Here is a 56,365-nt window from a genome sequence, read left to right on the forward strand (position 1 = left end):
CGATTCTAGTTTTGAAACAACTGACTTTTTAAAAACCTACATTGCGTAAATCGTCTACTATTTAGTTTTCAAAGACCAAGCCGCTCGTCGCGACAGACTTGGCAACATACCCGAACCGTTCCAACCTGTCAACAAAAAGTTTCAAGGTTTTTTCGGCGGCCGATCCGTGAGGACCAAGCCAGGGCAGTTATTGAGTTATCGGAGAGCAGTACTGCGAAGCCACACTTTATAGCAGAGGAGTTTTTCACTGTCAATGCTTTTTTGTGGTGCGCTGACAGACGTTGCTGCTTTCAAAGCGCCCCGTTCGTCAGCGGATGGTGGTTATAACAAAGCTTCCTTGAGGCGTCAACGGGTTTATCATTTGTTTTTACCAACTAGGGAGAAATGGCAACGATAGCCCTGAGTTACCGCTCTTAAAAAGATTCGTACCCCGGGATTGCACCCAAAACGGGATGCCGGAGCGGCACTGACTACACTTCACCGCGGAACGTGGTAACGAAATTAGAGCACCTGGAGGGCGGACGTTTCTGCAGCTGCCGCCCCCCTCACCCCTGCCCTCTCCCGGAGGGCGAGAGGGGGCCTTTGGTGGGCAGCCCTAACCACAACGCACGAAGGGGCGATCGAATCGATCGCCCCTTCGTCAACTAATACTACACATCATTCCAAGATCAGGCAAAGCGCACCCGGGCAAACCTGCGCTTGCCGACCTGGATGATGTACTCACCTTTGCAGGCGATTTCCTGGTTCTCGTCCGAGACCTTTTCGCCGTTCACCTTCACGCCGCCGCCCTGAATGGAGCGACGCCCTTCGGAATTCGACTTCACCAACTGGGCCTCTGCCAATACACGACACAGGAGCACCTTCTCTCCTTCCGGGGTCAGGGTGACCTCAGGCATTTCGTCCGGAGTCTGGTTGTCGCGAAAGCGGCTGACGAAATTTTCCTCGGCCTGCGCGCCGGCGGCCTCACCGTGGTAGCGCGTCACGATCTCGCGACCGAGTGCTTTCTTGGCAGCCATCGGGTGCACACTGCCGTCCTTCAGCCCTTCCTTCAGCTTCTCAATTTCGGCGGTGCTCAGGTCACTCAGCAGTTCGTAGTAGCGCAGCATCAGTTGATCCGAGATGGACATGATCTTGCCGAAGATCTCGTCTGCCGGTTCGTTGACCCCGACGTAGTTGCCCAGCGACTTACTCATCTTGTTGACGCCGTCCAGACCTTCCAGAAGCGGCATGGTGATGACGGTCTGGGGAACCTGGCCCCACTCGCGCTGCAACTCACGGCCGACCAGCAGGTTGAACTTCTGGTCGGTACCGCCAAGCTCCACATCCGCCTTGAGCGCGACGGAATCGTACCCCTGCGCCAGCGGGTACATAAACTCGTGAATAGAGATCGGGAGTTGGTTGGCGTAGCGATTGCTGAAATCCTCACGCTCGAGCATGCGTGCCACGGTGTACTTCGAGGCGAGCGCGATCATGTCGGCAGCGGTGAGCTTGCTGAACCACTCGGAGTTGAAGACGACCTTGGTCAACTTGGGATCGAGAATCTTGAAGACCTGCTCTTTGTAGGTCTCGGCATTCTTGAGAACATCTTCGCGGGTGAGTGCCTTGCGGGTCTCGGACTTGCCGGTCGGATCACCGATCATGCCGGTAAAGTCGCCGATCAGGAAGATAACCTCGTGGCCCAGCTTCTGAAACTGACGCATCTTGTGCAAGAGCACAGTATGCCCCAGATGCAAATCCGGCGCGGTGGGATCGAACCCGGCCTTGATCTTGAGCGGTACGCCGGTCTTCACGGATTTTTCGAGCTTCTCTACCAGCTCTTTCTCCACCAGGATCTCGACGGCCCCTCTCTTGATGATCTCCATCTGTTCTGCAACAGTCATCACAACCCTCCAGTATCAGCCTTTAATGACAATAAAGGGGAGCGCCCCGTAAAGGAGCGTCCCCGGTGACTGCCTTGTGCGCGCGATTTGCCTCAGACCGCGATGTTGATCCTTTCGATTTTCAAAGCCAAGCCGGTCTTTTCATCCACCTCGATCACCACGCCATTGACCCGGATGTCCTTCTTGGCGACTTCGAACTTGGCAGGGCGCTGGGTGACGAATTTCTCGATGGCGTCTTCCTTGCGGACACCGATCACCGAGTCGAAGGAACCAGTCATCCCGGCATCGGTCAGGTAGGCGGTTCCGGCGGTGAGGATCCGCTCGTCGGCAGTCTGCACGTGGGTGTGGGTGCCGACCACGGCGCTCACCCGGCCGTCCAGGTACCAGCCCAGCGCCACCTTCTCGGAAGTCGCCTCTGCATGAAAGTCGACAAAGACAATCGGGGTCTCTTCCTTGAGCTTCGCGATCTCGCGGTCGGCGCAGCGGAACGGACACTCTAGGTTGTTCATGAAGACCCGCCCCTCGAGGTTGAGGATGCCCACCTTGACACCACCTGGAGTACTGACGATGGTGGCGCCGCGCCCCGGCGTCCCTTCAGGGTAGTTAGCCGGGCGTACGATGCGCTCCTCGCGCTTGATGTAGTCGAGCGCGTCCTTCTTGTCCCAGATATGGTTCCCGGAGGTGAGCACTTGGATGCCGCACTTGAAAAGGTCCTGCGCAGTCTCCTGGGTGAGTCCAAAACCTCCCGCAGCGTTCTCGCCGTTGGCGATCACCAGGTCGACGTAGTGCCGGTCCACGATGCGGTGCAGTTCGCGGGAGAGCGCCTCGCGCCCCGGCTTGCCGATGATGTCGCCTATGAACAGCAGCTTAACGGGCATATTCGGTCGCTCTGGTCTCGCGGATCACGTTGACCTTGATCTGGCCCGGGTAGGTCATCTCGTTCTCGATCTTCTTGGCGATGTCTTTAGCAAGCAGCAGCGCGCGGTCGTCGGAGACCAGGTCGCTCGACACCATGACGCGGATCTCGCGGCCCGCCTGGATGGCAAAGGAGTTCACCACGCCGTCGAACGAGGTGGCGATGCGCTCCAGGTCGTCGAGACGCTTCACGTAGGTCTCCATCATCTCGCGACGGGCACCGGGGCGAGCACCGGAGAGGGCGTCGGCCGCCTGCACCAGCACCGCCAGCACGCTGGCCGGCTTCTCGTCCTCGTGGTGTGCCATGATCGCGTGCACGATTTTCGGGGACTCGCCGTACTTCTTCGCGATGTCGGCACCGATGACCGCGTGGGAGCCTTCGATCTCGTGGTCGACCGCCTTGCCCAGGTCGTGCAAGAGGCCGGCACGCTTCGCCTGCTTCACGTTGATGCCGAGCTCCGCCGCCATGATGCCGCAGAGGAAAGCAACCTCCAGCGAATGCTGGTAGACGTTCTGGCTGTACGAAGTGCGGTACTTGAGACGGCCGATCAGTTTCAGGATCTCCGGGTGGATGCCATGCACGCCCAGGTCGAAGGCAGCCTGGTCGCCGGCTTCCTTCATGGCCTGGTCGATCTCTTCCTGGCTCTTGGCCACGACCTCTTCGATACGGCCCGGGTGAATGCGGCCGTCGGCGATGAGTTTCTGCAGCGAAAGCTTGGCGACCTCGCGGCGCACCGGGTTGAAGCCGGAGAGGATGACCGCTTCCGGAGTGTCGTCGATGATCAGGTCGATGCCGGTGGCAGCCTCCAGCGCGCGGATGTTGCGCCCTTCGCGACCGATGATGCGCCCCTTCATCTCGTCGGACGGGAGGGTGACCACCGAGACGCTGCGCTCCGCCACGTACTCGCCGGCGTAGCGTTGAATGGCCAGAGCCAGGATCTCCTTCGACTTCTTGTCGGCGGTCTCGCGGGCCTCTTCTTCCATGGCCTTGATGATCTTGGCCGCGTCCAGCTTGGCCTCGTCCTCCATGGCGTCCATCAGCACCTTCTTCGCCTCGGCCGAGGTCATGCCCGAGATCTGCTCCAGCCTGGCACGCTGCTCGGTGACCAACTGGTCGATCTGTTCTTCTTTCTGAACCTGGGCCTGCTCCTTTGTGCTGAGCACTTGCTCGCGGGAAGCCAGGGACTGCTCCCTCTTAAGAAACTCAGTATCGCGCTGGTCGAAAAGGTTGGTCTTCTTGTCGAGATTCTCTTCCTTTTGCTGCAGCCGTTTCTCGAGCGCCTGGAGGTCGCGCTTTTTATCGCGGGTTTCCTGCTCGAACTGCTTTTCAAGCTCCTCTTTTGCCTGATATACCGCGTCCTTGGCCTGGATGGCGGCTTCCATTGCCATCACTTCAGTCTGCCGCTTTGCGTCTTCGATCATCTTGGCTGCCAGTTCTTCGGCATTAGTCACCAAGGCCTCAGACGATTTTTTGCGCAGCATGCTGCCTACTACGTAACCTACGCCTCCTGCTATGAGCGCCAGGATTATTGCAATCATTATGCTGTTCGTCACGTGCGTACCTCCTACCCTATATATTGTTATGAACGCGAACCACCTGCTCTTCGGTGACGATCAGATCCATCGTCACATCATGTGGTTCGCCGGCGATCTCCTCGACCAGTTGAAACTGATAACAGAATGCGGCCAGGCGGCCGGTGCCTTCCAGTTGGTGCAGCGCCTTGTCGTAGTACCCTTTGCCGTAGCCGATGCGCCTGCCGGACCGGTCGAAAGCCACACCCGGGACCACGATCAGGTCCGCCTGCCGAGCCTCCCACACCTCGCCCCGCGGTTCCAGGATCCCGAAACGGCCTGGGACCAAGTCTTCAAGGTGGCGCACCCGGCGAAACTCCATCTCGCTCCCCACGACCGCCGGGTAAAGCAGCGTCTTTCCGTCGGCAAGCGCCCGGGTAGCGACCGTGGCGGTTTCCACCTCGTGGTGGATCGGCGAGTAGAGAGCCAATACCTGCGCCCGCCGGTATTCCGAAAGTGCCAGGAAGAGTCGCTGCAGCGCAAGGCCGTGGCAGGCAACCAGGTACGGGGTCAGCTCGCGCCTGCGGGCGAGCGTCGCAGCTCTAAGGGTACGTTTGGGCATAAAAACAACTATTTTCGCGATAAAAAGCAGAAGGGCGGGCGGCAAGGCGCCCAAAGAGACAGGTACTCTGTGAGGGAAGGCAGATTGAGGACGGGTGATGCGTTGACAGTATCGATAGGGCCGCGTTCAAATGAAGCGCCAATTGAACTTTATATCATGCAGCCATTAACCCCAGGACGTAACTTATATTTGTCGTTAGGCTACCTATCAGCAAACGGGAATTCATGCTTTCCTGTTCCACGCTGGTTCTGGCAATGCGTACAACCGTTGGACAACCTGCTATATAATTAATCTCCCGCAAGAGACCTGAAACCTTAATTTTTCTGCCCTTCCAACCGCTCGATGAGACCGGTAAGCCTCTCACGGTTGGTACGTCTTTCTTCCTCGCGCTCTTCCTTAAGTGCCAGGTAGGCCTCAGCTATGTTCAACATGGCCAGGATACTCACGATCTGGGTATCCGCACCGGTGGTTGCAGCACTGGCTTCCGCCAGTTTCTCATTTACCAGAGCCTCGACTTGCGCCACATGCTCAGAACTCGCGGAGCTCTTTACCTGGAGTTCCCTGCCCAGCACTCTGATGCTGTGTGTCGCGATCAAGATGTCAGACCCCTTCCAACCTCTTCAGTATCGCGTCGATGCGGGACTTGAAATCCCCTCTTTCATCGTTGAGACGCTCGTTTTCCCGCTGCAATCTGCCGTTATCGAGCTTCAGCTCATCAAGCGACTGTAACAGCGAACCGATTCGATCTTCCAACTCTATAAAGAGATCCACGCTCATATGATACCTTTTCCGGCAGAATTCTAGTTAATAAACCCGCAAAAGTCAAGGCGTTTATTGGAAAAGCGCCTCTACGAACTGTGCCGGATCGAACTCGCGCAGATCCTCGACAGCCTCGCCGACGCCAATGAAACGGATCGGCAGCGCATATTCGTGGCTCACGGCAACGACGATCCCCCCTTTGGCACTGCCGTCGAGCTTGGTGAGCACCACGCCGGAAACGTCGGCAGCTTCCTTGAAGAGCTTCGCTTGGGAAAGCGCGTTCTGGCCGGTCGCGGCATCGAGTACCAGCAGGGTTTCGTGCGGAGCATCCGGGATCTCGCGCGTGAGTACGCGGCGGATCTTCTTCATCTCCTCCATCAGGTTCACCTTGGTGTGCATCCTCCCGGCGGTGTCGATGATCAGCACGTCACAGCCCCGTGCTGCAGCTGCCTTGCAGGCATCGAAGACCACGGCAGAGGGATCTGCTCCTTCCTTGTGACGCACGATCTCAGCCCCGACGCGGCCTGCCCAGGTCTCCAACTGCTCTGCAGCCGCAGCACGGAAGGTGTCGGCGGCAGCCAGCAGCACGCGTTTTCCCTCTCCCGCATACCGTGAGGCCAGCTTGCCGATGGTGGTAGTCTTGCCCACCCCGTTCACCCCGATAACCAGGATGACGAACGGCTTCTTGTCGGTGACCACCAGCGGCGCGGAGTTCGCCTCGAGGCGGACCAGGATCTCTTCCTTGAGCGCCTGTTTGAGGGCCGCCCCGTCCTGCAGCTCGGCCCGCTTGAGGCGCTGCTCGAGAGTGCGAACCAGGTCAACGGTGGTCTTAACCCCGATGTCGGCGGTTATCAGGATCTCCTCGAGCTCTTCGAGAGTATCGGTGTCGATCTGTTTCTTGCCGAGCAGCAAGGCGTCCATGCGCCCGACGATCGACTCGTGGGTCTTGCTGAGGCTGCGCTTGAGGCGCTCGAAGAAGCTTGGCTTGGCCTGCTCGACTGCGGGGGCCTGCGGGACGGACGATACCCCGGCAGAAGCGGTGGGAGCAACCGGGATAGGTGGTACCGGCGCCACCACGGGGGCAGTAGGCTCGACAGGAGCAACCGGAGAGGCTGGCTGGGCTGCGGAAGTTGCAACCGGTTCCTCAGCCGGAGTTGCCGGTGCTGCAGCTTCTTCAGGGGCAGCGGGCGCGTCCATCTTCTTGAACAGATTGTGCGCCCACTCGCTCGCCGACTGGGTCTCGGCTGGTTCCTGGGGCTCGGTTGACTTCTCGACCTCGGGATCCGGCGGCGCTTCCTTCCCGATACCGAGCTTGCCGAAAAGTCCCTTAAAAAAGCCTTTGTTTTCCTCGGCCATCTAGTAGATCTCCTTTATCAAGAGCCCTGCAGTAGCGCGAAAGCAGTGCAGCGCCACCAGGGGCAGAGCAGAATCTGTCAAGGTCATAACGAGTGCGTAGTCGTCACCGAGAGCACCGACGATCGCGTACTGACGGTCAGTCGCGATGAGTGCCTCGCGCACCGGCCCGGTGTGCAGTTTGGGATGCAGGTCCTTGAGCTGGGCGAGCAGGATGCCCCAGTGAGCTGCAGTCACCTTCATATCGTAGGGGTCGCCAAAGCAGTGTTGCTCGACGGCTTCGCCTTCCCAGTCAGCCAGAATGGCACCACTCGCCCCGGGTACGGCCTCAACCAATTCGGTCAGCAGTCGTTTGAACGGCACGGGTTTCTCCTCGAAACGGCATTACAGATTCATAGCAAAGAAAAACAGAGCGGCAACGAACTTTCTTGTCTGAGCGACAGAAATACTCGCTGAGCATCTGACCACCTTGCCGAGTTGGTGTCGCAAATCGGGTCCAGCGACCTGGCTGCACTAGCTCAGCAGTTAAGGCGCACCGAGACCAGTTTCGAGACGCCGGGCTCTTCCATGGTCACCCCGTACAGCGTGTCGGCGACAGCCATGGTGGCTCGGTTATGGGTGATGATGATGAACTGGGAAACGGCACTCATCTCACGCACCATGTCGTTGAACCTGCCGATGTTGGCGTCGTCCAGCGGTGCGTCGACCTCGTCCAGCAGGCAGAAGGGCGACGGCTTGATCATGAAGATGGAAAAGATGAGCGCGACCGCGGTGAGCGCTTTTTCGCCGCCGGAGAGCAGCGAGACGCTCTGCAGCTTCTTGCCCGGAGGCTGCACTACGATCTCGAGACCGGTGGAGAGCAGGTCCTCTTCGTCGGTGAGCCTCAGCTCCGCCTGGCCACCGCAGAAAAGACGCGGGAAGACCTGCTGGAACTTGGCGTTGACCATCTCAAAGGTCTCCAGGAAACGCTTGCGCGTGGTTCGGTTGATGCGCTGGATTGCCTTCTGCAGCGAGTTCATCGACTCTTCCAGGTCCTGCTTCTGGCTGGAGAGGAATTCGAAGCGCTCCTCGAGCTGCTTGAACTCGTCGATCGCCATGAGGTTCACCTCGCCCATGTCCTCGATCACTTTCTGCAGTTCGGACTGGCGCTTGGTGCGCTCCGGCTCGTCCCATTCCAGCTCGGCGTAGTGATTCAGCGCCTCGGCGATCTCCATACGGTGCTTCTCCTGAAGGGTCTCCTCCAGGTAGCGCAGCTTCATGGCAAGTTCGGAGAGCCTGAGCGTCTTGGTGTTCAACTGGTCGCGCAGCTGTCCGGCTTCGATGCGACCTGTCTTAAGGCGTGCCTCTTCTTCCTGTACAGCAGCCGATTCACCCTCGTACCGGTCACGGACCTCGAGGAGCTTCTGTTCGCTGGCGATCTGCTGGGCAACGATCACCTTGAGCGCCTCTTCGCCTTCCTCGATCGCGGCGGCAAGCCTACTGCGCTCGTCTCCAGACCCCTGCAGCTCGTTGCTGCGCGAACCGATGCGTGCGGTGAGGTCGTTGCAGAGGTTCTGGACCCGCATGCTGGCTCGCTGGGCGCCCTCCCCCTTTTCCCGCAGGGCCGCGACACGGACCTTGAGTGAGGTCACCAGTTCTCGGGCCTCCTCCATCTCGAAACGGGAGCCCTGCAGGCGCGACTGCAGCGCCTCGACGCTTTTCTCCAGCTGGATTTTGCGCTCTTCGGCCGCCGCCTTCTTGGCATCGGCCCGGGCAAGTTCACTCTCGACCAGCGCCTTCTCCTCGGCGAGTTGCTCCTCCTCCATCTCGCGCACCGCGGCGTTCTCTTCGACACGCCTGCACTCGGCCGAGGCCGTCTGGAGGTCCTTCTCGGCGGTAGTGATCCGGATCTCCAGGCGATGCAGTTCCTGCCTGAGATCCTGGCGCTCCGCCTCTGCCTGGACGATCTCCTCGCGCCGTGTCTCCCGCTTCCTGGTGAGCTCTTCCACCTGGGACCCGAGCTTCTCGACGTCACTGGTGAGGCTCTTGATCTCCCGTTTCTTGTGGATGATGCCGGACTGCTCGGCTTCGCTTGAGCCGCCATGTACGATCCCCCCCGAGTGGACCAGGTCCCCCTCGCGGGTCACGAAGGTGCAGCGCGGATACAGGGAGGCGAGGCTCACGGCATGCGGCAGGTCGCGAGCCAGGAAGGCGCCGGAAAGCAGGGGAGCAACCAGGTGCCGGAAAGAGTCGGCTATGGTGACACCCGAGGCGAGTGCTGGTACATCAGAGGGGGCCTCATCCGGCGCGTCCTGACAGGGCGGCGCGGTGACGAAGCTGCAGCGCCCGCCGGAGCGGGTCTTCAGGTGGGAGACCGCGTGCAAGGCAACGTCGGCGGTGCCACAAAGAAGATACTGCAGCCGCTCGCCGAGCACCGCCTCCAGAGGCACCTCGTACTCTTCCTGGACCTCGAGGGCGTCGGCCAACATGGTGAAGGCGCCGTTCTTGAACGGATCCGCCAGAAGGAGGTTGCGCACCCCCTGGCCGTAACCGGCGAACTGGGCCTCCAATTCCTGCAGTGACTTCAGGCGCGATGCGGCACCGGAGAGCTGATCCCGGCTTTGCTGCAGGGCCTTTTCGCCGGCCTCCTGTTCCTGCTTCAGGTGGGCTTCCCGGGCCGTGGCCAGGGTGAGCTCTTCGCTGGTCTGTTCCTTGGTATCCCGCAGCGACTGCAGCTCTATTCTGAGCGCCTCGACCTTCTGGTTCGCCTCGGCCAGGCGTTCGGCAAGCAAGATCCGGTCTCGGGAACTCGCCGCCAGGCGCTCCCCGATCGCAGTGAGCCGCTTGGCGGCAGCCTGGTGCTGGTTACCAGCCTGGGCGCCTTCGGAAAGAACCGCAAAGAGCGAGCGACGTACCTCGTCCAGTTCACGGGTGACACCTGCCTCAACGGCAGCCATCTCTTCCAGAAGCGACTCGCGGTGTTCCAGGTTCTCTTCCTCCCGGGCGATCTCTTCGAGGAAGGCTCCCCGCTGTACGGCAAGCGTCTCGAGCTCGCGCTGCGAGGCAGCCAACTGGTCCTTGAGCCCCTGCAGTTCTTCCTCGAACCGGGCACCCTGGCGCTCCAGGTTGGCCAACTCCCGGCGCTGGAACTCGAGCTTGTTTTCACCGCCCTGCAGCTCACTTTTCCAGCGGAAAATTTCTTCCTGGGCGGCAGCCAAGAGCCGCTCGGTCTCCGCGAGGGTTACCCGCTTTCCCTCCACGGAGAGCTCTTCGGCCTCGAGTTTCGCGCCAAGGGCAATGTGTTGAGCCTCAAGGTCGGCGATCTGGGTCTCGAGCCCCAGGCGTTCCTGCTGCAAAGAGGCGTACCCTTTGGCCGCAAAGAGGAGCTCGATCTCCTTGAGTTCCTGGCGAACCTCCCGGAAGCGCTCCGCCTTCTTGGCCTGGCGCTGCAGGCCGTTCATCTGGCGTTTGATCTCGGCCACGATGTCGCCGATGCGCAGAAGGTTCTGCTTGGTCGCCTCGATCTTCTTGAGTGCGACCACCTTGCGGGCCTTGAACTTGGTAACGCCGGCGGCCTCCTCGATCAGGAAGCGGCGCTCCTCCGGTTTGGCGTGCAGGATCATGCCTATCTTCCCCTGCTCGATGATCGAGTAGGCGCGGGCACCGATACCGGTGTCCATGAAGAGTTCGGCAACGTCGAGCAGGCGGCAGGGGGTCTTGTTGATCAGGTAATCGCTCTCGCCGTCACGGTAGAGTCGGCGGGTGACCTGGATCTCGGAAAAGTTGAGGTACTTGGCGGGGACACGACCGTCGTCGGTTGAGAAAAAAAGGGAAACCTCGGCCATACCGAGCGGCTTCCGGAATTCGGTGCCGTTGAAGATGATGTCTTCCATCGACTTGCCGCGCAGGTTTTTGGCGGATTGCTCCCCCATGACCCAGCGGATGGCGTCGACGACGTTGGACTTGCCGCAACCGTTGGGCCCGACCACGCCGGTGATCGCCTGGTTGAAGTCGAGGACGACCTTGTCCTGGAAAGACTTGAAACCCAATATTTCGAGTCGCTTGATTCTCACAGTATGCTTGCGATGGATAGGAGCGCTAAACTCCTACACATTCGTTGACTCCTTGGTGATGCAGTGGTATAGAAATTCGCACACGCTTGACACTATGAAGCCTCTACGCTGGACACTACAGGGGAGTGCCACTCATGCCGCAACTGAAGATCACCAAAGCGAACCTGTCGGGGATCACTCTCCCAGGATCCGGGCAGGTCGACTACCACGACACGGAGCTCAAGGGCTTTGGCGTTCGTGCGACCAAGGAAGCATTGACCTTCTTTGTCCGCGCAACCATGCGCGGTACCGGAAAAAAGCCCTTCATCCCTATTGGCCGTTACGGCACTTTCACTCCGGACCAAGCCAGGAGCACCGCCAAGGAATATCTGCAGCGCCTCGACAAGGGGGAAAACCCACATCCGAAGGCCCAGATACAGCGGCAGATCATAACCGTAAAAGACCTGTACAGTCAATATTTAAGCGCCCGGAAGACGCCCGTGGCAAAATCCACCGCTTACCAGTACGAAGCGTGGATCAACAACCATTTTAAGGACTGGCTGACACTACCGGCGGACACTATCACCGGGACGATGGTGATCGAGCGCCTGGGGAGGATCGAAAAGAGGAGTGGATCGGTGCAGGGCGCCAATGCTATCAAGCTTCTGAAGGGGCTTTTCCGTTTCGGGATAGCACTGTACCCGGGTGTAATCACCTTCAATCCTGTTGACGCGGTAAAGGAGATCCGCGGCCGGGGATGGACTAAGAAGACCCGGCGCAAGACCTACATAACCCCGGAGGACTTCCCCGCCTGGTACAAGGCCGTCGACGAGTACGATAACCCGAAGGGGCGTGACTTCATCCTTCTGCTGCTTTACACAGGCCTTCGTCGCGGCGAGGCGTCAGTGCTCAAATGGTCAGATCTGGACCTGCAGAACAAGACCTTCACCTTTACCCCAGAGAAGAAGCGCGGGGAGAAGCCGGAAGATGACCAGGTTACCATGCCCATGTCAAAGCAGCTGCACCAGCTCCTGGTGAAGCGCCTTGCGGCTGGATGGGAAAGCGAGTTCATTTTCCCGGGCCGCGGGATGAATCCCCACATCACCAATCCAGACCCCTGGAAGCGCGACATAATCCAGGCGAGCGGGGTCAACTTCTGTTTCCACGACTTGCGGCGAACATTCATCACAGTCGCCGAGTCCCTCGATATCTCGCACTATGCTCTGAAGGCCTTGCTAAACCATAGCCTAGGAAACGACGTTACCGGCGGTTACATTATGATGACGCCGGAAAGGCTCAGAGAACCAACGCAAAAAGTGGTGAACAAAATCATGGAACTGGCCGAGGTTGGAATTGGCATTAGCCGGGAAAATGTCACTTAAGAGACCTGCTACGATTCAGAGGCTTTTTTTGCCCGCCTCATTCTGACGGCTTCTTCATATATATTTGACCAAAACACTTTTTTTTCTTCCCCAAGAGCGGCAACTCTTTTCTCATATTCAGCTTCCGACTCGCCCTTTTTCCTGGGATTTTCTTGCCGGAAGGTCCTCAGCAGTATGTCTTCGACAAGTTCACGAGACTCCTCTTCAGAAAGCCAACATTTATCCTCATCATCCCCCCTTAACCACGCTACTGAGGTTTCAAAATAAGTGGCAAGTTTTTCAAGGCTCACCTGAGACGGCTCAGAAATGCCGTGCAGATACCTTTCCACGCTCGTTGGATTTATCCCCGTTTTCTTGCAAAACAAATACTTTGTAACCCCTTTATCTTCAAACTCCCTCCTCAGCAATTCTACAACTCGAGGATAGGTCTTCCCCATAGAGGGCCTCCTGCCAATTATTTTATTGACACCTACCATACAACTGTATAACATGCAATGCCATACAACAGTATAATACTAAAAGGCTGTGCAAATACTTTGCGTGAACAGGGAGGAAACTATGGCTCAAGAGAGGTACTTAGGTACAGGTGACTGCCAGTCCCTTCAAACGGCGGACCGGCTCCTAACGGTTCAACAGGTGGCGAATATCATAGGCCAGAAAGTGAACACTCTCAACCGTGCAAGGCTCACCGGCGCACCAGCTCCTCCCTTTATCAAGGTGGGGGCAAGTGTTCGATACAAACTCTCTTCTGTCATGAATTGGATCGCTGCCCAGACCGAACACCAGAGCACTAGTGAGGCTGCAGTACGTAAGGGCTAGATGTCGGGAAATCGTTACCAGCAACCCACTTTAAGGAGAATGTAAATGACATGGGGAGAATTAAACAGCCAGGAGCGTGCAATTCTTGTACTGGTTCGGAAACTGGAGCCTCAAACCGTTCTTGACGTTATGGAGCAGGCCCTTATGGAATCGCCATTTGAGCCGCACCTGGTGAAGCTGCGCGATATCGCCGCTCGGCGGGTCCCTAAGTTTACGGCATAGGCGTTTTGGACTATGTGTTGTCTTGAAAAAAACCGGGTCTCCAAGGCTTATACCTCACAGGAGGATTATTCATGCAATTTTTAAACAGAAAAGAGGATCTGGCAGCTTGCCTGGATGAAATCGCAAAAATGTGTGAGTCCCTAACATACAACGAGCGAGTTTCTACCATTGAGCAGTCAGCTGCCAACGTCGCAAAAAAGGGCATAGCCGCGCTGTACATTTTTATAAGTGCTGTTTTCCAATTCGATTTGAGGTTGACCGAAGATTTTCTAATGGACCGCTACCCCAATCACTACTCCAAGCACCGCAGCCTCAAGGCTTTGGTCCCATCTGCTCCCTATTCCGGAGCCTCAGGTTTTTAGGCGCATACCGTCTTGAGAAACGCGAGGGGGCTCTGGTGATGTTTCAGGATTTGGACGAAATGGAAGCGCTTTCTAGCCCTGGTTCTGTGGGTGTTGGTCAAAAGCTGGAGGAGGTCGACTATTTGTGGCGTCAGATTCTACATGGAACACCAAGTAGCACCTCTTTACTTTCTCGGGTTAAGGGCCTTATCGAAAGCAGAGCCGCTGCTATTCCATGTCTAGGCCCCAGCGAGGTGCTCCAAGCTCCGGTGATTAACATTATAAACCAATACGGCAAAGTGCTTTCCGTAACTTCTGGTGTCTTTGATGCAGATGCTACTGAAGAGGTGCTAAGGCTTGGAATGCTCCTGTTGGAATTGGATATTGCTTTTGATGTTTTCTTAAAAACTATCATTCCGGCAAATATCACAAATCTATTAACTCAGTACCAAAAAAATAGTGATAAAGACAGGGCGAAGAGTGCGGCTAAAGCTAGATATGTTTCTCTCGACAACTTCAAAAAGAACATTGAACTTCTTGTTGACTGGAAGCTAACTGTAGATCAAAGCATTGACCATTTAAGCATGGTGAACCAAATAGAAAATTTCTCCAATGATGACGGTAAGTTTCCTTATTTAAATCTCCCCTACCTGAGACAAGGTGAGCCCAGCTCTGCGAGGGGGGTGATCCTAACCGTTGTGAAAAAGGTCTACCTGGAACGTGGCTTGGCTCACATGATAAAAGGCAGAAAGCGCGAGACAGCGCTCCTCGGGTAGTTATGCCATGCTTAGCACAACCCAAGTTATCCCGGCACAACTCGGGTTATGCCGGGATAGGCAGTCTTCTTTTTTTCGCGAAAATCAGTATCTTACTTCAAAAGCTAAACAAAATCCTTCTAAGGAGAAATGCGATGGCAATTATCACCTCTCTTCCCAATTTGACCTCCACCAGAGAACTTGATCTTGAGATTGAGTCCTTTCAGAGACACATCGAAAAGCTGAAAGCGCTGCGCGCAAGGCTTGCGCAAGAGGAACGCCAGGCTGGCAAAACTGCTACCGAGAAATAACAAGATCTCACAAGGAGCCTCTCTCATGAACGAAAAGAAGCGTGAACTGGCCCAGGCAAAGGTGGATCTTGCTGAGGCCCAGAAAAAGCTGTCCCAAACCATGGAAAGTCGCGAATCTCTTTTTTCAAGAAAAGGCGACTTCGCTTCTAAGCTTGCAGACCTCGAGGCTGAAATCTCTGAGGTTGAAACCAGAGCGAGCTCCGCAATAACGCAGTATGCCCGCGGGGAAATCTCCGAAGGAGACCATAACGAGATACAGGCAACGCTAGAAATGCTCAGGGAGAGAAAGAAAACGATGGCCGCCGCAATTCAAGTCTTGGCCGCAAATATCCAGTCCGCTACTACGACTGAGTCCGGGGATCGGGAGCGTGTCCAGAGGTTAAAAGAGAGCGCATACCACCTGGTCATGGCAATTGAGGCCGGGAAACTTGCCCCGGCTCTTCGGAGAACCTATGCCGCCTACCTTGAGGCCTTTGGACATGGTTATGGCGTAACACCGACCATAACTGATTTCATGGAGCGTCTCCGGACCCTCGGCGCGGGTGTTCATCTTGACCAGTTGGCTCCGTTCAAGGATCAGCTCTCTCAGGAATACTTCAAATAGTTTACGCCAAAGCTAAATAGGGGGGGCAATGGAACAAGCCAATAGTCAAGACATGCAGAGCAGCGAAAAGCAATACAGGATCATCAACGGTGTTATTCAGACTTCCAATGATTTCAGGAAGCCTGCGTTAAAGCCGGGGGATATCGTCACCCTTGACTTGGTCACTGCCAGAGCGTTTCTCGCCAGTGACGCAATTGAGGTGCTGGATGGCGATGAAATGCTTTCTGATGCGGGGGATCTTGAATCTCAGGCGGCTGAGCTTGAAAACCAGGCAAAAGGGCTTAGGACGCAGGCCGCCAACGTTCGGCAGGATGTAGCGCGGACTAAAGCCAGCGCTAAAAAGGAACTCCTGGGCCTTTAGCAATATGCTTTCCTGTATCCCTCTCTACTCTTCCAGATAGAGAGGGATGCTGCTCATGAATCCCGAGAAGAGGAACGCCATAGGGATCATGAGGCTCCCTTATAGGGGAGCGCTCCAATGGCGGTCCAGGGGCTAAGTCCCCTCCGAGACCCGGGCTATGTGCCTCTAAGGAGGGGAATCCTAGCAAAGGAGTCACCGAATGAACTTCAACAGTGTGCTGCGCGGGCCGTGGATGATTTCACCGTACCTGCTTGATGAGATACTGTCGGCCTATTCATCGTTTTTAGATGGCGATGGTTTCGAAAGCAATGCCGTAATATCCCACACCGGCAAGCAACTCTTTAGCGGCGACAAGCTGTATGAGGTAGTAAATGGGACGGCCATTATCCCCGTGCATGGTCTGATCATCCCGCGCATGAACCTATTTGGGAGAATATTAGGAGCGACTTCGGCGGAGGCGATCCAGTTGCGGTTTCGGGAAGCTCTTTACGACCCGCGCGTCGAAAAGATCTTGCTGCATATCGACTCTCCAGGGGGAGCCGCTCCTGGCACCTTCGAGCTCGCAGAATTCATTTTCCGTAGCCGCGGTGAGAAGCCCACCACTGCTTGGACTGATGGCCAAATGTCCTCAGCTGCCTACCTAATCTCCTCGGCAGCCGAGAAACGCTTTGTATCCAGCGAGGCGGCTAACATTGGTTCTATCGGGGTCATTACCAGACACCGCGATCTTTCGGCCAGGGAAGCAAACTCTGGAGTAAAAACCTCCGTGCTCACCGCCGGCCGTTATAAAGGAACAGGGCACCCACACGCTCCCCTCTCCAACGCTGACAAAGAAATCCTCCAAGCGCGGCTAGATCATATCTATACGGCCTTGATCAATACCGTAGCACGCAATCTCAAGCTCTCAGCAGAAAAGGTAGCGACCGAATTGGCAGATGGCCGTGAATTCCTTGGTTCTCAAGGGATAATGGCTGGTTTGGCCGACGGAATGTGTACGAAAGATGAGCTTTGCAAACAGGGCAATGGGGGTGAATACCAGAAGATATCGGCCTCTTTAGTCCAAAGATCTCGAATCGCCATTTGTAAGATGTTGGAATTAAGACCCCGCACCGTTACGAGCTCCCTGCCGGTAAGGCAAGTAGCCTCCAGCCCCCAAGTTAACCCATACGTTGAGGCAATGGTGGCCTTTGCCAGGAGTCTTGGGCGTGCCTGAACACGGGACAAGGAGCTACGGTATGAGTGCTGTAGAAGATGGACCAGTTACCTTCTCTTCTGGCTCGAATGGGGAACTCATAATCTTTGATGCCTCAACCTCAGTAACACCAGCAGATGCTCCCCCCCCCTAGCAGACATAACATCAGGAGGACGTGATTATGGCCGACGCCGAAAAGAAAGTTCTGTTTTCCATTGATGCCAAGCTGGACGGTCTGGCCAAGACCCTGCAGGACGGCCGCAGCATGACCAAGGACTCAGTGTCTGCCATGTCCAGCAGTTTCAACGAGCTCGGTGGCGGCATCGTTAAGCTGACGTCTCTTACCGGCGTACTCACCGGAATTTTGGCCGGCGGGGTCTTCAAGGGAATCATCTCTGAGACAACCGGATGGATCGGAGAGGTCACCAAGCTTTCGCGGGTTTTGGGCACTACCGCTCAGCAGTCCTCGGAGCTCAACGTAGCGCTGCGCACCCTTGGTATCGATTCAGACGTAGTAACCGGTGCGGCGCTCCGCCTGGCCAAGAGCATAGGAAAGGACGGCGGTGAGGCAATCAAAGACCTTGGCGTCAGTATCACCGACAGCAACGGCCAGCTGCGCTCCTCAATCGAAATCATGGGTGATGTTAACGGCAGACTGGGCTCCATGCACAGCGCCCTGGAGCGCAACATTGCCGGCCAAAAAGTCTACGGCAAGGGTTGGGCCGAGGCGCAGCAAACCCTCAGGCTGACCGCTGCGGAACTTATTGCGGCAAAAGAGCGCGCCGAGCAGTTGCACCTTGTCGTAGGCGGTGATGGCCAGCTCCAGGTCAAAGAGTACAAGCGTCACATGAACGAGCTAAAGCTGGTGTCAACCAGTCTTGCAGTACAGATTGGGAATGAACTGCTTCCGGAACTGGTGCGGCTTGGTGCCCAGTTTGGCAATGTGGCTGTAAAAGGCGTCCATCCCTTTGTTCTCTTAATGCACGACGTTGAAGCGATCGTTCGACTTTCGGGTGCGTCTCTAGATCGTTTTGGGGCGAGTCTAGCTACTGCCATGTCTCTGACCGTCGGTGGGAAATTCACCCAGGGGGGAAGGTGGTGGCAAGGTATTGCCGCGGATCTTGAAGGGCGAGCGCAGTCGCAAGAGAATTCGCTTCAAACCCTCGCTTATAGTGAGGTTGGTCTTGATTCCAAAGGGAATCGGGTCTCTGTTTTAAATCCTGGTGGCGGAGGAGACCCTGGCACCACCACCTCCACTGAAAAGAAAAACTACACCGTGGATGCCCCCGGTTTCATGAACTGGCGGCGCCGGCAGGAAGACGAGAAGGAGGAGCTTGACTGGCTGACCCAGCGCAATAAGGAGTTGGAACAGGCGCAGGCCGAGCTGGCCAAAATTGAAGGCGAGATGCGCCTTGACGAGGTCGAGAATGGCCTGATGAAATCCGACGGCTACTTAAACGCCATCGGGCGCATGTCTGATAGTCAGCAGGCAGCTTTCGACCAAACATCGATGCGTTCCACCTGGGCGGCTGCCAACCAGACCTCTGATCAAAATGCGCAAAAGGCCGAGTCTCGCTTTAGATTGCAAACCGAGGGTGGCAACTCCGAGCTGCAACGCCTCGATGAGGAACGCGAGGCAGCTATCCGCAACTGGGCTATGATGACCAATTCCTTCGAGGAGTACGAAAAGCGCAAAGCCACCATTCAGGAGCTGTACTCCCAGAAGCGAAAGCAAATAGAAAGTCAGCAGAATAAAGAGCTTGGCGCTTTGCAGGGCGCTGCATTCCAGCAGGGCATTGGCCTGATCAACATGTTTGCAGGGAAATCGAAGGTTGCGGCTTTGGCAAGCCTGGGGCTTCAAAAGGGCCTAGCCATTGGCGAGACGTGGGTATCGACCAAGGCTGCAGAAATGAGGGCCATGGCTGAACTCGGTCCCATTGCCGGCCCCCCGGCCGCTACAGCGATTAATACCTGGGGCATGATCAACATGGGGTTGATTGCAGCCACGGGCTTAGTTGAAGGCGTAATGGGCATGGGGGGATCTGGAGGCGGCTCTGGGGGTGGTTCTTATAATACCAACCCATCTTCAAACGTGGTTACCCAACAGTCAGCGGGGCAGACCTCTCAGCAAGGCACCGTGACTATCAATATTGCGAGCGTCTATGGCAATAAAGAGGTGCTCGAGAAGTGGTTTGAGGAAGAGTTGGCCCCAATAATTAGCCAGGCAGGATCAAGAGGCGTCACACTCAACATGTAGTCACTTAACACGGAGGGATGCAGAACATGGGAACGGTAATCAGCTTTCAAGAAAGGCGAGATGCTGCAACAGCAAGAACTGGGTTAAGGTCTGCAATAGAATCACGACTGAGCCGTAATGGCCACGCCCCTGAAACCATTTGTCTCAAGGCATCTGAAGTCATGGCCATATATGATAGGTACCCAGCAAAAGATGCCGTTTTTAATGTCGAGCTCGACAGTAGCTTATTTGGCTTTCTTACCGAAGCGCAGGTCCAAATTCTGTCTGACGAGTTCAGTAGGCATCTGAACTTGGTGGTCCAGCCTCTTAGGGAAGCCGTTGGTGAGGCGATTCAGCTTAAGCTGGAAGTACTCGATCTTCTCAGGGGTTAACAGCAGATTTAGGAGCTTCCCTTTGAGTAAAGAGCATGACTCCATAATGGCCCAGTTCAAGTACCAAGGCGCCTTGGACGCGTTTAATACCTTTGCCTCAAGATTCAATGCGCTTACTCCAGCGGCGCAAGAACGTCTGATTGCAGAGGTATCATTCAAAGTCTTCCGCAAAAGCCGGGCAAAGCGCAAAACTTGACTGCCCGGGGAGGGTTTCTCCCCCCTTCCCCCTTCGCTGTTGGGAGGGGCAGATTGATTATATATCCTGGAGGGGGACTGTGGATGTATTACAGGTGCTGTTGACGGCTGAACAGAAACACAATGACGGGGCCCTGGCGCCAAGTGTGGCTTGCCACAGGGAACTGGGTCTGACGTCTGCGGGAAAAGATCAGGGGAAGAAGGGTCATAGGTCATGCCGCGGGTCCTTCCAGCGACCTTGAGCCTTGCGGGTAATTGTACCCCCGGTGTTTGTGTCCGCATAAAATTTGTGAATGTGCTGGAATAATGGAGTTTTCGGTACTGGAATTACCTACTTAGATCCTGAGGTTATTTTACATGGTAACAGTTCGAAGCTTAGTTTTGGAATTGCTCGACGAATTTACCGTCGACCACCTCAATGAAGGTGCCTGTCGCGCCTGGTTCCTTCGCAAACTTCACCCAGATGGTGCAATCTGTCCCCAATGTGGTCAGCCTGTTGTAAGCACCAAGAGGCTTGAGACATTCTGGGCTATGGGACGCGTTCAATGTTGTAACTGCACCCGGTCATTTTCAGCAGTCACGGGCACTGTCCTGAATGGGCTAGGAATAGAGTTCCGGGCCCTCTACCTTCTTCTATTTATGGTTGGCTGTGAAGTATCACCTCGGAAAGTAGCTCGACAACTTGGGATTTCTACTGCTGCCGCTTATCTGTGGGCGCAGAAGGCAAAACACTTGAGTTGTAACGGGGGGGACCTTCCCCTATGAGCGGTTCCATTGGGCAGGACCCTTTCTATGACCGGTCTCTTGTAGAGGACCGGATCCGCCTTGAGAACGATTCCCTTGCTGACCTGGATAAGTCTGAGGATGTTCCTGCACCTCTAATCACCCCCCAGTTTATCAGGGACTGCCTGGGTAACAACGAGCGGGGGGACGGTGTGCTGTACGCTACGCTCCATCGAGGGAAGTACGTATGTAACCTCAAAGAGCGCGATGCCACCAAAGATCGTGGCGTGTGGTACGTCTTCAATGGTGTGCATTGGGAGCTGGATAAGCGCTACCTGGCGCACAATGCCGTAGAAGAGGTCGCAGTGCTTTATGACCAGGAGGCACAGAAACTGGTGCCGGCACTCGAGGAGGCATACAACAACCTCACGGAGGCTAACCTCCGAGTCTCGCAAGCCAACAAAAAGGCAAAAGTGGCTGAGCGCAACAAGATAGCTGCTCTTAAGTCTGAAAACAAGGAATTGGAACTATCCTCCGAGATCCTTAAGGCGGAAGCCGATGCAGAAGGTTTAGCCGCAGAAGCAGAAGTGCTGAGTCTGAAGGGTGCATACGCCAAGTTGAAGGCGGAGAAAAAGGAGCTCGAGTCAAGGGTTGACAGGCTCCGTTCTGCTAGTGGTATTGAGAGGACCCTTACGCACGCGCATAGGATTGGTCCTAGAGATTCGCTGGCCGTGATCGGGCACGAATTTGATCAGAAACCTTGGCTCTTGCCTTGCCTCAATGGGGTGATCGATCTCCAGACGGGGATGCTCTACAAGGGCAAACCGCAGGACTACCTCTTACGGGCAGTTCCGTTTGAATACAACTACGCTCCTGATTTCCTCAAGAACGGTAATAAGTCCCCTTGTCCGACCTGGGACCACTTCTTCGGAGAGATCCACCAAGAAGATCCTGAGGTCATCTCATTTGTTCAGCGGATCCTCGGCTATGGGATTACAGGCCTTACCACAGAACATTGGTTCCCCGTATTCATCGGGGCTGGTCGTAACGGTAAAGGTACTATGTTCGAGGTTATCAAGCAGATACTGGGGGAACTGGCCTGGGCGATCCAGCCGGAGATGCTCCTGGAACAAAAGAACTCTAGAAGCTCGGTAGGGCCTTCCGCTGACCTTGTTTCGTTGTATGGTCGACGTTTTGTGATTGCCTCTGAGACCGACGAGGGGCGCAAAATTTCTACCGCGATGGTGAAACGCTTGACCGGAGGCGACTCCCTTACTGTCCGGGCACCCTTTGACAAGTATGAGTGGGGCTACACCCCAACTCACAGCATTTATCTGTACACCAACGATCCACCTTGGGGGCTCACCAAGGATTTCGCCATGCGCCAGCGGCTAGCCATGATTGAATATCCGCTTCGTTACGTGGACGCCCCAGATCAGGAGCGGAAAGACGACCCCGCGCGTGCAAACCTGTACCGATTGAAGGACAAGGGGCTCATGGAGAAACTTCGTAAAGAGTACCCTGGGATTCTCCAGGCGCTCGTCCGTTGGTGTCTATTGTGGCAAAGGGATGGTCTCCAACTGCCGGACAAGCTGCGCGACACTCTGCATGAGCGGGTCCGCGAGGAGGACACACTAGGGCAGTTCTTCGATGAGTGCATAAATCGGACTGACGACAATGACCACTGGGTGACCTTCAAACAGCTTTACGGTCATTTCCTTAAATGGTGGGAGGAGTATAACGGAGGCGGAAGAGCCAAACCCCATAGCAAGAAGGCTTTTGGCCACTATCTGAAGGAGGTGCTTTGTCTTTCCTGCGACAGTAGCAACGGTCGCCGCTATTTTGGGCTCAGAATCAAAGATGAGTATGCCTTCTCGGAATGATCTCGCATTTGTGTCTGATGGCCTATCGGGGAGGGGGCGGGCGGAACGATGGAACGATTACGGAACGATATTTTTTACATCGTTCCGCGTGCAAACAGCTGGAGTGACGGCCTAAATTCAGTTTACGGAACGATGGAACGATTATTTTGTACGCACGCACGTGCGGAAATGTTCACGCAAAAAAACAAACAAAGCTTAAATTAACAACTCTACTCTTTATCCATAATATCATTAGATAATCGTTCCATCATTCCATAAAAAGATTTTCAATCTATAAAATTAGCACTTTAGGTAATGGAACGATTATGGAACGGTACGGAACGATGGAACGATAGTATTTATTGAGGCTGCTGTGACCCTTTTTGATCTCCTGCGAGAAAAGAACATTGGGCCTTATCGGAAAGTAGGTTCACGATATGTTGGTCCCTGCCCTATCTGTGGAGGCTCTAGCGACACCAATAGATTCGTTACCAAGCTAGGCAGCGATACCGGGAAATGCTTTTCCTGTGGATGGGGAGGCAATACCGTCCGACTCCTCCGGCACCTTGAAGGAATTGGGTGTAAGGAAGCCCACAAACGCTTGGACCTGAAATGTGAAAACGCCTCCTGCCCTTGCTATGAAAAATGTCGGAAGCAGGATGGCATACGCAGGACTCATAGTTCATCTGTTTCGGCCATCCATTCTGAACGTGATAGATTTGCTCCTGCAGATCCCCGCACGCCCGAAGAGCGCTGGCAGCGCTCAGCTCTCGACCTGGTAGTATCTGCTCATAGCCGTTTAGTTGAAAACCAGGAAGCACTTGCATCCCTGGCAGAGCGAGGGCTTGACCAGGAGGCAGTGCACAAGTATAGACTTGGTTGGTTAGATGGAGAGCGCGGCATGTCCTGCATTTTCCGCCCTCGGTCAAGTTGGGGGCTCGAGGAGAGGCTTGACGGAAAAACTGGCAAGCCTACAAAGCTGTGGATTCCTCGCGGCTATGTTATTCCATCAATCATGCCCGACGGCTCTATCAACAGGATAAGGATTCGTCGCCCCCCAGAAGACCTCCGTGATAAAAACGATCCGAAGTACATCGCAATAGAAGGCGGCGGAAACTCCCTCCGTAGCTTGAACGATCGCGCGCGAGCTCAGATGGTGCTTGAAAGTGACCTTGATGCTCTGCTGGTTGACCACCTAGCGGGTGATGTTGTGGGAGCAATCCCATTGACGACCTGCGGTGTGAGACCGGATACAGTGATTTTTCCAGTGCTGTCTCAAGCAGCTTTGATATTGGTCTCTCTGGATTCCGACCCGATATCTACTGATCTCACGAGCCAAAGAGTAAAAGGCGGTGGGCCGATTCATTCGCTGTGGTGGAAACAGCACTTCCAGAACTCTCTGCGCTGGCCGGTGCCGATGGGAAAAGACCCCGGGGAAGCATTCAAGGCGGGTATTGATATTCGTGCTTGGGTGCTTGACGCTCTCCCGATCTCTCTACATCCAGCGCAGCGAGTTTGTGAAAAACATTCGGCGCTAGTTTTCGACTCCGACATTGCTCATGGTGAGATACGGGCGGCCACCCGCAGAATAAGCTCAGCCTGCCCTGCCGGAGCGTTTGATTGGCTTGGGGTTCATCGTCCTGTCGAAATTCGACGCATAAAGGCTTTGTGCCAGGAGGTAGAAGAGGCGTTTGCGGCAGCGGATGCCGTCCGATTCCGGGAGGCTTTACGGACTTGGGAGATGGTTCACCTCGCTGCTTGGCAGCTAGTTCCGGGTGCGGAACGAACACCGCATTAATTTCTGTCATTAGTAATAGGGGGGGTGGGACAAAAGTGAGACAGGATCTCTTGGGGCCTATCGCACGGGAAGGTCTACATGAACATTAATTACATTAAATTTGATGCATTGTGTCTCTAATGCGTGTAAATTGTTGCGGCGAAAGATAGCCGTTACCAGTCGAAGCCAAAGGAGACCACCCGATGGGCTTTTTTTCAGAGTATCTCGCTTCACAGTTACATCAGGACCCAATACGGTTGCTTGCTGAACGTAAACTCCAACTGTCACGGATCTCCGCCCTTCGGGGAGGAAGGGATATTCTGGTTTACGCTGGAGACATTAATGCCTCTGACCAACCAACTCAAATCGGGTACGAAGATTTATTGCCTTTTGGGGACCAACTGGCGAATCTTAACGGCAAAGCAATAGACATTATCGTTGAGACGCCTGGTGGATACGCTGAAGTAGTTGAAGATATAGTGAGAATCGTCCGAAACAAGTACTCAGATTTCGCAATAATCGTTCCAGGGTGGGCTAAGAGCGCAGGGACAATCTTAGCAATGGCTGCCGACGAAATTTTGATGGGGCCAATGTCGGCACTTGGGCCGATTGATGCGCAGATGCAATGGCAGGGGAAAAGGTTTTCTGCGGGCGAGTTGTTAGATGGGATGACAAAAATTAAAGATGAGGTCCTCGCGAAAGGCTTTTTAAGCCAAGCCTACATTCCCCTTTTACAGGGCATCTCACCAGGAGAACTACAGCGTGCCGAAAATGCGCAGCAATTCTCGCAAACACTGGTAAAAGACTGGCTCGTGAAGTTTAAGTTCAAAAACTGGCACACCCATTCGAGCACAGGTGCTCCTGTAACTGAAGAAGATAAGAAACAAAGAGCTGAGGACATTGCCGCCCTTCTGTGCGACCATGCCAAGTGGCTGACACATGGCAGATCTTTGAAGATAGAAGACCTACGGAAAATGAAGCTCGAAATTGCAGATTACTCCGTGAATACTGCCCTGGCAGAGGCGATCCGGAGATATCATGTGCTCCTCCAAATGACTTTCCAACTGGGTCACTTTAAAATCTTCGAAACCACCTCCAGTCAAATCGTCAGGTCTGTGCAGAAAAACGCCCCGGTATTTCCGGCGTTAGCTCCCCCTGGTGGTCAAGGTTCGATGGCCGAAATAGAAGTGCTTTGCCCCGCGTGTGGGACCCAAGCCAAATTACAAGCTAGCCAACCTGGTACCCCTCTAAAACCAGGCAATCTAAATTTCCCCGTAGAGAACGCGTTCCCATGCCCGAAATGTGGTTTTATGCATGACTTAGCACAAGTTAGAGCCCAATTGAAAACGATGGGCCTTGGTGTATAAATTACGCGCTACCTTAACTTTTTTATCCTGACTGACGATAAGGATTATGTTATCATTGCCCCACCTGGAGGAGAAAATGGAGACATCGGAAAGATTTAAGATTCTGTTTGAGGCGTTGCCCCCCATTGAGGTTACAACTACTACGGTATATCAGGAGTGCGAGGCGATCAGCAGACTTCGCGCGATTGTTGAAGGGGTCATGGCGCCCACCTCCACTACTACCTATTCAACGTAAGCTTAGCCTCTGCTGCTGGCAGGCAGGCCTGCTCCAACCTGTTTTAAAAACGCCCCATCGGTCCCGAGGGGCGTTTTTTATTTTAGGGGGCGGCGGCCCAGGTTCTTAGCAGCCTGACTGATTACCATGCACAATAAACCAAGTGTATAGTAATGGGAGGGGGCAGTATGGTGGATCGATTGCTCGACACCCTTGAGGCGGCAAAACTTCTTGCCACTGCTGAACAGACTCTTCGGATCTGGCGTGTTCAGGGCAAAGGACCAAAGTTTGTAAAACTGGGTCGGGCTGTCCGTTACAGGGAAAGCGACATTGCCGCGTTCATCAAGTCTTTAGAGACGACATAAAACACGAGCACAAAGCGTTGGCATCCCAGTTTGGCCACGGTAGCAGGCCGCCTCCCTCTTCTGGAGAAGAACTTCCAAGTCTCTTTCCCTTGGCAGGTCATTATCGAGGCTTTCTCGGATAGATTCCTTTTTTTGCGGCCGCTTCAAGGAAGGCCTGCCGACGCGCCGCAAATGATTCTGGGGCAACAGGGGGCTCACCTTGAAGGAAAGGTGAATGTGATAGAAGGAGGGGGGCCAGCAGTGTGACGACTTCTTTAGCAATAGCCACATGGTCTTCGTGATCAAGTTGCATATTTAGCCTCACTAGGGTGACACTATAGAGCCACTACAAAGAGCTTACCTATTTTTTAGCGTATAATTGCCTAGAGTTATGAGCTTTGGACTTGAAACCCAATATCGAGGCGTTTAATTCTCATCGGGTGGGCATAGTAGCAGAGAGCGGGTTTTACTGCAAAGGCAAAGATGACAAGGGCTGACAGCCGGTTCGTGGATCAGGTCCGCGCTGCAGTTCGAGCTTCCCATCCGGGCTTTTAATTCAAAGTTCAGCTCAGAAAACTGGTTCCGGAAGCTGCCGCATCCCCGCCTGCACTCCCCCCGGGAGACCGGGACCAAGATGGCTCACCCGAAGCGCCTTTTCTCGAGTAGATACGCAAAGAGGCACGGTTTCCCGTGCCTCTTTGGCTACTGCTGTAATTTTTACGAAGATTACTCTTCAGTCTTCTCTTCGGCCGGAGCTTCAACCGCTTCCGCAGCGGCCGGAGCTTCTTCGACTGCCGGAGCAACCGCGGCGACCGGAGCTGCCTTCTCGACCTTGGCAGCCTTCGGAGCAGCCGGCTTAGCAGCTTTCTTCGGCTTCATCTCTGCTTCCACCAGTTCAATGATGGAGACCGGTGCGTTGTCGCCCGGACGGATGCCCAGCTTGATGATCCGGGTGTAACCACCCTGACGCTCGGCGTACATCGGTGCGATTTCGGTGAAGAGCTTGGTCACGACCTTCTTGTCGCGGATGTAGGCAGCTGCAAGCCTGGTCGCGTGAAGGTCACCCTTCTTACCGAGGGTGATCATACGCTCGGCGATGGAACGGAGCTCTTTCGCCTTAGCGTCGGTCGTGGTGATCTTTCCGTGCTCGAGAAAGGACGTCACCATGTTCCTGAACATGGCGATCCTGTGGCTTGTGGTCCTGCCTAATCTTCTACCCGCGCTGTTGTGACGCATATCAATTCACTTCCTTTTATCTAAAAGTAAAGTCTTACAAGACTATTCTTCTTTCTGCTCGCCTCTCAGGCGCCTCATGATCTCCGGGTCGGGGAAGTTTTCCAGCTTCATTCCCAGGGTGAGTCCCATATCGACCAGGATGTCCTTGATCTCGTTGAGCGACTTGCGGCCTAAGTTCTGGGTTTTCAGCATTTCGGCTTCGCTTCTGGAAACCAGTTCGCCGATCAGCTTGATTCCGGCATTCTTCAGGCAGTTGGCCGAACGGACCGAGAGCTCGAGTTCGTCTACCGAGCGATAGAGGTTCTCGTTGAAGCGCTCGCGCTCCTCTTCCGGCTCCGCCTCTTCCTGCGGTTCCACATCCTCATCGAAGTTGATGAAGATGGAGAGCTGGTCCTTCAGGATCTTGGAGGCAAAAGCCACCGCGTCCTGCGGCTTCACCGAACCGTCGGTCCAGACTTCGATGGTCAGCTTGTCGTAGTCGGTGATCTGGCCTACGCGAGCGTTGGTGACGGTAAAGTTGACCTTGTAGACCGGGGAGAAAATTGCGTCGATGGGAATGGTTCCCACCGGTGCCTTCTCGTCGCGGTTACGGTCTGCCGGGACGTAGCCCTTGCCAACCTTGACCACCAGGTCCATCTCCAGGTTCGCGTCCTTGGAGCAGGTCGCGATGTGGTGTTCGGGGTTCAGGATCTCAACGTTGTTGTCGGTGAGGATGTCCTTCGCCTTCACCACCCCTTCGCCCTTCTGGACGATGCGGATCATCCGGGGCTCGTTGCCGTGGACCTTGAGACGTACACCCTTCAGGTTCAGGATGATGTCGGTCATGTCCTCGGTGACGCCGGGAACCGCGGAGAACTCGTGCAGCACCCCTTTGGCCTTCACCGAGACGATGGCGGCACCCTGGAGGCTGGAGAGGAGAACCCGGCGCAGTCCGGTGCCGAGGGTGGTGCCGAACCCCCTTTCAAAGGGCTCGGCGTAGAACTTACCGTATGTATTAGTGAGCGATTCTGTCTCAACCTGAAGTTTCTTCGGCCTGATCAGATCGCGCCAATTTTTATACATTTAGATCCCCCTGTATAGGTTGTAGTTCAGCCTTTACTTGGAGTAGAGCTCGACGATCAACTGCTCCTGAATCGGCATGGTGATGTCTTCGCGTACCGGCAGCAGCTTCACGGTGCCTTTGAAGGCGTCCTTGTCCAGCTCCAGCCACTGCGGAATACCCCTGCGAACTACTGCCTCGAGAGATTCGGTGATGCTTGCGACCTTGCGGCTCTTCTCGCGCAGCTGCAGCACATCGCCAGCTTTAACCTGGATGGACGGGATGTTTGCCTTCCGGCCGTTCAGGGTGAAGTGGCTGTGGCGCACCAGCTGACGTGCTTCCGTACGGGAAGCGGCGAAGCCGAGACGGTAGATGACGTTGTCGAGCCTGCGCTCGAGCAGGAACAACAGGTTTTCGCCGGTGACACCCTTCATCCGGTCTGCGGACTCGAAGTAACCGCGGAACTGGTTCTCCAGGATGCCGTAGATGCGACGCACCTTCTGTTTTTCACGCAACTGAACGCCGTAATCAGAAACTTTTACGCGACCCTGACCATGCTGGCCCGGCGGATAGCTCCTTCTCTTAATGGCACACTTGTCAGTGTAGCAACGCTCGCCTTTAAGAAAAAGTTCCGTGCCTTCCCGCCTGCACAGCCTGCATGAGGGTCCTGTATACCTAGCCAATGAAGACCTCCTTGAATCCTAACTGATAGTTCCGTAACTCTAGTACCGACGCGTGTCCGGACTAGACTCTTCTTCTCTTCGGGGGACGGCAGCCGTTGTGCGGAATCGGCGTGACGTCGCGGATGAAGCTGACGGCAAAGCCGGCAGCCTGCAGGGCGCGCAGTGCGGACTCGCGGCCGGAGCCGGGGCCCTTCACGTAGACCTCGATGGTGCGCATGCCATGCTCCTGGGCCTTCTTCGCGGCATCCTCTGCAGCCATCTGCGCTGCAAACGGGGTGCTCTTGCGGGAACCCTTGAAGCCCTTGGCACCAGAGGTGCACCAGGCGACCACGTTACCGACCGGGTCGGTGATGGTGATCATGGTATTGTTGAAGGTAGCCTGAATGTGGGCCACCCCAGTGGGGATATTCTTTTTCTCTTTTTTCTTCTTTACGACCTTCTTAGCCGGGCTCGCCATTATCCCTCCAGATTATTTCTTCTTGCCAGCGACCGTACGAGCCGGCCCTTTCCTGGTGCGTGCGTTGGTCTTGGTGCGCTGACCGCGGCAGGGCAGACCTTTCCTGTGACGGAGACCGCGGTAGCAGCCGAGATCCATCAGACGCTTGATGCTCATAGAGATGTCACGGCGCAGGTCGCCCTCAACCTTGACACTCTTGTCGATGTAATCCCTGATCTTGGAGACTTCCGCCTCGGTCAGGTTGTCACAACGGGTGTTGAAGTCCACACCGGTTGCTTTCAGGATTTCCTGGGAAAGAGACCTTCCGATACCGTAAATGTAGGTAAGGGCGATCTCGATTCTTTTATTTTTGGGTAGGTCTACCCCTGCGATACGTGCCAATGCCCGCTCCTCCTAATAGTTGCTCTTAACCCTGTCTCTGGGAATGCTTGGGAATGTCGCAGATAACACGCACGATCCCTTTACGCTTAACAATTTTGCACTTTACACAGATCTTCTTTACCGATGCACGAACCTTCATAGTTCACTTCCTCTCAAAACGTAGTGCCGTTCTTATAATCGTGAAAGTATCAGCGGGCCGTTGTCAGTTACCGCCACCGTGTGCTCGAAGTGGGCCGAGAGCCCGCCGTCGCAGGTGACTGCCGTCCAACCGTCCTGCAAAACCTTTACATCGAAACCCTTCTCGTTGATCATCGGCTCGATGGCGAGCACCATGCCGGCCTTGAGCTTGGGACCTTTGCCGGGAGCGCCGAAGTTGGGGATCTGCGGCCCCTCGTGCAGCTCTTTCCCGATACCATGTCCTACGAAGTCGCGCACCACGGAGAAGCCGTGCTTCTCGACGTGTGCCTGGACCGCGTGGGAGACGTCCGAAAGCCGGTGTTCGGTGTCGGCCATCTCGATTGCCTTGTAGAGCGACTCCTCAGTGACCCGGATCAGCTTGGCCGCCTGGGGCGAGATCTCGCCAACCGGGACGGTGATCGCCGCGTCTCCGTAGAAGCCGCCGTAGATCACACCGAAGTCGAGGCTCACGATGTCGCCGGCGTTCAGTACCCGACCGGAAGGCATTCCGTGAACCACCTGCTCGTTCACCGAGCAGCAAAGCGAATAGGGAAAGCCGCTGTAACCCTTGAAGGCCGGCTTCGCCTTCCGTTTCAGCGTTTCCTTCTCGGCGAAGGTATCGAGCTCGAGGAGCGTGACACCCGGTGCAACTATTTCTTTGAGGCCGGCCAGGATCTCGGCGACCATCCTGCTGGCCACCGCCATCTTCTGGATCTCGGCAGGCGATTTGAGTACGATCACGACTTAGGCCTGAATCTGGGTGAGGATCGCGCCCTGAACCCCGTCTACCGTGCCGAGGCCGTCAACCGAGCGCAGCAGTCCGAAGCCCTGGTAGTAGGCGATGAGCGGTGCAGTCTGCTCGTCGTACACCTTGAGGCGGTTCAGGATGGTGGCTTCCTTGTCGTCCTCACGCTGGTACAGCTCACCCGCGCATGCGTCGCACACGCCGACCACCTTGGGAGGTGCAAACTCAACGTGGTACACTGCGCCGCACTTTGCGCAGGCACGGCGACCGGTGAGGCGCTTCAGGAGCTCCTGCTGATCAACCGAGAGCGAGACCACGTGGTCGATGGCCCGCCCCTGCCGCGACAGCACACCCTTGAGAGCGTCTGCCTGACCGACGGTACGCGGAAAGCCATCCAGGATGAAGCCCGGAGCGCAGTCCGACTGAGCCAAACGCTCCTCGACGATGCCGATCACCACCTCGTCAGGGACCAGGGCACCGGCGTCCATGAACCCCTTGGCCTTGACCCCCATCGGGGTGAGGTCTTTAACGGCAGCCCGCAGAATATCGCCAGTGGATATCTGCGGGATGCCGAACCTGTCTATTAACAGTTTTGCTTGGGTTCCCTTGCCGACGCCCGGGGGCCCAAGAAGGATCAGATTCATGGCGAGTCCTATTTGCGCCCTTGAATCCGGACGCCCTTCATGAAACCTTCGTAGCTGCGGGTGATCAGGTGCGCCTCGATCTGCGACAGGGTATCCATGCCGACGCCCACGGCGATCAGCAGGGAAGTGCCGCCGAAGTAGAAGGGAAGGTTAAACTTTCCGATCAGGATCGAGGGGAGTACACAGATAACCGAGATATAGATGGCACCAGCGAAGGTCAGCTTGGTCAGCACCGAGTCAAGGAAGTCTGAGGTCTCTTTGCCCGGCCGGATCCCCGGCACGTAGCCACCCTGCTTCTTCACGTTGTCTGCGACGTCAACCGGGTTGAAAGTCACAGCCGTGTAGAAATAGCAGAAAAATACGATGAAGGCAACAAAAAATATCTCATAGAGCCAGTTGCCCGGCGTCAACTTCTTGGAGGCCTGCTGCACCCAGGGGACGTTGATGAAGTTGCCAACCGTCGCAGGGAACATGATGATGGAGGAGGCGAAGATCGGCGGGATAACGCCTGCCATGTTCACCTTGAGCGGCAGGTGCGAGCTCTGCGCCCCCATGGTCTTCAGGCCGACCACCCGTTTGGCGTAGTGAATCGGGATGCGCCGCTGGCCGCGCTCGATGAATACCACCGCAGCGATCACCAGGAACATCACCGCAGCCACGAACACCAGGGCCAGGAGGTTCATCTCACCGGTCTTGATGAGCCGGAAGCTGTTGCCGATCGCGGTCGGGATGCGCGCCACGATGCCGGCAAAGATGATCAGCGAGATGCCGTTGCCGATCCCCTTCTCGGACATCTGCTCGCCCAGCCACATGATGAACGCGGTGCCGGCGGTCAGCGTGAGCACGGTCATGAGGCGGAAGCCCCACCCCGGACTCGGCACAACCATCTCGCCGGCGGGACCGCGCATCGCCTCGAGGCCGATGGAGATACCGAAGCCCTGCACCACCGACAGCACGATGGTGCCGTAGCGGGTGTACTGGATGATCTTCTTGCGGCCGGCGTCACCTTCCTTGGAAAGCTTCTCGACGGCCGGAAGTACCACGGTCAAGAGCTGGAAGATGATCGAGGAGGAGATGTACGGCATGATGCCGAGGGCGAAGACCGTCAACTTCTCGAGTGCCCCGCCAGAAAACATGTCGAACATCCCGAGCAGGGTACCCTGGGCAGCCTTGAAGAAGTGCGACAAGGCCTGTGCGTCGATACCCGGGGTCGGAATGTGACAACCAACACGGTAGACGGCCAGCATGGCCAGGGAGAACAAGACTTTCTTTTTGAGTTCCGGGATCTTGAAAATGTTCTGGAAGGCTTCTATCACAGCCTAGATCTCCTCGATCGAACCACCTGCTGCAGTAATTTTTTCGCGGGCGGATGCGCTGAATTTGTGAGCCTTGATGGTCAGGGCGCGGGTCAGATCGCCGGTGCCCAGCACCTTGATGCCGTCGCACACAGCCGAGATCAGGCCGCTCTTCAGCAGCGCCTCTGCGTCGACTACGCTGCCGGCCTCGAAGATCTCGAGCTGGCAGAGGTTGACCAGGGCGTATTCCTTCTTGGCAAGCGGGGTGAAACCGCGCTTGGGGAGACGCCTGTGCATCGGCATCTGGCCGCCCTCGAAGCCGGGCTTGATCGACCCGCCGGAGCGCGCCTTCTGGCCCTTGTGACCCTTGGTTGCGGTCTTGCCGTGACCGGAGCCGGTGCCCCTGCCGATACGCTTTCTATTCTTGTTAGCCCCGATGGCGGGCTTGATAGTATTCAATTCCATTGTTTATCACCTTTAGGGAAATTACCCGGGAATTACTCTTCCACGCGTACCATATGGGAAACTTTTGCGATCATCCCGCGGATTTCCGGGGTGTCCTTAAGGACCACGGTCTTCTCACGCTTGGTGAGGCCCATGCCCAACAGGCACCCCCTCACTTTTTCCGAGTTCCCGATGTGACTCTTGATGAGGGTAACCTTCAACTCTGACATTTTTTCAGCTCCTTAAAATGGTACGTGGGGCTACTCGGCAGCCAGGCCGCGGCGAGCCATGAGCTCCTCTGCGGTCTTCAGCTTGGCCAAGCCGGCAAAAGCAGCCTTCACCACGTTGTGCGGGTTGTTGGAACCCAGGCACTTGGCGAGGATGTTGTGCACCCCGGCGGACTCGAAGACCGCGCGGGCGGCGCCACCGGCGATCACGCCGGTACCGGCGCTGGCCGGCATCATCAGGACCTTGCCTGCGCCGAACTGGCCCAGGATCTCGAACGGGATGGTCTGGCCGGCAACGATGGGAACCTTGATCAGGTTCTTCTTGGCCTGTTCGACCCCTTTGCGAATCGCTTCGGGAACCTCGTTGGCCTTGCCGAGGCCGTAGCCCACGACACCGTTACCGTCGCCTACCACCACCAGGGCGGAGAAGCTGAAGCGGCGGCCACCCTTGACGACCTTTGCAACGCGGCTGATATGGACGACCCTATCAGTAAGATTCATTTCACTGGCGTTGATCTTAAGCAAACCTATTCCTCCTTACCTGCCCTAGAAGGACAGACCGTTTTCACGTGCGGCTTCAGCCAGGGCTTTGATTCTTCCGTGATAGAGGAATCCGTTACGATCGAAAACGACCGCAGTGATATCCTTCTCAAGGGCCTTCTTGGCGATCGCGGCGCCGACCTTGGTAGCAGCCTCGATGTTCCCCGTGTAGGACAGCCCCTCGGCGACGGCGGCCTCGACGGTGGAGGCGGCGACGAGCGTGGCACCAGTGGTGTCATCGATCAGCTGGGCGTATATGTGGCGCGCGCTCTTGAAGACGTTCAGTCTCGGGCGAGCGGTCGATCCGGTGATTTTCTTCCTGACCCTGGTCTGTCTTTTAAGACGAGCCACCTGTTTTTGGGCTAAAGAACTCAAGGCACTTCTCCTTAGTCGTATTGCTTAATGGTTTACGGTTTATTTCTTACCAGTCTTGCCGGCTTTCCTCAGGATGGTCTCGTCGGCGTACTTGACGCCTTTTCCTTTGTACGGCTCGGGCGGACGGAAGGCGCGGATCTTGGCTGCGGTCTGGCCGACCACTTCCTTGTCGATACCCATGACCTTCATCTTGGTCATCTTCTCGACCTCGACGGTGATCCCTGCCGGCAGCTCGAAGTTGACCGGGTGGGAGAAGCCCAGGGAGAGGTTCAGGACGTTGCCTTTCACCTCGGCGCGGTAACCGACGCCGTTGATCTCGAGGGCAGTCTCAAAGCCTTTGGAAACGCCGATCACCATGTTGTTGATCAAGGTGCGGGAAATCCCGTGTGCGGAGCGGCACTTGGTGGAATCGTCGTTGCGAGTCACCGTTACCGCCTTGTCGTCGACCGAGATCGCGACACCGCCCATCATGGAGCGGGTAAGGGACCCTTTCGGGCCCTGCACCGTGATCTCCGGGGCGTTGTATATGACTTTCACCCCCGCAGGGATCGCGATGGGAAGTTTTCCTATTCTAGACATGCAAAGCTCCTTAAAGCGAAATGACTACCAGACCGTGCAGAGGACCTCGCCGCCGATGTTGAGCTCGCGAGCGGTCTTGTCGGTTACCAGGCCCTTGGAGGTCGACAGAATCGCGACACCCAGTCCGTTTTTCACCTGCTTGATCTTGTCGGAGTTGACGTAGACCCGGCCGCCCGGCTTGCTTACCCTCTTGATCTCATTGATGACCGGATCCTTCTCATCGATGAACTTGAGGTAGACGCGCAGAATCCCCTGTTTGTTGTCAGCGATCACCTTGAAGTTCTTGATGAACCCCTCGTTACGCAGAACGGTAGCGAGGCTCACTTTCAGGTTCGACGACGGGATGTCTACTTTCTGATGTTTTGCCATACCGGCATTCCTGATACGGGTCAGCATGTCGGCGATTGGATCTGTCATGCACATACAAACTACTCCTTATTACCTGAATCGGTATATTACCAGCTGGATTTTATCACGCCCGGAATCTGGCCGGAGTTAGCGAGCTTCCTCAGGCAGATCCTGCACATGTCAAATTTCCGGTAGTAAGCTCTGGGGCGACCGCACAGGGGGCAGCGATTGCGCTCGCGTACCTTGAACTTGTTGCCTCTCTGAGCCTTTATGATCATCGATGTCTTAGCCACGGGATTCCTCCAAAACTTGATTAGTTCCTGAACGGCAGGCCCATGAGCTTCAAGAGTGCCTTACCTTCTGCGTCGGTCTTTGCAGTCGTCACGATGGTGATGTTCATCCCCTTGATCTTGTCGACCTTGTCGTACTCGATCTCCGGGAAGATCATCTGCTCCTTGATGCCCATGGAGTAGTTGCCCTTGCCATCGAACCCTTTGCCGGAGATCCCTTTGAAGTCGCGCACGCGCGGCAGGGCCACCGCCACCAGGCGGTCGAGGAATTCGTACATCTTCTCGCGGCGCAGCGTGACGGACACGCCGATCGGCATCCCCTGACGCAGCTTGAAGCTCGCGATGGACTTCTTGGCCTTGGTGATCACCGGTTTCTGACCGGCGATGGCGGCCATCTCCTCCACTGCGGAGTCGAGGATCTTCACGTTCTGGATCGCCTCGCCGAGGCCCATGTTCAGGACCACCTTGGTGATCTTGGGAACTTCCATAACGTTATTGTAGTTATGGTCCTTCATCAACTGCGCAACCATCTCTTTATTGTAAAGCTCAGCTAGCCGTGCCATTCAATCCTCCAATCTATTTATCAAAGGACTCGCCGCATTTGACACAGCAGCGCGCCTTCTTACCGTCTTCCAGGACAGTGATCCTGGTCCTGACCGGCTTGTTGCACTTCGCGCAGAACAGCGCGACGTTCGAGATGTGCACCGGGGCCTCTTTCTCCAGGATGCCACCCTGCTCGGACCCGCGGGCCTTGGTGTGGCGCTTCACGATGTTGATGCCTTCGATGAGCACGCCATCTTTCTTCGGGACCAGCGACAGGACCTTGCCGGTCTTCGCCTTGTCCTTGCCCGTGATGACCATAACGGTGTCATTCTTTTTTACGTGTAACTTTTTGCCCAGCATGGTTTTTCTCCACGAAAAATGATTAAAGTACCTCAGGAGCGAGGGATATGATTTTCATGAACTTCTTCGCGCGAAGTTCCCTGGCGACCGGTCCGAAGATACGGGTACCGACCGGCTCCTGGGCGGCGTTGATGACCACACCCGAGTTGGTGTCGAAGCGGATGTAGGAACCGTCCGGGCGACCTACCGCTTTGGCGGTACGCACCACGACTGCCTTCACCACGTCACCCTTTTTCACCTTGGAGTTCGGGATGGCTTCCTTCACCGAGGCGACGATGATGTCGCCGATCCCTGCGTAGCGGCGCTTGGAGCCGCCGAGCACCTTAATGCAAAAGAGTTTCTTCGCGCCGGAGTTGTCCGCCACGTCCAATAGTGTCTGCATCTGAATCATTGTTTAACTCCCAGCCCCCGAGACCCTTACTAGGCCCTGGACTCGATAATTTGTCTGATCTTCCAGCGCTTGTCCTTGGAGAGCGGACGGGTCTCGACTATGAGCACGCGGTCGCCGATCTTGGCTACATTCTCTTCGTCGTGGGCCTTGTACTTGGCCGAGCGCTTGATGTACTTATTGTAGACGGGGTGCTTCACGAGACGGTCGACCTTTACTACGGCGGTCTTTTCCATCTTGTCGCTCACCACGATGCCGATCTGGGTTTTACGATTGCCTCTTTCGCTCATATCTATCACTTACCCTCTCTTCTCACGGAGTACGGTCTGCACCCTGGCGATGTCCTTCTTGATGGTGGACATTTTGGAGGTGTTCTCCAGGCGCCCGGTGTGCAGCTGAAACCTCACGTTGAAAAGTTCCTTGGTGAGTTCGGCGCTTTTGGTCTCCAGTTCGGCAACCGTCGCGTTTTTAAGTTCACTAGCCTTCATTGTTTTCAGCCCTCGTAATGAATTTGGTGGCTACGGGAAGCTTGTGCGACGCCAGACGGAATGCCTCGCGAGCGACTTCCTCGGTGACACCTTCCATCTCGTACAGGACACGGCCGGGCTTGATAACGCAAACCCACGAGTCCGGCGAACCTTTTCCCTTACCCATACGGGTCTCAGCCGGTTTTGCGGTGAGCGGCTTGTCCGGGAAGATACGGATCCAGACCTTGCCACCCCTCTTGATATAGCGGTTCATGGCGATACGGGCCGCCTCGATCTGGCGGGAATCCAGCCAGCCGCACTCGGTTGCCTGCAGACCGAACTCGCCGAAGGCAAGCGACACGCCGCGCTGCGGGGTCCCGGTCATGCGCCCTTTCATCTGTTTTCTATGCTTAACTCTCTTGGGCATTAACATCGCGAAAAACTCCTAACTCTATTTTTTAGCGGAGGCAAGTACTTCACCCTTGAAGAGGAGCACTTTCACGCCGATGATACCGTAGGTGGTCTTCGCCTCGGCGAAGCCGTAGTCGATGTCCGCGCGCAGCGTGTGCAGGGGCACCCGCCCTTCGCGGTACCACTCGGTGCGGGACATCTCCGCACCACCCAGACGGCCGGAGCAGGTGATCTTGATCCCCTTGGCGCCGAACTTGAGGGTGGAGGTCACGCTCTTCTTCATGGCGCGGCGGAAGGCGATACGGCGCTCGAGCTGCAGAGCAACGTTCTCGGCCACCAGCTGGGCGTCCAGTTCCGGCTTGCGGACTTCCTGTATGTTAAGGTAGACCTCTTTGTCGGTGAGCTTGGCCAGCTCCTTCTTCAGGGTCTCGACCTCGGAGCCCTTCTTGCCGATGATCAGGCCCGGACGAGCGGTGAAGATGTTGATCTTCGCCTTGCCAGCCGCGCGCTCGATCTCGATCTTGGAGACGCCGGAATTGTACAGCCTCTTCTTGAGGAAGCTGCGCAGCTTCAGGTCTTCGTGAAGCAGCTTAGAGAAGTCTTTTTCCGCGTACCATTTGGAGTCCCAGGTTTTGACAACTCCCAGCCTGAACCCTATAGGATTAACTTTCTGACCCAAAACATCACCTCCGAGGTGTTAGCTTATTTCTTTTCCGCAAGGACCACGGTGATGTGGCTCGTCGGTTTTCTAATCTTGCTGGCCCGGCCCATGGCGCGGGGGGTGAAGCGCTTCAGCACTGCGCCGCCGTCAACGAAGATGGTCTTCACGTAGAGGTTGTCCACGTCGGAGACCCCCTTCTGCTCGGCATTGGCAACGGCCGAGCTGAGCAGCTTGGCGATCAGTTTCGCCGAAGGCTGCGGGGAGAAGCGCAGGGTGTTGAGCGCGGTCTGTATGCCTTTGCCACGGACCATGTCCACAACCAGGCGAGTTTTCCTGGGGGAGAGGCGGACAGAGGATAATTTAGCTGATGATTCCATTGAAAAAACTCCTTTAGACCTTACTTCTTCTTCAGCTTGCTTTTCTTATCAGCAGCGTGACCGTAGAAGGTTCTGGTGGGTGCGAACTCACCCATCTTGTGGCCGACCATGTTCTCCGTGACGAACACCGGAATGAATTTCTTGCCGTTGTGCACCGCGAAGGTGAGCCCGATGAAGTCGGGGATGATGGTCGAACGACGCGACCAGGTCTTAATCACACCTTTCTTGCCGGCCAGTTCTGCCTGGGCCTTTGCTTCCAGGTGCGCGTCGACAAAGGGTCCCTTCTTAATAGATCTTGCCATCTCTTAAAATCCTCTATCCAGATGATTTATTTGCTGCGTTTCTTCACGATGAAGGCCGTAGACCGCTTGTTGGTGCGGGTCTTGTAGCCCTTGGTCGGAATACCCCACGGGGTAACCGGATGACGACCACCGGAGGTACGACCCTCGCCACCGCCGTGCGGGTGGTCGACCGGGTTCATGGCGACGCCGCGGACGTGCGGGCGGATCCCCAGCCAGCGGGAGCGGCCGGCCTTACCGATGGAAACGTTCTCGTGATCGATGTTGCCCACCTGGCCGATGGTGGCTTTGCAGTCCATGAGGATCATGCGCACCTCGGAGGAGGGGAGCTTGACCTGGGCGTACTTGCCTTCCTTGGCCATGAGCTGGGCGAAGGTACCGGCCGAGCGGGCCAGCTGCGCCCCTTTGCCGATCTTCAGCTCGATGTTGTGGATGATGGTACCCAGCGGGATCGCCTTGATGGGGAGCGTGTTGCCCGGCTTGATGTCAGCCTGCGCACTGGAGATAACGGTATCACCCACCTTGAGGCCCAGCGGAGCCAGGATGTAACGCTTCTCGCCGTCCACGTAGTTCAAAAGCGCGATGCGTGCGCTCCTGCACGGGTCGTACTCGATGGTAGCGACCTTGGCCGGGATGTCGATCTTGTCGCGACGGAAGTCGATGATCCGGTACTTCTGCTTGTGCCCGCCGCCTACGTTACGGGAAGTGACGCGGCCGTTTGCGTTCCTGCCGCCCGATTTCTTGAGGTTCTCAAGGAGCGACTTTTCCGGCTTGCACGCCGTGATCTCGTCAAAGGCAGAACAGGTCTGAGCCCTTCTCCCCGGAGAGGTAGGTTTATACGTTTTGATAGCCATTATCTAAATCCCCGTGAAAATTTTATGCTTCGAAGAAGTCGACGTTGGAACCCTCCTGGAGGGTCACGTAGGCTTTCTTCCAGTTGGAGCGTTTGCCGACGCCGTGTGCGGTGCGCTTGGTCTTGCCAGCCACATTGACCGTGTTAACCTCGGCAACCTTGGCATTGAAGAGCTGCTCGACGGCGGCCTTGATCTCTATTTTGTTGGCTGCTTTGTTCACCACGAAGGCAACGACGTTCTTGTCGTCTTTCTCAACAGTCGTCTTCTCGGTGATCAGCGGCTTCTTGATGACGTCATAGATATTCATGACTGTAACACTCCTTCGACCCTGCGAACGGCTGCCTCAGTGAAGACGACGTTCTGAAACTTCATGATGTCGAAAATATTGAGACCTTCGGGGCCCAGAACCTTAACGTTTTTTACGTTACGGGCGGAAAGCTCCAAAGTAAGATTCGCAGTATCTGTGATTACTAAGGTTTTGTCAAGATTAAACGCATTGAGAACCTCGACAAAAGACTTAGTTTTTATTGCAGGCAGTTCGAAGGAGTTGAGAACCGTGATGGCGTCCTTCTTGTAGAGCATGGAGAGCGCGCTTCTGAGAGCGGCCTTCCTCGCCTTCTTGTTCATGGCGAGGTTGTACACCTTCGGCTGCGGGCCGAAGGCGACGCCGCCGCCCGGGTACTGCGGAGCGCGTTTGCAGCCCTGACGGGCCTGGCCGGTACCCTTCTGCTTGAAGGGTTTCTTGCCGGAGCCGGAAACCAGGGAGCGGTTTTTGACCGCTACGGTTCCCTGACGACGGTTGGCGAGCTGGATCTTCACGGCCTCGTGGATCAGATACTCGCGGACGTCGGTGTTGAACACCGCGTCGTCGAGCTCGATCTCACCGACCTTTGCTTTCTTGATGTCGAATATATCTAACTTAGCCATAGCTATCTCCAGCCCCCGTTATTTCTTGGCCTTGACGCTGTCCTTGATCAGGACCACGCCATTAGCCGAGCCGGGGATCGCTCCACCGAGCAGAATCAGATTTTCCGAAGCGTCCACGCGCACCACTTTGAGGCGCTGCACGGTCACTTTCTCGTTGCCGAGCTGCCCCGGCATCTTCTTGTTCTTGAAGACCCTGGAGGGGGTCGCCGAGCAGCCGATGGAACCCGGAGCACGGTGGAAGCGCGAACCGTGGGAAGCGCGACCGCCCTTGAAGCCCCAGCGCTTGATGACGCCAGCGAAGCCCTTACCAATGGAGGTGCCGGTCACGTCGACCAGGTCGCCTTCGGCGAACACGGTGGTCTCGATCACGTCGCCCACGTTGTAGGCGTCGGTGTTGTCCATGCGCATTTCGCGGTAGAAGGAGAACACGCCTGCGCCGGCCGCCTTGCAGTGACCGACCTGTGCCTGGTTGGCGCGGGAAGCGTCCTTGGAGCCGAAGCCGACCTGGATGGCGGAGTAGCCGTCCTTGGCGACAGTCTTTTTCTGAAGCACGACGCAGGGGCCGGCCTCTACCACCGTGACGGGGATGCGACGTCCGTCCTCGGCGAATATCTGGGTCATGCCCAGCTTTTTACCAATCAGTCCCTTATTCATGGTTGATCCTATCCTTAAGTATTAAAGCTTGATCTCGACGTCCACACCGGCGGAGAGGTCGAGTTTCATCAGCGCGTCCACGGTCTGCTGGGTCGGCTCGAGGATGTCGATCAGGCGTTTGTGGGTCCTGATCTCAAACTGCTCGCGCGACTTCTTGTCAACGTGGGGTCCACGAAGCACGCAGTACTTGTTGATGACGGTCGGCAGCGGGATCGGCCCGGCAACGCGTGCACCAGTCCTCTTGGCGGTGTCAACGATCTCGCCTACGGAGGTGTCGAGCAGTTTGTGGTCGTATGCTTTCAAACGGATTCTAATTTTCTGACTAGGCATCTCTTCCTCGTGATGAATCAGTTTTGCAGTTTACCGGCGCAGACTCGGCAGCGCTGCCGTGAGACGGCGCTGCCGGGACCTTTTCGCGGGAAAACCGTGAGTATTTGCTACTGCTTACTCGATGATGGAAGCAACCACGCCGGCGCCGACGGTACGGCCGCCTTCGCGGATTGCGAAGCGCAGACCTTCGTCCATGGCGATCGGGGTGATCAGGTTGACGGTCACGGAGACGTTGTCGCCCGGCATAACCATCTCGACGCCTGCCTCGAGGTCAACCACGCCGGTCACGTCGGTGGTCCTGAAGTAGAACTGCGGACGGTAGCCGTTGAAGAACGGAGTGTGACGGCCGCCTTCCTCTTTGGAGAGGATGTAGGCTTCGGCTTTGAACTTGGTGTGCGGGGTGATGGAGCCCGGCTTGGCCAGAACCTGGCCGCGCTCGATCTCTTCACGCTTCACGCCGCGCAGCAGGGCGCCGATGTTGTCGCCAGCGCGACCTTCGTCCAAGAGCTTGCGGAACATCTCGACACCGGTAACGGTGGTCTTTGCGGTTTTCTTGATGCCGACGATCTCGATCTCTTCGCCGACTTTCACGATGCCGCGCTCAACACGACCGGTTGCAACGGTACCACGACCGGAGATGGAGAACACGTCTTCGACCGGCATCAGGAACGGCTTGTCGATGGCGCGCACCGGCTCCGGGATGTACGCGTCAACGGCGTCCATGAGAGCGATGATGGCTTCCTCGCCCAGGGGCCCTTTGTCGCCTTCCAGCCCTTTCAGAGCGGAACCCTTGATGATGGGTACGTCGTCGCCCGGGAAGTCGTAGGAGGAGAGCAGTTCGCGAACTTCCAGCTCGACCAGCTCGAGGAGCTCTTCGTCGTCCACCATGTCGGCCTTGTTCAGGAACACGACGATGTAGGGGACGCCTACCTGGCGGGCCAAGAGGATGTGCTCGCGGGTCTGCGGCATCGGGCCGTCAGCTGCGGAAACAACCAGGATAGCGCCGTCCATCTGGGCAGCACCGGTGATCATGTTTTTAACGTAGTCGGCGTGGCCCGGGCAGTCGACGTGAGCGTAGTGACGCTTGTCGGTCTCGTACTCGACGTGGGCGGTAGCGATGGTGATACCACGCTCGCGCTCTTCCGGAGCGTTGTCGATCTGGTCGAATGCTTTGAACTCAGCCTGGCCTTTGCCGGCCAGCACCTTGGTGATAGCAGCGGTCAGGGTGGTTTTGCCATGGTCGACGTGACCGATGGTGCCGATATTTACATGGGGTTTAGTTCTTTCGAATTTAGCTTTTGCCATCTTGGGAATCCTCCTCGATAGAAATTAAATCTTGAGTACAAGCGTCAGGTGTTAGCCCTTGGCTTTGGCGACGATCTCTTCCTGAACCGACTTCGGAACCGGCTCGTAGTGGTCGAAGGTCATGGAGTAGGTCGCACGACCCTGGGTCGCAGAACGCAGGTCGGTGGAGTAACCGAACATCTGGGCCAGCGGCACCATGGAGGTAACCACCTGTGCGCCAGCGCGCCCTTCCATACCCATGATGCGGCCGCGGCGGGAGTTCAGGTCGCCGATGACGTCGCCCATGTACTCTTCCGGAACCACAACCTCAACCGACATGATCGGCTCGAGGATGATGGCGCCCGCCTTCTGGCAGCCTTCTTTGAAGCCCATGGAACCGGCGATCTTGAACGCCATTTCCGAGGAGTCAACTTCGTGGTAGGAACCGTCGACCAGGGTAACCTTGACGTCCACAACCGGGAAGCCAGCCAGGGTACCGTTGTCGAGAGCTTCCTTGATCCCTTTGTCGACCGCCGGGATGTACTCGCGGGGAACGACGCCGCCCTTGATAGCATCGACGAACTCGTAACCCTTGCCCATTTCCTGCGGCTCGATCTCGAGCCAGACGTGACCGAACTGACCGCGACCACCGGACTGGCGTACGAACTTCCCTTCCTGCTTGACCTTCTTGGTGATGGTCTCGCGGTAAGCAACCTGCGGCTTGCCGACGCTCGCCTCGACCTTGAACTCGCGGAACAGACGGTCCACGATGATCTCGAGGTGCAGCTCGCCCATGCCGGAGATGATGGTCTGGCCGGTTTCCTCGTCGGTCTTGACGCGGAAGGACGGATCCTCCGAGGCAAGCTTCGAGAGGGAGAGGCCCAGCTTCTCCTGGTCGGCCTTGGTCTTCGGCTCAATGGCGATGGAGATAACCGGCTCGGGGAACTCGATCGACTCCAGGATGACCGCGTGGTCTTCCACGCAGAGGGTGTCGCCGGTGGTGGTGTATTTAAGACCTACGGCGGCGGCGATGTCGCCGGCGTAGACTTCTTTGATCTCTTCACGCTTGTTGGCGTGCATCTTGAGGATGCGGCCGATACGCTCGCGCTTGCCCTTGGTCGAGTTGTAGACGTAGGAGCCCGAGGTGATGACGCCGGAGTAAACGCGGAAGAAGCAGAGCTGGCCGACGAACGGGTCGGTCATGATCTTGAACGCCAAGGCCGAGAACGGCTCGCTGTCGGAAGACTTACGCTCGATGGGAGCCTCGGTCTGTGCGTCGACACCCTGGATCGGCGGAATGTCGGTCGGAGCCGGCATGTAGTCGAGCACCGCGTCGAGCAGATTCTGCACGCCCTTGTTCTTGAAGGAAGAACCGCAGATGACCGGGCAGATCTTGATCTCAAGGGTCGCCAGGCGGATCGCAGCCTTCAGCTCGTCCTTGGTGATCTCCTCGCCACCGAGGTACTTCTCCATCAGGGCGTCGTCGACGGAAGAGACTTCCTCGACCAGCAGTTCACGATATTCGTTGGCCTGGTCCACCAGGTCGGCCGGGATATCGATCACGTCGAAGGAGGCACCCAGGGTCTCGTCGTTCCAGACGATACCCTTCATCTCCACCAGGTCCACGATCCCCTTGAAGTTTTCTTCGGAACCGATCGGGATCTGCAGCGGGATCGGGTTCGCCTTGAGGCGATCCTTGATCATCTCGACGCCGCGGAAGAAGTCAGCGCCGATGCGGTCCATCTTGTTAACGAACGCGATGCGCGGAACGCGGTACTTGTCGGCCTGACGCCAGACGGTCTCGGACTGGGGCTCAACGCCGCCTACCGAGCAGAACACGGCAACCGCACCGTCGAGTACGCGCAGCGAACGCTCGACCTCGATGGTGAAGTCCACGTGACCCGGGGTGTCGATGATGTTGATGCGGTGATCTTTCCAGTTGCAAGTAGTCGCCGCGGAGGTAATGGTGATGCCACGCTCCTGCTCCTGCTCCATCCAGTCCATGGTAGCAGCACCCTCGTGCACCTCACCGATCTTGTGAGTTACACCGGTGTAGTAGAGGATACGCTCCGTGGTGGTGGTCTTACCTGCATCTATGTGAGCCATGATCCCGATGTTACGGGTCATTTCCAACGAAACCTGACGTGCCACTTAAAAAACCTCCGAGTTACTTACAACTGTGTAGGGAAAACTACCAACGATAGTGGGCAAACGCGCGGTTCGCCTCGGCCATCTTGTGGGTATCCTCACGCTTCTTCACCGCGGAACCGCGGTTGTTGTAAGCGTCCAGGATTTCACCGGCCAGTTTGTCGGTAACGGTCTTCTCGGAACGGGCGTTGGAGTACTTCACCAGCCAGCGCATCGCCAGGGACACGCGACGCTCCGGACGGACTTCGACCGGAACCTGGTAGGTGGAGCCGCCCACGCGGCGGGATTTTACTTCCAGCATCGGCTTGATGTTATCCAGGCACTTCTTGAGCACCTTCACCGGCTCGTCGCCAGCCTTGGCAGCGGCGATTTCCAGCGCACCGTACAGGGCGCGCTCGGCGGTGGACTTCTTGCCGTCCAGCATGATTATATTGATCAGCTTAGCAACCACCCGGTCACCGTACTTCGGGTCCGGAAGAATTACTCTCTTGGCTACTTCTCTTCTTCTAGGCATCGGAAACCTCTCCTCGATTTACTTGGGACGTTACTTGGGACGCTTAGCGCCGTACTTGGAACGACTCTTCATGCGGCCCTTGACGCCGACGGAGTCGAGCGTGCCGCGAACGATGTGGTAACGCACACCCGGAAGGTCCTTAACCCTGCCGCCCCTGATGAGGACAACGGAGTGCTCCTGGAGGTTGTGACCAACGCCCGGGATATAGGAGGTTACCTCAACGCCGTTGGTAAGCCTAACCCTCGCCACCTTGCGGAGTGCGGAGTTCGGTTTCTTCGGAGTAGTGGTGTAAACCCTGGTGCAAACGCCGCGTTTCTGCGGGCAGCTCCTGAGTGCCGGAGCAGTGGATTTTTCACCCTTAGACTCCCGACCATGACGAATAAGCTGATTGATAGTTGGCATTTAAACCCTCTCGCGCGGTACTTCCAGACCAGGGGGACTCCCTGCGGAAGCGCCGAATATAGCAGATATTCAATCCGCCTGTCAACAAATTTACGATAGCCCTCTAAAAAACCGTCAACCCAGGGCGCAAAACAACCGCTACTTTTGCCCTTTGAAGGCCCACCCCTTCACCGCGCGCCAAGCGAGCAGTTATCGCAATTTACTCCGCCACGGTCAGGAGGCGGGAGAGCTGGGACGGGGTAAAACCCCGTCCCTACCCATCTTCAATTGCAACCCTCCCGGTTAGGGGAGGCGGAGTGCAGAGTAGCGGAACACACTGCACCAAGTTGTAGGTACTGCTTGAAGCGAGGCCTTATGCTTCGTCGACCTCGTTGTCGTCGAACACTTCTTCTTCGGGCTCCACCGGCTCCGGAATGATTACCGGCTCCTCGGCCACCATGCGCAGATTGCGGTACAGGGCGAGCCCGGTACCAGCCGGGATCAGCCGACCCATGATGACGTTTTCCTTCAAACCGCGAAGACTGTCGACTTTACCTTCGATTGAGGCCTGTGTCAACACTTTTGTTGTCTCCTGGAAGGAGGCAGCAGAAATAAATGACTCAGTCGAGAGCGATGCCTTGGTGATACCGAGGAGCAGCGACTCTGCAGTGGCAGGACGCCCGCCTTTCTCCAGTGCCTTCTCGTTCTCTTCCTCAAAGACCCAACGCTCGATCTGGTCGTCGATCAGGAGGTTGGTGTCGCCCACGTCCTTCACCCTGACGCGTCTGAGCATCTGACGTACGATGGTTTCGATGTGCTTGTCGTTGATCTTGACGCCCTGCAGACGGTAGACCTCCTGCACCTCGTCCACCAGGTACTTGGCCAGTTCCTTCTGGCCCAGGACGCGGAGGATGTCGTGCGGGTTGGAGGAGCCGTCCATGAGCGCCTCGCCGGCGCGCACGTGATCCCCTTCGTGCACCGAGATGTGCTTGCCTTTCGGGATCAGGTACTCTTTCGGCTCGCCCAATTCCGGGGTCACGATGACCTTGCGCTTGCCCTTGGCGTCCTTGCCGAAGGCGACCACGCCGTCGATCTCGGTGATGACCGCGAAGTCTTTCGGCTTTCTAGCTTCGAAGAGCTCGGCGACTCGCGGCAGACCACCGGTGATGTCCTTGGTCTTGGTGGTTTCACGCGGGATCTTGGCGATCACGTCACCTGCCTTGACGATGGTTTCCTCGGTGACGTTGATGTTCGAGCCGGCCGGCAGGTAGTAGCGGGCCAGGAGGTTTTCGCCGATCTTGGCGGTTTTTCCGGACTCGTCCTTGATGGTGATGCGCGGACGCTTGTCGGCGTCGCGGGTTTCGATGATGACCTTGCGGGACAGGCCGGTTACTTCGTCGACCTGCTCCTCCATGGTGACGCCTTCGATGACGTCGCCGAACTTCACCTTACCGGAGATCTCGGTAAGAATCGGCATGGTGTACGGGTCCCACTCGGCGATGGACTCGCCCTGCTTGACCGGGCCGTCCGGGCTGACCTTGATCTTCGCGCCGTACACGACGGAGTACTTCTCGCGCTCGCGACCGGTCTCGTCCACCACGGCCAGTTCGCCGTTACGGTTCATGACGATGTGGTGCCCTTCCGAGTTCGTTACGTAGTTGATGTTGATGAACTTGGCGCGCCCCTCGGTGCGGGATTCCAGCGAGGTCTGCTCAGCGCGACGGGATGCGGTACCACCGATGTGGAAGGTACGCATGGTCAGCTGGGTACCCGGCTCGCCGATCGACTGGGCGGCGATGACGCCGACCGCTTCGCCGCGGTTCACCAGGTGGCCGCGTGCCAAGTCGCGGCCGTAGCACTTGGCGCAGATGCCGCGACGGCTTTCGCAGGTGAGCACCGAGCGGATCTTGACCTTCTCGAGACCGGCGGCCTCGATCCGGGCGACCAGGGTCTCGTCGATCTCCTCGTTGGCCGGGACCAGCACGTCGCCGGTGACCGGGTCGAGGATGTCGTCCAGGGCCACGCGGCCGAGGATACGGTCGCCGATGTGCTCGATGATTTCGCCCCCCTCGGTAAGCGAGGAGACGGTGAGGCCGTCCAGGGTGCCGCAATCCATCTCGGTGATGATGGCGTCCTGGGCGACATCGACCAGACGGCGGGTCAGGTAACCGGAGTTCGCCGTCTTGAGCGCGGTATCGGCGAGACCTTTACGTGCACCGTGGGTCGAGATGAAGTACTGGAGCACCGTGAGGCCTTCGCGGAAGTTCGCGGTGATCGGGGTCTCGATGATCTCGCCGGACGGCTTGGCCATCAAACCACGCATACCGGCCAGCTGGCGGATCTGCTGGGCGGAACCACGGGAACCGGAGTCGGCCATCATGTGGATCGCGTTGAAGGACGGGACCTTCACCTCTTTGCCTTCCGGATCGATCAGGGTGTCGCGGGACAGGTTGTCCAGCATCTCCTTGGCGATCTCCTCGGTGGATTTCGCCCAGATGTCGATGACCTTGTTGTAGCGCTCGCCGTCGGTGATGAGACCTTCGGTGTACTGGTTCTGGATCTCCTGCACCTCTTCGGTGGCACGCGAGATGATGGCCGGCTTCCCTTCCGGGATAACCATGTCGTTGATCGAGATGGAGATACCGGCCTTGGCGGCGTAGCGGAAACCGATCGCCTTCAGCTTGTCGGCCAGGATCACGGTCTCCTTGTTGCCGGCCAGACGGTAGCAGGTGTCCACCAGGTTCGAGAGCTCCTTCTTGGTCATCACCTTGTTGATGGCCGAGAAGGGGACCTGCGGCGGCAGGATGTCGCGCAGCATGACGCGGCCCGTGGTGGTCTCGATGAGACCCGGCTGCTCGTCGCTCTCCAGGTTCTTCATGCGCACCTTGATGCGCGCCTGCAGGTGGATCTCGCCGGCGTCGAGGGCGAAGGCTACCTCGTCCGGGGAGGCGAAGATCTTACCTTCACCCAGGGCGAAGTACTTGTCGCGGGTCATGTAGTAGATACCAAGAACCATGTCCTGCGACGGCACGATGATCGGCTTGCCGTGCGCCGGGGACAGGATGTTGTTGGTGGACATCATGAGCACGCGGGTCTCGACCTGGCTCTCCACGGAGAGCGGCAGGTGGACTGCCATCTGGTCACCGTCGAAGTCGGCGTTGAACGCGGTGCAGACCAGCGGGTGCAGCTGGATTGCCTTACCTTCGATGAGTACCGGCTCGAACGCCTGGATACCGAGGCGGTGCAGCGTCGGAGCACGGTTCAGCATGACCGGGTGCTCCTTGATGACCTCTTCGAGTACGTCCCAGACCTCCGGCTTCTCCTTCTCAACCATCTTCTTGGCGCTCTTGATGGTGGTGACGAAGCCGCGTTCCTCGAGCTTGTTGTAGATGAACGGCTTGAAGAGCTCGAGCGCCATCTTCTTGGGGAGACCGCACTGGTGCAGCTTCAGTTCCGGACCGACGACGATAACCGAACGACCGGAGTAGTCGACACGCTTACCGAGAAGGTTCTGACGGAAGCGGCCCGACTTGCCCTTGAGCATGTCGGAGAGCGACTTCAGCGGACGCTTGTTCGGGCCGGCGATGGCGCGGCCGCGGCGGCCGTTGTCGAACAGGGCGTCAACCGCCTCCTGCAGCATGCGCTTCTCGTTGCGGATAATGACTTCCGGAGCCTGCAGTTCCATGAGGCGCTTCAACCGGTTGTTGCGGTTGATGACGCGACGGTAGAGGTCGTTCAAGTCCGAGGTCGCGAAGCGGCCGCCGTCCAGGGGGACCAGCGGGCGCAACTCCGGCGGAAGTACCGGGATGCACTCGAGGATCATCCACTCGGGCTTGTTGCCGGAGTTTTTGAAGGCCTCGATGACCTTCAGGCGCTTGGCGGTCTTCTTGCGCTTGGCCTCGCTCGTCGCCTCCTGCATCTCGATCCTCAGGCTCTCGGAGAGCTGGTCGAGGTCCATGGCAGTGAGGCAGGTGCGGATGGCGGCGGCGCCCATGCCGGCTTCGAAGCCGTAGTTGTGCTCCTCGAGCGCCTTCTGGTACTGGTCCTCGGAGAGCACCTGGCCGAAGGTGAGGCCGGTGTTCTTGGGATCGGTCACCACGTAGGCCTCGAAGTAGAGCACCTTCTCGAGGTCTTTCAGGGTGATGTCCATCAGGTTGCCGATACGCGACGGCAGGGACTTCAGGAACCAGATGTGGGCGACCGGAGTGGCCAGGTCGATGTGACCCAGGCGCTCACGACGCACCTTGGAAGGGATGACTTCGACGCCACACTTCTCGCAGACGATGCCGCGGTGCTTCATGCGCTTGTACTTGCCGCAGTTGCACTCGTAGTCCTTGGTCGGTCCGAAGATCTTGGCGCAGAAAAGGCCATCGCGCTCCGGCTTGAAGGTACGGTAGTTGATGGTCTCCGGCTTCTTTACTTCGCCGAACGAACGCTCGCGGATCTTCTCCGGGGAGGAGATGGAGATCTTGATGGAGGAGAAGTGGAGCGGATCCTTCGGCTTATCGAAAAAGTTGAAAATATCTTCCAAAGTAATTTCCTCCTGTATCTGTAGGAGTGACAAAGATCGGTTGAAAACCCTGCTGCCAGCTACCCGGGACATCCCCCTCCCCTCGCGGGAGGGGGTTAGGGGGTGGGGGTAGGTGCCATCTCTGCGCTGCCGCATGGACAGAGCTTTGCGGCTTCACCCACCCTTGCCCCCTCCCGTCAAGGGAGGGGGTGGGTAGGGTTCGTGGTCCTGCGGAACGACTTACTCGTCGTCGCCGCCTTCCAGCAGTTCGACGTCGAGACCCAGGGACTGCAGTTCCTTGATCAACACGTTGAACGACTCCGGCAGACCCGGCTCGAGGGTGTGCTTACCCTTGACGATCGCCTCGTACATCCTGGTGCGCCCCGCCACGTCGTCCGACTTGACGGTGAGGAACTCCTGCAGCGCGTAGGCGGCGCCGTAGGCCTCCATTGCCCAGACCTCCATCTCACCCAGACGCTGACCACCGAACTGCGCCTTGCCGCCCAGCGGCTGCTGGGTGACGAGCGAGTAGGGACCGATGCTCCTGGCGTGGATCTTGTCGTCAACCAAGTGGTGCAGTTTCAGGACGTACATGATACCGACGGTGACCTTGTGCATGAACTTGTCGCCGGACTTGCCGTCGTACAGGGTGACCTGGCCGGTGGTTTCGAAGCCGGCGTGCTGCATCATCGCCTGGATCGACTCCTCGGAAGCACCTTCGAAGACCGGGGAGGCCATCGGCACCCCGCGCTTCAGGCGCTTGGCGACGTTGACGAGCTCCTCGCCCTCCAGCTTGTCGATGAACTTGTGCATGTCGGGGTCGTGGTAAACGCCCTTGAGAAAGCGCTTCACCTCGTCCTGCGGGCTGTTTTTCTCGAGGAACTCCTCGATCTTCCAGCCCAGGCCGCGTGCAGCCCAACCCAGGTGGGTCTCGAGGATCTGCCCCACGTTCATACGGGACGGAACACCCAGCGGGTTCAGAACGATCTCGACCGGACGGCCGTCTTCCATGTACGGCATGTCCTCTTCCGGCAGGATGCGGGAAACGACACCCTTGTTACCGTGGCGGCCTGCCATCTTGTCGCCGACCTGGAGCTTACGCTTGATGGCGATGTAGACCTTGACCATCTTGATGACGCCCGGCGGCAGGTCGTCGCCGCGGCGCAGCTTCTGTACCTTGTCGTCGAAGACGTACTTGATGATGTCGATCTGCTGGTTCAGGGTGGACAGGGTCTGTGCCACTTTTTCATCGACGGTATCGTCGTCAGCGATGGAGATCTCGTCCCAGCGGTCCATCGAGAAGGATTTCAGCATCTCCTCGGTGATGGCGGCACCCTTGGCGATCAGCACCTTGCCGTCGGTACCTTCGATCTTGTTGGCTGCCACGCGCCCGACCAGGAGCTTCTTCAGCTTGCCCATGGCGGAGTCGCGGATGATGCGGATCTCGTCCTGTTCGTCTTTTCTGAGGCGCTGTTCCTCGGCCTTCTCGATGATCTCGGTACGGGCGTCCTTGTCGGCCCCTTTACGCGAGAAGATCTTGGCGCCGATGACGGTACCTTCCACCCCCGGCGGAACCCTGAGCGAGGTGTCGCGCACGTCGCCGGCCTTCTCGCCGAAGATGGCACGCAAGAGCTTCTCTTCCGGGGAGAGCTGGGTCTCGCCCTTCGGAGTGATCTTGCCGACCAGGATGTCGCCCGGGCGGACTTCGGCGCCGATCCGGATGATGCCGGACTCGTCGAGGTCCTTCAGGGTCTCTTCGCCCAGGTTCGGGATATCCGAGGTGATCTCTTCCTTGCCGAGCTTGGTGTCGCGGGCCACCGCCTCGAACTCCTCGATGTGGATCGAGGTGTAGCGGTCGTCCTTGACCAGGCGCTCGGAGATGAGGATGGAGTCCTCGTAGTTGTAGCCGCCCCACGGCATGAAGGCTACCAGCACGTTCTGCCCCAGAGCCAGCTCGCCCATGTCGGTGGACGGGCCGTCGGCGATGATGTCGCCGGCTATCACGTGGTCGCCGACCTTGACGACCGGCCTCTGGTTGATGCAGGTGTTCTGGTTCGAACGGGCGAACTTGATCAGGTTGTAGATGTCCACGCCGGTGCCGGTTGCGTCGTACTGGTCCTCGTCGATCTTCACGACGATACGGCCGGCATCGACCGACTCGACCACGCCGTTGTGACGCGCCACCGAGGAAACCCCGGAGTCGCGGGCCACGACGCGCTCCATGCCGGTTCCGACCAGCGGGGAGTCGGCGCGCAAGAGCGGTACTGCCTGGCGCTGCATGTTCGAACCCATGAGTGCGCGGTTTGCGTCGTCGTTCTCGAGGAACGGGATGAGCGAAGCCGCGACCGATACAAGCTGCATCGGTGCCACGTCCATGAGCTCCAGCTCGTCGCGTCCCACCAGGACGAACTCGCCGGACTTACGTGCCGAGATGTAGTCGGCCACGAAGCGGCCGGTCTCGTCGACCTCGGCATTGGCCTGGGCGATGGCGTGACCTTCCTCCTCGAGAGCCGAGAAGAAGCGCACCTCGTCGGTCACCTTCCCTTCGCTTACCACGCGGTACGGCGTCTCGACGAAGCCGTGCTCGTTGATGCGGGCGTAGGTGGAGAGCGACGCGATCAGACCGATGTTCGGACCCTCCGGGGTCTCGATCGGGCAGACGCGACCGTAGTGGGTCGGATGTACGTCGCGGACCTCGAAGCCGGCACGCTCGCGGGTCAGGCCCCCCGGTCCAAGAGCCGAAAGACGGCGCTTGTGGGTAACCTCGGAGAGCGGGTTGGTCTGGTCCATGAACTGCGAGAGCTGCGAGGAACCGAAGAACTCCTTCACGACGGCGGAAACCGGCTTGGAGTTGATCAGGTCGTGCGGCATGAGGTTCTCGACCTCCTGCAGGCTCATGCGCTCCTTGATGGCGCGCTCCATGCGGACCAGGCCGATGCGGTACTGGTTCTCGAGGAGTTCACCCACGGCACGCACGCGACGGTTACCGAGGTGGTCGATGTCGTCGATGTTCCCCTTGCCGTTTTTCAGCTCGATCAGGTAGCGCACCACCTCGAGGATGTCCTCGCGGGTGAGCGTCATGCAGTCAAGCGGCACGTCCACGCCCAGCTTGTAGTTCAACTTCAGGCGGCCTACGGCGGAGAGGTCGTAGCGCTCGGCGTTGAAGAACAGGTTGTCGAAGAGTACCAAAGCGCTCTTCAGGGTCGGCGGATCGCCCGGACGCAGACGGCGGTAGATCTCGATGAGCGCCTCGTCGGTGGAGCCGATCTTGTCGATCAGGATGGTGTCCCTGAGGCTCGAGGTGACGTGCAGGTTGTCGATGAAGAGCACCTGGAAGCTGGCGATCCCCTTCTGGATGATCTCCTCGATCTTCGCCTGGGTCAGCTCCTCGTTGCACTCGGCCAGGATCTCGCCGGTAGCCGGGTCGAAGATGTCGTGGGAAGCGACCTTCCCGACGATCTCCTCGATGGTGATCGGGATCTCCTTGATGCCGTTCTCGGCCATCTTCCTCAGCGCGGCCTTGGTGAACTTGCGGTTCGCCTTGAGGATCACCTCGCCGGTTGCCGGGTTCACGATGTCGACCATCGCCTTCTGGTTGGAGAGGAGCTCAGCATCCACGAGCTTCGTGAGTGCGCCGTTCTCGCCGACCTGGACTTCCTCGGACTTGTAGAAGTAGTTGATCAGCGCGTCGTTGGAGTAGCCCAGTGCCTTCAGGAGCACGGTGGCCGGCATCTTGCGACGACGGTCTATGCGAACATAAAGGATGTCTTTATGGTCAAATTCAAAGTCAAGCCACGAACCGCGATACGGGATCACGCGGGCCGAGTAGAGCACCTTGCCGGAAGAGTGGGTCTTCCCCTTGTCGTGGTCGTAGAACACGCCCGGCGAGCGGTGCAACTGGCTCACGATAACGCGCTCGGTGCCGTTTATGATAAAGGTCCCGTTGTCGGTCATCAGCGGGATTTCGCCGAAATAGACCTCCTGTTCCTTGATGTCTCGGATCGAACGGCTACCGGGGTCCTTGGTGACATCCCAGACGACCAGCCTCACCTTCACCTTCATCGGGGCAGCAAACGTCATCCCGCGCTGGTGGCACTCTTCCACGTCGTACTTGGGCGCGCCCAGCGAGTACGAGACGTACTCAAGCGAGGCCGTGTCGCTAAAGTCCTTGATGGGAAACACGCTTCTGAACACCGCTTCCAGACCGGAGTTCTTGCGTGCATCCACAGGCGTGTCGAGTTGGAGGAATCTCTTGTAGGAATTCTTCTGGATGTCGATAAGGTTCGGTATGTCGATGATCTTTTCGATCTTGGCGAAGTTTTTGCGCAACAGGGGGTTATTCGCGATTGAATAAGCCATTTCTTCTCCTTTGGTGAACGCCTTGGAAAGACCTTCACCCCCTTGGGAAATCCTGCTTTTTGCTGCGGGAGGCGTGGGTGAAGCGGCCTCAACCTAAAAATGGAACAGCCAAGGCCGCAAAAAGCGACCTTGGCTTGGATGAAGATCGGAGCTGGCTTACTTACTTGACGTCAACTTCAGCGCCTGCTTCGACCAGCTGCTTCTTGGCGTCGTCAGCTTCGGCTTTGGAGATGCCGGTTTTGACCGGCTGCGGAGCGCCGTCAACCAGGTCCTTGGCTTCTTTGAGGCCCAGGGAGGTCAGGCCGCGCACGACCTTGATGACTGCGATCTTGTTGGCGCCAGCGCTTTTCAGGATGACGTCGAACTCGGTCTGCTCTTCAGCAGCCTCAGCAGCAGCCGGAGCAGCGCCAACAGCAGCAACGGCAACCGGAGCAGCAGCGGAAACGCCGAACTTCTCTTCGAGCTCTTTCACGAGGCCAGCAAGTTCCAGGACGGTCATGTTCTCGATAAAGCTGATTACTTCTTCTTTGGTGATAGCCATTTCTTCTTTCCTCCAGGGAATATGTTTAGTGTGTCAGTAGTTGGTGGTTAGTTGCCAGCTTTCTGTGCACGAATGCCGTCCAGGGCACGCACGAAGCCGCCCGGAATGGCTGCCAGAACGCCGACGAAGTTCTGGACCGGTGCCTGCATGCTGCCCAGCATTTTCGCGAGAAGAACTTCGCGGCTCGGCAGATCGGCAAGGGCCTGGATGTCGTTGACGTCGATGGTTTTGCCGGTGAGCACCGCACCCTTCAATTTGAAGGGAATGGTTGCATCCTTGTTGAACTTGGACAGAACCTTGGCAGCAGCGACGGGATCGTCGTAGCTCAGAGCGATCGCGGTGGGGCCTTTGTAGAAGGGGTTCAGACCTTCTTTGTCGGTGCCCTTTGCGGCGATCTCGAGCAGGGTGTTCTTGACGACCTTGTACTCGACGTTCGCCTTGCGCAGCTCGTTCCTGAGATCGGTTGCCTGGCCCACGGTCATGCCGCGGAAATCGGCGGCAAAGATTGCCTGCGCCCTCAGGAGCTTGTCGTGCATCTCGGCAACAAGTACTGATTTGCTTTCCTTATTCAAGCGCCTTCCTCCTTTCTTTTGGTATAGGGGCCGAAACCCCGCCAAAGTCAGGAAGTTGCGGATAACTCCACAACATATTCCCCTTAGTCTCGGCTGGCCGCGCTAGGCGATTAAGCCTCTCCCACACGTAACCTGGATCAGCACCAACTGTCTTTG

The 56,365-nt window shown here is 57.1% G+C and carries 62 protein-coding genes; 14 read left to right on the forward strand and 48 right to left on the reverse strand.

Going from position 1 to position 56,365, the window contains the following annotated elements; all coding sequences use genetic code 11:
- Positions 1–668: 668 nt before the first annotated feature.
- From tyrS to smc, 9 genes are all read right to left on the reverse strand, one after another.
- Positions 669–1,880, reverse strand: a complete 1,212-nt coding sequence (gene tyrS, locus H7688_RS20885; RefSeq protein WP_183363215.1) for a tyrosine--tRNA ligase — start codon at positions 1,878–1,880, stop codon at positions 669–671.
- A 92-nt stretch (positions 1,881–1,972) separates the two neighbouring features.
- On the reverse strand, positions 1,973–2,758 hold the full coding sequence (locus tag H7688_RS20890; RefSeq protein WP_183363216.1) for a TIGR00282 family metallophosphoesterase: 786 nt from the start codon (positions 2,756–2,758) through the stop codon (positions 1,973–1,975).
- Positions 2,748–4,334 (reverse strand): ribonuclease Y, encoded by a 1,587-nt coding sequence (gene rny / locus H7688_RS20895; protein WP_183363357.1) that lies wholly within the window; start codon positions 4,332–4,334, stop codon positions 2,748–2,750. The genes H7688_RS20890 and rny overlap by 11 nt, the downstream gene beginning before the upstream one ends.
- 31 nt (positions 4,335–4,365) lie before the next feature.
- Positions 4,366–4,929, reverse strand: a complete 564-nt coding sequence (locus H7688_RS20900; protein WP_183363217.1) for a 5-formyltetrahydrofolate cyclo-ligase — start codon at positions 4,927–4,929, stop codon at positions 4,366–4,368.
- Positions 4,930–5,243: 314 nt separating this feature from the next.
- The gene (locus H7688_RS20905) at positions 5,244–5,501 is read right to left on the reverse strand and encodes a cell division protein ZapA (RefSeq protein WP_281379525.1); all 258 of its coding nucleotides are present in this window, start codon (positions 5,499–5,501) and stop codon (positions 5,244–5,246) included.
- 28 nt (positions 5,502–5,529) lie between these two features.
- Complete coding sequence (locus H7688_RS20910; protein ID WP_246329915.1) at positions 5,530–5,682, reverse strand: hypothetical protein; 153 nt, start codon at positions 5,680–5,682, stop codon at positions 5,530–5,532.
- A 78-nt stretch (positions 5,683–5,760) separates the two neighbouring features.
- Entirely contained in the window at positions 5,761–7,044 is a 1,284-nt protein-coding gene (gene ftsY, locus H7688_RS20915; RefSeq protein ID WP_183363220.1) for a signal recognition particle-docking protein FtsY, read from the reverse strand.
- The gene (locus tag H7688_RS20920) at positions 7,045–7,404 is read right to left on the reverse strand and encodes a roadblock/LC7 domain-containing protein (protein WP_183363221.1); all 360 of its coding nucleotides are present in this window, start codon (positions 7,402–7,404) and stop codon (positions 7,045–7,047) included.
- 155 nt (positions 7,405–7,559) lie between these two features.
- On the reverse strand, positions 7,560–11,093 hold the full coding sequence (gene smc / locus H7688_RS20925) for a chromosome segregation protein SMC (RefSeq protein ID WP_183363222.1): 3,534 nt from the start codon (positions 11,091–11,093) through the stop codon (positions 7,560–7,562).
- A gap of 134 nt (positions 11,094–11,227) precedes the next feature.
- Here smc and H7688_RS20930 point away from each other — a divergent pair, with 134 nt between their 5' ends.
- The gene (locus H7688_RS20930) at positions 11,228–12,454 is read left to right on the forward strand and encodes a tyrosine-type recombinase/integrase (RefSeq protein WP_183356801.1); all 1,227 of its coding nucleotides are present in this window, start codon (positions 11,228–11,230) and stop codon (positions 12,452–12,454) included.
- An 8-nt stretch (positions 12,455–12,462) separates the two neighbouring features.
- Here the strand turns inward: H7688_RS20930 and H7688_RS20935 are convergent, their stop codons facing one another.
- The gene (locus H7688_RS20935; RefSeq protein ID WP_183356800.1) at positions 12,463–12,891 is read right to left on the reverse strand and encodes a helix-turn-helix domain-containing protein; all 429 of its coding nucleotides are present in this window, start codon (positions 12,889–12,891) and stop codon (positions 12,463–12,465) included.
- A 675-nt stretch (positions 12,892–13,566) separates the two neighbouring features.
- Between H7688_RS20935 and H7688_RS20945 the strand changes: the two genes are divergently transcribed.
- The 13 genes from H7688_RS20945 to H7688_RS21005 all read left to right on the forward strand — a co-directional run bounded on the left by H7688_RS20945 (position 13,567) and on the right by H7688_RS21005 (position 26,190).
- Complete coding sequence (locus H7688_RS20945) at positions 13,567–13,857, forward strand: hypothetical protein (protein ID WP_183356797.1); 291 nt, start codon at positions 13,567–13,569, stop codon at positions 13,855–13,857.
- A gap of 35 nt (positions 13,858–13,892) precedes the next feature.
- A complete protein-coding gene (locus H7688_RS20950; RefSeq protein ID WP_183356796.1) occupies positions 13,893–14,612 on the forward strand; it encodes a hypothetical protein in 720 nt (239 codons plus the stop codon).
- A 134-nt stretch (positions 14,613–14,746) separates the two neighbouring features.
- Positions 14,747–14,902 (forward strand): hypothetical protein, encoded by a 156-nt coding sequence (locus tag H7688_RS20955; RefSeq protein ID WP_183356795.1) that lies wholly within the window; start codon positions 14,747–14,749, stop codon positions 14,900–14,902.
- Positions 14,903–14,927: 25 nt separating this feature from the next.
- Positions 14,928–15,506, forward strand: a complete 579-nt coding sequence (locus H7688_RS20960) for a hypothetical protein (RefSeq protein ID WP_183356794.1) — start codon at positions 14,928–14,930, stop codon at positions 15,504–15,506.
- A gap of 28 nt (positions 15,507–15,534) precedes the next feature.
- Positions 15,535–15,867 carry a hypothetical protein gene (locus H7688_RS20965; protein ID WP_183356793.1) on the forward strand — a complete coding sequence of 111 codons (333 nt, stop codon included), beginning with the start codon at positions 15,535–15,537 and terminating at the stop codon, positions 15,865–15,867.
- A 199-nt stretch (positions 15,868–16,066) separates the two neighbouring features.
- Positions 16,067–17,080, forward strand: a complete 1,014-nt coding sequence (locus H7688_RS20970) for a S49 family peptidase (protein ID WP_183356792.1) — start codon at positions 16,067–16,069, stop codon at positions 17,078–17,080.
- A gap of 160 nt (positions 17,081–17,240) precedes the next feature.
- Positions 17,241–19,316, forward strand: coding sequence for a phage tail tape measure protein (locus H7688_RS20975; RefSeq protein WP_183363223.1), 2,076 nt, complete (start codon positions 17,241–17,243; stop codon positions 19,314–19,316).
- 26 nt (positions 19,317–19,342) lie between these two features.
- Positions 19,343–19,687 (forward strand): hypothetical protein, encoded by a 345-nt coding sequence (locus H7688_RS20980; protein ID WP_183363224.1) that lies wholly within the window; start codon positions 19,343–19,345, stop codon positions 19,685–19,687.
- 46 nt (positions 19,688–19,733) lie between these two features.
- Positions 19,734–19,883, forward strand: coding sequence for a hypothetical protein (locus tag H7688_RS20985; protein ID WP_183363225.1), 150 nt, complete (start codon positions 19,734–19,736; stop codon positions 19,881–19,883).
- A gap of 760 nt (positions 19,884–20,643) precedes the next feature.
- Positions 20,644–22,488, forward strand: a complete 1,845-nt coding sequence (locus H7688_RS20990) for a phage/plasmid primase, P4 family (RefSeq protein WP_183356788.1) — start codon at positions 20,644–20,646, stop codon at positions 22,486–22,488.
- An 880-nt stretch (positions 22,489–23,368) separates the two neighbouring features.
- Positions 23,369–24,265, forward strand: a complete 897-nt coding sequence (locus tag H7688_RS20995; protein ID WP_183363226.1) for a hypothetical protein — start codon at positions 23,369–23,371, stop codon at positions 24,263–24,265.
- A gap of 182 nt (positions 24,266–24,447) precedes the next feature.
- Positions 24,448–25,611, forward strand: coding sequence for an SDH family Clp fold serine proteinase (locus tag H7688_RS21000; RefSeq protein ID WP_183356786.1), 1,164 nt, complete (start codon positions 24,448–24,450; stop codon positions 25,609–25,611).
- Positions 25,612–26,013: 402 nt separating this feature from the next.
- Positions 26,014–26,190, forward strand: coding sequence for a helix-turn-helix transcriptional regulator (locus H7688_RS21005; protein ID WP_183356785.1), 177 nt, complete (start codon positions 26,014–26,016; stop codon positions 26,188–26,190).
- A 705-nt stretch (positions 26,191–26,895) separates the two neighbouring features.
- On the opposite strand, the gene rplQ is transcribed toward H7688_RS21005, so the two are convergent.
- The 38 genes from rplQ to rplJ form a co-directional block, all read right to left on the reverse strand.
- Positions 26,896–27,405, reverse strand: a complete 510-nt coding sequence (gene rplQ, locus H7688_RS21010) for a 50S ribosomal protein L17 (RefSeq protein ID WP_183363227.1) — start codon at positions 27,403–27,405, stop codon at positions 26,896–26,898.
- A 42-nt stretch (positions 27,406–27,447) separates the two neighbouring features.
- Entirely contained in the window at positions 27,448–28,467 is a 1,020-nt protein-coding gene (locus H7688_RS21015) for a DNA-directed RNA polymerase subunit alpha (protein ID WP_183363228.1), read from the reverse strand.
- A 33-nt stretch (positions 28,468–28,500) separates the two neighbouring features.
- Positions 28,501–29,127: a 30S ribosomal protein S4 gene (gene rpsD, locus H7688_RS21020; RefSeq protein ID WP_183363229.1), complete on the reverse strand. Its 627-nt coding sequence runs from the start codon at positions 29,125–29,127 to the stop codon at positions 28,501–28,503.
- A 61-nt stretch (positions 29,128–29,188) separates the two neighbouring features.
- Positions 29,189–29,584, reverse strand: a complete 396-nt coding sequence (gene rpsK / locus H7688_RS21025; RefSeq protein ID WP_183356781.1) for a 30S ribosomal protein S11 — start codon at positions 29,582–29,584, stop codon at positions 29,189–29,191.
- 12 nt (positions 29,585–29,596) lie between these two features.
- A complete protein-coding gene (gene rpsM, locus H7688_RS21030; RefSeq protein ID WP_183363230.1) occupies positions 29,597–29,965 on the reverse strand; it encodes a 30S ribosomal protein S13 in 369 nt (122 codons plus the stop codon).
- A gap of 25 nt (positions 29,966–29,990) precedes the next feature.
- Positions 29,991–30,104, reverse strand: a complete 114-nt coding sequence (gene rpmJ, locus H7688_RS21035; protein ID WP_183356779.1) for a 50S ribosomal protein L36 — start codon at positions 30,102–30,104, stop codon at positions 29,991–29,993.
- 32 nt (positions 30,105–30,136) lie between these two features.
- On the reverse strand, positions 30,137–30,883 hold the full coding sequence (gene map / locus H7688_RS21040) for a type I methionyl aminopeptidase (RefSeq protein ID WP_183363231.1): 747 nt from the start codon (positions 30,881–30,883) through the stop codon (positions 30,137–30,139).
- Positions 30,884–30,886: 3 nt separating this feature from the next.
- Complete coding sequence (locus tag H7688_RS21045; RefSeq protein WP_183363232.1) at positions 30,887–31,531, reverse strand: adenylate kinase; 645 nt, start codon at positions 31,529–31,531, stop codon at positions 30,887–30,889.
- Between the two features lie 8 nt (positions 31,532–31,539).
- Complete coding sequence (gene secY, locus H7688_RS21050) at positions 31,540–32,847, reverse strand: preprotein translocase subunit SecY (protein WP_183363233.1); 1,308 nt, start codon at positions 32,845–32,847, stop codon at positions 31,540–31,542.
- Positions 32,848–32,850: 3 nt separating this feature from the next.
- Positions 32,851–33,291, reverse strand: coding sequence for a 50S ribosomal protein L15 (gene rplO / locus H7688_RS21055; protein ID WP_183363234.1), 441 nt, complete (start codon positions 33,289–33,291; stop codon positions 32,851–32,853).
- Positions 33,292–33,323: 32 nt separating this feature from the next.
- Complete coding sequence (rpmD, locus tag H7688_RS21060; protein WP_183363235.1) at positions 33,324–33,500, reverse strand: 50S ribosomal protein L30; 177 nt, start codon at positions 33,498–33,500, stop codon at positions 33,324–33,326.
- 30 nt (positions 33,501–33,530) lie between these two features.
- Entirely contained in the window at positions 33,531–34,022 is a 492-nt protein-coding gene (rpsE, locus tag H7688_RS21065) for a 30S ribosomal protein S5 (protein ID WP_183356773.1), read from the reverse strand.
- Positions 34,023–34,043: 21 nt separating this feature from the next.
- Positions 34,044–34,412 carry a 50S ribosomal protein L18 gene (gene rplR, locus H7688_RS21070; RefSeq protein WP_183363236.1) on the reverse strand — a complete coding sequence of 123 codons (369 nt, stop codon included), beginning with the start codon at positions 34,410–34,412 and terminating at the stop codon, positions 34,044–34,046.
- 39 nt (positions 34,413–34,451) lie between these two features.
- Positions 34,452–34,991, reverse strand: coding sequence for a 50S ribosomal protein L6 (rplF, locus tag H7688_RS21075; RefSeq protein WP_183363238.1), 540 nt, complete (start codon positions 34,989–34,991; stop codon positions 34,452–34,454).
- A gap of 24 nt (positions 34,992–35,015) precedes the next feature.
- Entirely contained in the window at positions 35,016–35,414 is a 399-nt protein-coding gene (gene rpsH / locus H7688_RS21080; RefSeq protein ID WP_183363240.1) for a 30S ribosomal protein S8, read from the reverse strand.
- Positions 35,415–35,446: 32 nt separating this feature from the next.
- A complete protein-coding gene (locus tag H7688_RS21085) occupies positions 35,447–35,632 on the reverse strand; it encodes a type Z 30S ribosomal protein S14 (RefSeq protein ID WP_183356769.1) in 186 nt (61 codons plus the stop codon).
- A gap of 20 nt (positions 35,633–35,652) precedes the next feature.
- Entirely contained in the window at positions 35,653–36,192 is a 540-nt protein-coding gene (gene rplE / locus H7688_RS21090; protein ID WP_183363241.1) for a 50S ribosomal protein L5, read from the reverse strand.
- Between the two features lie 13 nt (positions 36,193–36,205).
- Positions 36,206–36,532 (reverse strand): 50S ribosomal protein L24, encoded by a 327-nt coding sequence (gene rplX / locus H7688_RS21095; protein WP_183363243.1) that lies wholly within the window; start codon positions 36,530–36,532, stop codon positions 36,206–36,208.
- A 22-nt stretch (positions 36,533–36,554) separates the two neighbouring features.
- On the reverse strand, positions 36,555–36,923 hold the full coding sequence (rplN, locus tag H7688_RS21100) for a 50S ribosomal protein L14 (RefSeq protein ID WP_183356766.1): 369 nt from the start codon (positions 36,921–36,923) through the stop codon (positions 36,555–36,557).
- Between the two features lie 29 nt (positions 36,924–36,952).
- Positions 36,953–37,210, reverse strand: a complete 258-nt coding sequence (gene rpsQ, locus H7688_RS21105; RefSeq protein ID WP_183356765.1) for a 30S ribosomal protein S17 — start codon at positions 37,208–37,210, stop codon at positions 36,953–36,955.
- 9 nt (positions 37,211–37,219) lie between these two features.
- Positions 37,220–37,408 carry a 50S ribosomal protein L29 gene (gene rpmC / locus H7688_RS21110; protein ID WP_183363244.1) on the reverse strand — a complete coding sequence of 63 codons (189 nt, stop codon included), beginning with the start codon at positions 37,406–37,408 and terminating at the stop codon, positions 37,220–37,222.
- Positions 37,398–37,820 carry a 50S ribosomal protein L16 gene (gene rplP / locus H7688_RS21115; protein WP_183356763.1) on the reverse strand — a complete coding sequence of 141 codons (423 nt, stop codon included), beginning with the start codon at positions 37,818–37,820 and terminating at the stop codon, positions 37,398–37,400. The genes rpmC and rplP overlap by 11 nt, the downstream gene beginning before the upstream one ends.
- Before the next feature lie 18 nt (positions 37,821–37,838).
- Complete coding sequence (gene rpsC, locus H7688_RS21120; RefSeq protein ID WP_183356762.1) at positions 37,839–38,477, reverse strand: 30S ribosomal protein S3; 639 nt, start codon at positions 38,475–38,477, stop codon at positions 37,839–37,841.
- A gap of 23 nt (positions 38,478–38,500) precedes the next feature.
- A complete protein-coding gene (gene rplV / locus H7688_RS21125; RefSeq protein WP_183363245.1) occupies positions 38,501–38,836 on the reverse strand; it encodes a 50S ribosomal protein L22 in 336 nt (111 codons plus the stop codon).
- 20 nt (positions 38,837–38,856) lie between these two features.
- The gene (gene rpsS / locus H7688_RS21130; RefSeq protein WP_183356760.1) at positions 38,857–39,138 is read right to left on the reverse strand and encodes a 30S ribosomal protein S19; all 282 of its coding nucleotides are present in this window, start codon (positions 39,136–39,138) and stop codon (positions 38,857–38,859) included.
- Between the two features lie 26 nt (positions 39,139–39,164).
- Positions 39,165–39,989, reverse strand: a complete 825-nt coding sequence (gene rplB, locus H7688_RS21135; protein WP_183363246.1) for a 50S ribosomal protein L2 — start codon at positions 39,987–39,989, stop codon at positions 39,165–39,167.
- 22 nt (positions 39,990–40,011) lie between these two features.
- Positions 40,012–40,296: a 50S ribosomal protein L23 gene (locus H7688_RS21140; RefSeq protein ID WP_183356758.1), complete on the reverse strand. Its 285-nt coding sequence runs from the start codon at positions 40,294–40,296 to the stop codon at positions 40,012–40,014.
- A complete protein-coding gene (rplD, locus tag H7688_RS21145; RefSeq protein WP_183363247.1) occupies positions 40,293–40,916 on the reverse strand; it encodes a 50S ribosomal protein L4 in 624 nt (207 codons plus the stop codon). Before rplD ends, H7688_RS21140 begins: the two co-directional genes overlap by 4 nt.
- 18 nt (positions 40,917–40,934) lie before the next feature.
- Positions 40,935–41,570 (reverse strand): 50S ribosomal protein L3, encoded by a 636-nt coding sequence (gene rplC / locus H7688_RS21150; protein WP_183363248.1) that lies wholly within the window; start codon positions 41,568–41,570, stop codon positions 40,935–40,937.
- 21 nt (positions 41,571–41,591) lie between these two features.
- Positions 41,592–41,900, reverse strand: coding sequence for a 30S ribosomal protein S10 (gene rpsJ, locus H7688_RS21155; RefSeq protein ID WP_012529365.1), 309 nt, complete (start codon positions 41,898–41,900; stop codon positions 41,592–41,594).
- A 114-nt stretch (positions 41,901–42,014) separates the two neighbouring features.
- Positions 42,015–43,205 carry an elongation factor Tu gene (gene tuf / locus H7688_RS21160; RefSeq protein ID WP_183363249.1) on the reverse strand — a complete coding sequence of 397 codons (1,191 nt, stop codon included), beginning with the start codon at positions 43,203–43,205 and terminating at the stop codon, positions 42,015–42,017.
- A gap of 51 nt (positions 43,206–43,256) precedes the next feature.
- Positions 43,257–45,335: an elongation factor G gene (fusA, locus tag H7688_RS21165; protein WP_183363250.1), complete on the reverse strand. Its 2,079-nt coding sequence runs from the start codon at positions 45,333–45,335 to the stop codon at positions 43,257–43,259.
- A gap of 40 nt (positions 45,336–45,375) precedes the next feature.
- Positions 45,376–45,846: a 30S ribosomal protein S7 gene (gene rpsG, locus H7688_RS21170; RefSeq protein WP_183356839.1), complete on the reverse strand. Its 471-nt coding sequence runs from the start codon at positions 45,844–45,846 to the stop codon at positions 45,376–45,378.
- Between the two features lie 30 nt (positions 45,847–45,876).
- Complete coding sequence (rpsL, locus tag H7688_RS21175) at positions 45,877–46,248, reverse strand: 30S ribosomal protein S12 (protein WP_015719175.1); 372 nt, start codon at positions 46,246–46,248, stop codon at positions 45,877–45,879.
- A 352-nt stretch (positions 46,249–46,600) separates the two neighbouring features.
- Positions 46,601–50,758, reverse strand: a complete 4,158-nt coding sequence (gene rpoC / locus H7688_RS21180) for a DNA-directed RNA polymerase subunit beta' (RefSeq protein ID WP_183363251.1) — start codon at positions 50,756–50,758, stop codon at positions 46,601–46,603.
- 219 nt (positions 50,759–50,977) lie between these two features.
- Positions 50,978–55,096 (reverse strand): DNA-directed RNA polymerase subunit beta, encoded by a 4,119-nt coding sequence (gene rpoB / locus H7688_RS21185; protein WP_183363252.1) that lies wholly within the window; start codon positions 55,094–55,096, stop codon positions 50,978–50,980.
- Between the two features lie 160 nt (positions 55,097–55,256).
- On the reverse strand, positions 55,257–55,637 hold the full coding sequence (gene rplL / locus H7688_RS21190; protein WP_183363253.1) for a 50S ribosomal protein L7/L12: 381 nt from the start codon (positions 55,635–55,637) through the stop codon (positions 55,257–55,259).
- Between the two features lie 47 nt (positions 55,638–55,684).
- Entirely contained in the window at positions 55,685–56,209 is a 525-nt protein-coding gene (rplJ, locus tag H7688_RS21195) for a 50S ribosomal protein L10 (RefSeq protein WP_183363254.1), read from the reverse strand.
- Between the last annotated feature and the right edge of the window lie 156 nt (positions 56,210–56,365).

Source organism: Geomonas limicola (assembly GCF_014193675.1).
GTDB classification, from domain to species: Bacteria; Desulfobacterota; Desulfuromonadia; order Geobacterales; family Geobacteraceae; genus Geomonas; species Geomonas limicola.

Bases quoted from the DNA above. Each gene is read 5' to 3' on its own strand.
- tyrS (WP_183363215.1), bottom strand. From the start codon at position 1,880: ATGACTGTTGCAGAACAGATGGAGATCATCAAGAGAGGGGCCGTCGAG.
- H7688_RS20890 (WP_183363216.1), bottom strand. From the start codon at position 2,758: ATGCCCGTTAAGCTGCTGTTCATAGGCGACATCATCGGCAAGCCGGGG.
- rny (WP_183363357.1), bottom strand. From the start codon at position 4,334: ATGATTGCAATAATCCTGGCGCTCATAGCAGGAGGCGTAGGTTACGTA.
- H7688_RS20900 (WP_183363217.1), bottom strand. From the start codon at position 4,929: ATGCCCAAACGTACCCTTAGAGCTGCGACGCTCGCCCGCAGGCGCGAG.
- ftsY (WP_183363220.1), bottom strand. From the start codon at position 7,044: ATGGCCGAGGAAAACAAAGGCTTTTTTAAGGGACTTTTCGGCAAGCTC.
- H7688_RS20930 (WP_183356801.1), top strand. From the start codon at position 11,228: ATGCCGCAACTGAAGATCACCAAAGCGAACCTGTCGGGGATCACTCTC.
- H7688_RS20935 (WP_183356800.1), bottom strand. From the start codon at position 12,891: ATGGGGAAGACCTATCCTCGAGTTGTAGAATTGCTGAGGAGGGAGTTT.
- H7688_RS20945 (WP_183356797.1), top strand. From the start codon at position 13,567: ATGCAATTTTTAAACAGAAAAGAGGATCTGGCAGCTTGCCTGGATGAA.
- H7688_RS20955 (WP_183356795.1), top strand. From the start codon at position 14,747: ATGGCAATTATCACCTCTCTTCCCAATTTGACCTCCACCAGAGAACTT.
- H7688_RS20960 (WP_183356794.1), top strand. From the start codon at position 14,928: ATGAACGAAAAGAAGCGTGAACTGGCCCAGGCAAAGGTGGATCTTGCT.
- H7688_RS20965 (WP_183356793.1), top strand. From the start codon at position 15,535: ATGGAACAAGCCAATAGTCAAGACATGCAGAGCAGCGAAAAGCAATAC.
- H7688_RS20970 (WP_183356792.1), top strand. From the start codon at position 16,067: ATGAACTTCAACAGTGTGCTGCGCGGGCCGTGGATGATTTCACCGTAC.
- H7688_RS20975 (WP_183363223.1), top strand. From the start codon at position 17,241: ATGGCCGACGCCGAAAAGAAAGTTCTGTTTTCCATTGATGCCAAGCTG.
- H7688_RS20980 (WP_183363224.1), top strand. From the start codon at position 19,343: ATGGGAACGGTAATCAGCTTTCAAGAAAGGCGAGATGCTGCAACAGCA.
- H7688_RS20985 (WP_183363225.1), top strand. From the start codon at position 19,734: ATGGCCCAGTTCAAGTACCAAGGCGCCTTGGACGCGTTTAATACCTTT.
- H7688_RS20990 (WP_183356788.1), top strand. From the start codon at position 20,644: ATGAGCGGTTCCATTGGGCAGGACCCTTTCTATGACCGGTCTCTTGTA.
- H7688_RS20995 (WP_183363226.1), top strand. From the start codon at position 23,369: ATGTCCTGCATTTTCCGCCCTCGGTCAAGTTGGGGGCTCGAGGAGAGG.
- H7688_RS21000 (WP_183356786.1), top strand. From the start codon at position 24,448: ATGGGCTTTTTTTCAGAGTATCTCGCTTCACAGTTACATCAGGACCCA.
- H7688_RS21005 (WP_183356785.1), top strand. From the start codon at position 26,014: ATGGTGGATCGATTGCTCGACACCCTTGAGGCGGCAAAACTTCTTGCC.
- rplQ (WP_183363227.1), bottom strand. From the start codon at position 27,405: ATGCGTCACAACAGCGCGGGTAGAAGATTAGGCAGGACCACAAGCCAC.
- H7688_RS21015 (WP_183363228.1), bottom strand. From the start codon at position 28,467: ATGTATAAAAATTGGCGCGATCTGATCAGGCCGAAGAAACTTCAGGTT.
- rpsK (WP_183356781.1), bottom strand. From the start codon at position 29,584: ATGGCGAGCCCGGCTAAGAAGGTCGTAAAGAAGAAAAAAGAGAAAAAG.
- rpmJ (WP_183356779.1), bottom strand. From the start codon at position 30,104: ATGAAGGTTCGTGCATCGGTAAAGAAGATCTGTGTAAAGTGCAAAATT.
- H7688_RS21045 (WP_183363232.1), bottom strand. From the start codon at position 31,531: ATGAATCTGATCCTTCTTGGGCCCCCGGGCGTCGGCAAGGGAACCCAA.
- rplO (WP_183363234.1), bottom strand. From the start codon at position 33,291: ATGGAATTGAATACTATCAAGCCCGCCATCGGGGCTAACAAGAATAGA.
- rpmD (WP_183363235.1), bottom strand. From the start codon at position 33,500: ATGTCAGAGTTGAAGGTTACCCTCATCAAGAGTCACATCGGGAACTCG.
- rplF (WP_183363238.1), bottom strand. From the start codon at position 34,991: ATGTCTAGAATAGGAAAACTTCCCATCGCGATCCCTGCGGGGGTGAAA.
- rpsH (WP_183363240.1), bottom strand. From the start codon at position 35,414: ATGTGCATGACAGATCCAATCGCCGACATGCTGACCCGTATCAGGAAT.
- rplE (WP_183363241.1), bottom strand. From the start codon at position 36,192: ATGGCACGGCTAGCTGAGCTTTACAATAAAGAGATGGTTGCGCAGTTG.
- rplX (WP_183363243.1), bottom strand. From the start codon at position 36,532: ATGCTGGGCAAAAAGTTACACGTAAAAAAGAATGACACCGTTATGGTC.
- rplN (WP_183356766.1), bottom strand. From the start codon at position 36,923: ATGATTCAGATGCAGACACTATTGGACGTGGCGGACAACTCCGGCGCG.
- rpsQ (WP_183356765.1), bottom strand. From the start codon at position 37,210: ATGAGCGAAAGAGGCAATCGTAAAACCCAGATCGGCATCGTGGTGAGC.
- rpmC (WP_183363244.1), bottom strand. From the start codon at position 37,408: ATGAAGGCTAGTGAACTTAAAAACGCGACGGTTGCCGAACTGGAGACC.
- rplP (WP_183356763.1), bottom strand. From the start codon at position 37,820: ATGTTAATGCCCAAGAGAGTTAAGCATAGAAAACAGATGAAAGGGCGC.
- rplV (WP_183363245.1), bottom strand. From the start codon at position 38,836: ATGGAATCATCAGCTAAATTATCCTCTGTCCGCCTCTCCCCCAGGAAA.
- rpsS (WP_183356760.1), bottom strand. From the start codon at position 39,138: ATGGCAAGATCTATTAAGAAGGGACCCTTTGTCGACGCGCACCTGGAA.
- rplB (WP_183363246.1), bottom strand. From the start codon at position 39,989: ATGGCTATCAAAACGTATAAACCTACCTCTCCGGGGAGAAGGGCTCAG.
- H7688_RS21140 (WP_183356758.1), bottom strand. From the start codon at position 40,296: ATGAATATCTATGACGTCATCAAGAAGCCGCTGATCACCGAGAAGACG.
- rplD (WP_183363247.1), bottom strand. From the start codon at position 40,916: ATGGCTAAGTTAGATATATTCGACATCAAGAAAGCAAAGGTCGGTGAG.
- rplC (WP_183363248.1), bottom strand. From the start codon at position 41,570: ATGAATAAGGGACTGATTGGTAAAAAGCTGGGCATGACCCAGATATTC.
- rpsJ (WP_012529365.1), bottom strand. From the start codon at position 41,900: ATGCCTAGTCAGAAAATTAGAATCCGTTTGAAAGCATACGACCACAAA.
- tuf (WP_183363249.1), bottom strand. From the start codon at position 43,205: ATGGCAAAAGCTAAATTCGAAAGAACTAAACCCCATGTAAATATCGGC.
- rpsG (WP_183356839.1), bottom strand. From the start codon at position 45,846: ATGCCTAGAAGAAGAGAAGTAGCCAAGAGAGTAATTCTTCCGGACCCG.
- rpsL (WP_015719175.1), bottom strand. From the start codon at position 46,248: ATGCCAACTATCAATCAGCTTATTCGTCATGGTCGGGAGTCTAAGGGT.
- rpoB (WP_183363252.1), bottom strand. From the start codon at position 55,096: ATGGCTTATTCAATCGCGAATAACCCCCTGTTGCGCAAAAACTTCGCC.
- rplL (WP_183363253.1), bottom strand. From the start codon at position 55,637: ATGGCTATCACCAAAGAAGAAGTAATCAGCTTTATCGAGAACATGACC.